This is a genomic window from Pseudomonas sp. HTZ2, assembly GCF_033173945.1.
GTDB lineage: Bacteria > Pseudomonadota > Gammaproteobacteria > Pseudomonadales > Pseudomonadaceae > Aquipseudomonas > Aquipseudomonas guariconensis.
The window spans coordinates 3,412,295-3,468,989 of the sequence record NZ_CP137332.1; the positions used below are offsets into that span (position 1 = coordinate 3,412,295).

50 protein-coding genes and 1 rRNA gene (2 of these 51 cut by a window edge) are annotated in these 56,695 nt (G+C 63.2%); 23 read left to right on the forward strand and 28 right to left on the reverse strand.

Features of this window, described 5'->3' with window-relative positions; genetic code table 11:
- Positions 1-775, forward strand: the 3' portion of a protein-coding gene (nagZ, locus tag R6G97_RS15820; RefSeq protein ID WP_177343680.1) for a beta-N-acetylhexosaminidase. 224 nt of this gene lie to the left of the window's left edge; the window shows 775 of its 999 coding nt (coding positions 225-999); its start codon lies off the left edge, out of view; it ends in the stop codon at positions 773-775.
- A gap of 57 nt (positions 776-832) precedes the next feature.
- Here the strand turns inward: nagZ and R6G97_RS15825 are convergent, their stop codons facing one another.
- The 3 genes from R6G97_RS15825 to mfd are packed head-to-tail and all read right to left on the reverse strand — an operon-like array spanning position 833 to position 8,180.
- A complete protein-coding gene (locus R6G97_RS15825) occupies positions 833-4,147 on the reverse strand; it encodes a DEAD/DEAH box helicase (protein ID WP_080642168.1) in 3,315 nt (1,104 codons plus the stop codon).
- Position 4,148: 1 nt separating this feature from the next.
- Positions 4,149-4,721: a peptidoglycan binding protein CsiV gene (locus R6G97_RS15830; protein ID WP_317847211.1), complete on the reverse strand. Its 573-nt coding sequence runs from the start codon at positions 4,719-4,721 to the stop codon at positions 4,149-4,151.
- A 9-nt stretch (positions 4,722-4,730) separates the two neighbouring features.
- Complete coding sequence (mfd, locus tag R6G97_RS15835; RefSeq protein WP_090343882.1) at positions 4,731-8,180, reverse strand: transcription-repair coupling factor; 3,450 nt, start codon at positions 8,178-8,180, stop codon at positions 4,731-4,733.
- A 167-nt stretch (positions 8,181-8,347) separates the two neighbouring features.
- Here mfd and R6G97_RS15840 point away from each other — a divergent pair, with 167 nt between their 5' ends.
- The 3 genes from R6G97_RS15840 (at position 8,348) to sthA (ending at position 12,526) form a co-directional block, all read left to right on the forward strand.
- Positions 8,348-9,811 carry a glyceraldehyde-3-phosphate dehydrogenase gene (locus tag R6G97_RS15840; protein WP_043212865.1) on the forward strand — a complete coding sequence of 488 codons (1,464 nt, stop codon included), beginning with the start codon at positions 8,348-8,350 and terminating at the stop codon, positions 9,809-9,811.
- A gap of 119 nt (positions 9,812-9,930) precedes the next feature.
- The gene (locus R6G97_RS15845; RefSeq protein WP_182815908.1) at positions 9,931-10,929 is read left to right on the forward strand and encodes an FAD:protein FMN transferase; all 999 of its coding nucleotides are present in this window, start codon (positions 9,931-9,933) and stop codon (positions 10,927-10,929) included.
- A gap of 202 nt (positions 10,930-11,131) precedes the next feature.
- A complete protein-coding gene (gene sthA, locus R6G97_RS15850; protein WP_043212867.1) occupies positions 11,132-12,526 on the forward strand; it encodes a Si-specific NAD(P)(+) transhydrogenase in 1,395 nt (464 codons plus the stop codon).
- Positions 12,527-12,568: 42 nt separating this feature from the next.
- Here the strand turns inward: sthA and R6G97_RS15855 are convergent, their stop codons facing one another.
- A complete protein-coding gene (locus R6G97_RS15855; RefSeq protein WP_043212869.1) occupies positions 12,569-13,291 on the reverse strand; it encodes a glycerophosphodiester phosphodiesterase in 723 nt (240 codons plus the stop codon).
- Between the two features lie 31 nt (positions 13,292-13,322).
- Positions 13,323-13,907, reverse strand: coding sequence for a PilZ domain-containing protein (locus tag R6G97_RS15860; RefSeq protein ID WP_043212871.1), 585 nt, complete (start codon positions 13,905-13,907; stop codon positions 13,323-13,325).
- Between the two features lie 93 nt (positions 13,908-14,000).
- On the opposite strand from R6G97_RS15860, the gene R6G97_RS15865 reads away from it, so the two are divergent.
- The 3 genes from R6G97_RS15865 to R6G97_RS15875 all read left to right on the forward strand — a co-directional run bounded on the left by R6G97_RS15865 (position 14,001) and on the right by R6G97_RS15875 (position 17,245).
- Complete coding sequence (locus tag R6G97_RS15865; RefSeq protein WP_043212874.1) at positions 14,001-15,251, forward strand: lipoprotein-releasing ABC transporter permease subunit; 1,251 nt, start codon at positions 14,001-14,003, stop codon at positions 15,249-15,251.
- Positions 15,244-15,939: a lipoprotein-releasing ABC transporter ATP-binding protein LolD gene (gene lolD / locus R6G97_RS15870; protein WP_043212877.1), complete on the forward strand. Its 696-nt coding sequence runs from the start codon at positions 15,244-15,246 to the stop codon at positions 15,937-15,939. The genes R6G97_RS15865 and lolD overlap by 8 nt, the downstream gene beginning before the upstream one ends.
- 61 nt (positions 15,940-16,000) lie before the next feature.
- On the forward strand, positions 16,001-17,245 hold the full coding sequence (locus R6G97_RS15875) for a lipoprotein-releasing ABC transporter permease subunit (RefSeq protein WP_043212881.1): 1,245 nt from the start codon (positions 16,001-16,003) through the stop codon (positions 17,243-17,245).
- A gap of 24 nt (positions 17,246-17,269) precedes the next feature.
- Here R6G97_RS15875 and R6G97_RS15880 read toward each other — a convergent pair whose 3' ends face one another.
- Together R6G97_RS15880 and R6G97_RS15885 are read right to left on the reverse strand one after the other, a co-directional pair.
- Positions 17,270-18,622 carry a heavy metal sensor histidine kinase gene (locus R6G97_RS15880; RefSeq protein WP_317848158.1) on the reverse strand — a complete coding sequence of 451 codons (1,353 nt, stop codon included), beginning with the start codon at positions 18,620-18,622 and terminating at the stop codon, positions 17,270-17,272.
- Complete coding sequence (locus R6G97_RS15885; RefSeq protein WP_043212887.1) at positions 18,619-19,299, reverse strand: heavy metal response regulator transcription factor; 681 nt, start codon at positions 19,297-19,299, stop codon at positions 18,619-18,621. The genes R6G97_RS15880 and R6G97_RS15885 overlap by 4 nt, the downstream gene beginning before the upstream one ends.
- A 199-nt stretch (positions 19,300-19,498) precedes the next feature.
- On the opposite strand from R6G97_RS15885, the gene R6G97_RS15890 reads away from it, so the two are divergent.
- Together R6G97_RS15890 and queF are read left to right on the forward strand one after the other, a co-directional pair.
- Positions 19,499-19,984, forward strand: a complete 486-nt coding sequence (locus R6G97_RS15890; protein ID WP_289717653.1) for a cupredoxin domain-containing protein — start codon at positions 19,499-19,501, stop codon at positions 19,982-19,984.
- A gap of 67 nt (positions 19,985-20,051) precedes the next feature.
- The gene (gene queF, locus R6G97_RS15895; RefSeq protein WP_090343892.1) at positions 20,052-20,882 is read left to right on the forward strand and encodes an NADPH-dependent 7-cyano-7-deazaguanine reductase QueF; all 831 of its coding nucleotides are present in this window, start codon (positions 20,052-20,054) and stop codon (positions 20,880-20,882) included.
- A 118-nt stretch (positions 20,883-21,000) separates the two neighbouring features.
- Here queF and R6G97_RS15900 read toward each other — a convergent pair whose 3' ends face one another.
- Positions 21,001-21,264 (reverse strand): DUF4404 family protein, encoded by a 264-nt coding sequence (locus R6G97_RS15900; RefSeq protein WP_043212894.1) that lies wholly within the window; start codon positions 21,262-21,264, stop codon positions 21,001-21,003.
- A gap of 123 nt (positions 21,265-21,387) precedes the next feature.
- On the reverse strand, positions 21,388-21,951 hold the full coding sequence (locus tag R6G97_RS15905) for a phosphonoacetaldehyde phosphonohydrolase-related protein (RefSeq protein ID WP_317847212.1): 564 nt from the start codon (positions 21,949-21,951) through the stop codon (positions 21,388-21,390).
- Between the two features lie 192 nt (positions 21,952-22,143).
- Here R6G97_RS15905 and R6G97_RS15910 point away from each other — a divergent pair, with 192 nt between their 5' ends.
- On the forward strand, positions 22,144-22,851 hold the full coding sequence (locus R6G97_RS15910; protein ID WP_043212899.1) for an MlaA family lipoprotein: 708 nt from the start codon (positions 22,144-22,146) through the stop codon (positions 22,849-22,851).
- 54 nt (positions 22,852-22,905) lie between these two features.
- Here R6G97_RS15910 and R6G97_RS15915 read toward each other — a convergent pair whose 3' ends face one another.
- Positions 22,906-23,205, reverse strand: coding sequence for a PilZ domain-containing protein (locus R6G97_RS15915; protein WP_043212901.1), 300 nt, complete (start codon positions 23,203-23,205; stop codon positions 22,906-22,908).
- A gap of 269 nt (positions 23,206-23,474) precedes the next feature.
- Here R6G97_RS15915 and rssB point away from each other — a divergent pair, with 269 nt between their 5' ends.
- Both rssB and rssC read left to right on the forward strand, forming a co-directional pair.
- Entirely contained in the window at positions 23,475-24,659 is a 1,185-nt protein-coding gene (rssB, locus tag R6G97_RS15920) for a two-component system response regulator RssB (protein ID WP_317847213.1), read from the forward strand.
- Positions 24,656-25,138, forward strand: coding sequence for an anti-sigma factor antagonist RssC (rssC, locus tag R6G97_RS15925; RefSeq protein ID WP_008099230.1), 483 nt, complete (start codon positions 24,656-24,658; stop codon positions 25,136-25,138). Before rssB ends, rssC begins: the two co-directional genes overlap by 4 nt.
- A gap of 124 nt (positions 25,139-25,262) precedes the next feature.
- Here the strand turns inward: rssC and R6G97_RS15930 are convergent, their stop codons facing one another.
- The 3 genes from R6G97_RS15930 to dusA form a co-directional block, all read right to left on the reverse strand.
- On the reverse strand, positions 25,263-27,149 hold the full coding sequence (locus tag R6G97_RS15930; RefSeq protein WP_317847214.1) for an alkaline phosphatase D family protein: 1,887 nt from the start codon (positions 27,147-27,149) through the stop codon (positions 25,263-25,265).
- A gap of 121 nt (positions 27,150-27,270) precedes the next feature.
- On the reverse strand, positions 27,271-28,197 hold the full coding sequence (tal, locus tag R6G97_RS15935; RefSeq protein WP_317847215.1) for a transaldolase: 927 nt from the start codon (positions 28,195-28,197) through the stop codon (positions 27,271-27,273).
- Between the two features lie 122 nt (positions 28,198-28,319).
- Positions 28,320-29,330: a tRNA dihydrouridine(20/20a) synthase DusA gene (dusA, locus tag R6G97_RS15940; protein ID WP_442800217.1), complete on the reverse strand. Its 1,011-nt coding sequence runs from the start codon at positions 29,328-29,330 to the stop codon at positions 28,320-28,322.
- A gap of 96 nt (positions 29,331-29,426) precedes the next feature.
- Here dusA and R6G97_RS15945 point away from each other — a divergent pair, with 96 nt between their 5' ends.
- On the forward strand, positions 29,427-30,569 hold the full coding sequence (locus R6G97_RS15945) for a site-specific integrase (RefSeq protein ID WP_317847217.1): 1,143 nt from the start codon (positions 29,427-29,429) through the stop codon (positions 30,567-30,569).
- On the opposite strand, the gene R6G97_RS15950 is transcribed toward R6G97_RS15945, so the two are convergent.
- From R6G97_RS15950 to R6G97_RS15960, 3 genes are read right to left on the reverse strand one after another with little or no spacing between them, the layout of a single operon-like run.
- Positions 30,538-30,819: a pyocin activator PrtN family protein gene (locus R6G97_RS15950; RefSeq protein ID WP_173890460.1), complete on the reverse strand. Its 282-nt coding sequence runs from the start codon at positions 30,817-30,819 to the stop codon at positions 30,538-30,540. The genes R6G97_RS15945 and R6G97_RS15950 overlap by 32 nt on opposite strands.
- A gap of 10 nt (positions 30,820-30,829) precedes the next feature.
- Positions 30,830-31,006, reverse strand: a complete 177-nt coding sequence (locus R6G97_RS15955) for a hypothetical protein (RefSeq protein WP_317847218.1) — start codon at positions 31,004-31,006, stop codon at positions 30,830-30,832.
- Positions 31,003-31,236, reverse strand: a complete 234-nt coding sequence (locus R6G97_RS15960) for a hypothetical protein (protein ID WP_317847219.1) — start codon at positions 31,234-31,236, stop codon at positions 31,003-31,005. The genes R6G97_RS15955 and R6G97_RS15960 overlap by 4 nt, the downstream gene beginning before the upstream one ends.
- A 293-nt stretch (positions 31,237-31,529) precedes the next feature.
- On the opposite strand from R6G97_RS15960, the gene rrf reads away from it, so the two are divergent.
- From rrf to R6G97_RS15995, 7 genes are all read left to right on the forward strand, one after another.
- Positions 31,530-31,645: ribosomal RNA gene (gene rrf / locus R6G97_RS15965) — 5S ribosomal RNA — on the forward strand.
- A 190-nt stretch (positions 31,646-31,835) separates the two neighbouring features.
- Positions 31,836-35,318 (forward strand): exodeoxyribonuclease V subunit gamma, encoded by a 3,483-nt coding sequence (gene recC / locus R6G97_RS15970; RefSeq protein ID WP_182817112.1) that lies wholly within the window; start codon positions 31,836-31,838, stop codon positions 35,316-35,318.
- Positions 35,315-38,992 carry an exodeoxyribonuclease V subunit beta gene (recB, locus tag R6G97_RS15975; protein WP_182817114.1) on the forward strand — a complete coding sequence of 1,226 codons (3,678 nt, stop codon included), beginning with the start codon at positions 35,315-35,317 and terminating at the stop codon, positions 38,990-38,992. Before recC ends, recB begins: the two co-directional genes overlap by 4 nt.
- Positions 38,989-41,064, forward strand: coding sequence for an exodeoxyribonuclease V subunit alpha (gene recD, locus R6G97_RS15980; RefSeq protein ID WP_090346960.1), 2,076 nt, complete (start codon positions 38,989-38,991; stop codon positions 41,062-41,064). The genes recB and recD overlap by 4 nt, the downstream gene beginning before the upstream one ends.
- A 107-nt stretch (positions 41,065-41,171) precedes the next feature.
- Positions 41,172-41,711, forward strand: a complete 540-nt coding sequence (locus R6G97_RS15985; RefSeq protein ID WP_232111639.1) for a YfiR family protein — start codon at positions 41,172-41,174, stop codon at positions 41,709-41,711.
- Complete coding sequence (locus R6G97_RS15990) at positions 41,708-42,979, forward strand: diguanylate cyclase domain-containing protein (protein ID WP_043215249.1); 1,272 nt, start codon at positions 41,708-41,710, stop codon at positions 42,977-42,979. Before R6G97_RS15985 ends, R6G97_RS15990 begins: the two co-directional genes overlap by 4 nt.
- Before the next feature lie 3 nt (positions 42,980-42,982).
- Entirely contained in the window at positions 42,983-43,483 is a 501-nt protein-coding gene (locus tag R6G97_RS15995; RefSeq protein WP_043215252.1) for an OmpA family protein, read from the forward strand.
- Between the two features lie 47 nt (positions 43,484-43,530).
- Here the strand turns inward: R6G97_RS15995 and R6G97_RS16000 are convergent, their stop codons facing one another.
- Positions 43,531-44,475 carry a LysR family transcriptional regulator gene (locus R6G97_RS16000; RefSeq protein WP_102081186.1) on the reverse strand — a complete coding sequence of 315 codons (945 nt, stop codon included), beginning with the start codon at positions 44,473-44,475 and terminating at the stop codon, positions 43,531-43,533.
- A gap of 129 nt (positions 44,476-44,604) precedes the next feature.
- Here R6G97_RS16000 and R6G97_RS16005 point away from each other — a divergent pair, with 129 nt between their 5' ends.
- Positions 44,605-46,131, forward strand: coding sequence for a CoA-acylating methylmalonate-semialdehyde dehydrogenase (locus R6G97_RS16005; protein ID WP_090345117.1), 1,527 nt, complete (start codon positions 44,605-44,607; stop codon positions 46,129-46,131).
- Between the two features lie 10 nt (positions 46,132-46,141).
- Positions 46,142-47,029, forward strand: coding sequence for a 3-hydroxyisobutyrate dehydrogenase (gene mmsB / locus R6G97_RS16010; RefSeq protein WP_043215258.1), 888 nt, complete (start codon positions 46,142-46,144; stop codon positions 47,027-47,029).
- A 204-nt stretch (positions 47,030-47,233) separates the two neighbouring features.
- Here the strand turns inward: mmsB and R6G97_RS16015 are convergent, their stop codons facing one another.
- The 3 genes from R6G97_RS16015 to dmeF form a co-directional block, all read right to left on the reverse strand.
- A complete protein-coding gene (locus R6G97_RS16015) occupies positions 47,234-47,578 on the reverse strand; it encodes a cupin domain-containing protein (RefSeq protein WP_043215260.1) in 345 nt (114 codons plus the stop codon).
- A gap of 96 nt (positions 47,579-47,674) precedes the next feature.
- Entirely contained in the window at positions 47,675-48,433 is a 759-nt protein-coding gene (locus R6G97_RS16020) for an aminoglycoside adenylyltransferase family protein (protein WP_090345119.1), read from the reverse strand.
- Positions 48,434-48,469: 36 nt separating this feature from the next.
- Complete coding sequence (gene dmeF / locus R6G97_RS16025; protein WP_317847220.1) at positions 48,470-49,417, reverse strand: CDF family Co(II)/Ni(II) efflux transporter DmeF; 948 nt, start codon at positions 49,415-49,417, stop codon at positions 48,470-48,472.
- Positions 49,418-49,487: 70 nt separating this feature from the next.
- On the opposite strand from dmeF, the gene R6G97_RS16030 reads away from it, so the two are divergent.
- Positions 49,488-49,763: a metal/formaldehyde-sensitive transcriptional repressor gene (locus R6G97_RS16030; protein WP_043208377.1), complete on the forward strand. Its 276-nt coding sequence runs from the start codon at positions 49,488-49,490 to the stop codon at positions 49,761-49,763.
- Positions 49,764-49,851: 88 nt separating this feature from the next.
- Here the strand turns inward: R6G97_RS16030 and R6G97_RS16035 are convergent, their stop codons facing one another.
- The 8 genes from R6G97_RS16035 to R6G97_RS16070 all read right to left on the reverse strand — a co-directional run.
- Positions 49,852-50,784 (reverse strand): phosphatidate cytidylyltransferase, encoded by a 933-nt coding sequence (locus tag R6G97_RS16035; RefSeq protein ID WP_102081189.1) that lies wholly within the window; start codon positions 50,782-50,784, stop codon positions 49,852-49,854.
- 1 nt (position 50,785) lies between these two features.
- Entirely contained in the window at positions 50,786-51,409 is a 624-nt protein-coding gene (locus R6G97_RS16040) for a lysophospholipid acyltransferase family protein (protein ID WP_043208380.1), read from the reverse strand.
- A 10-nt stretch (positions 51,410-51,419) separates the two neighbouring features.
- Positions 51,420-51,848: a hypothetical protein gene (locus R6G97_RS16045; protein ID WP_253131253.1), complete on the reverse strand. Its 429-nt coding sequence runs from the start codon at positions 51,846-51,848 to the stop codon at positions 51,420-51,422.
- Complete coding sequence (locus R6G97_RS16050) at positions 51,845-53,203, reverse strand: phosphatase PAP2/dual specificity phosphatase family protein (protein WP_043208385.1); 1,359 nt, start codon at positions 53,201-53,203, stop codon at positions 51,845-51,847. The genes R6G97_RS16045 and R6G97_RS16050 overlap by 4 nt, the downstream gene beginning before the upstream one ends.
- On the reverse strand, positions 53,203-54,951 hold the full coding sequence (locus tag R6G97_RS16055; RefSeq protein WP_317847222.1) for a bifunctional alpha/beta hydrolase/class I SAM-dependent methyltransferase: 1,749 nt from the start codon (positions 54,949-54,951) through the stop codon (positions 53,203-53,205). The genes R6G97_RS16050 and R6G97_RS16055 overlap by 1 nt, the downstream gene beginning before the upstream one ends.
- A gap of 30 nt (positions 54,952-54,981) precedes the next feature.
- Positions 54,982-55,587, reverse strand: coding sequence for a CDP-alcohol phosphatidyltransferase family protein (locus R6G97_RS16060; protein WP_090345315.1), 606 nt, complete (start codon positions 55,585-55,587; stop codon positions 54,982-54,984).
- An 82-nt stretch (positions 55,588-55,669) separates the two neighbouring features.
- A complete protein-coding gene (locus R6G97_RS16065; protein WP_317847223.1) occupies positions 55,670-56,065 on the reverse strand; it encodes a hypothetical protein in 396 nt (131 codons plus the stop codon).
- 147 nt (positions 56,066-56,212) lie between these two features.
- A protein-coding gene (locus R6G97_RS16070; protein WP_317847224.1) for a LysR substrate-binding domain-containing protein crosses the window boundary here: on the reverse strand, positions 56,213-56,695 show its 3' portion. It continues 402 nt past the right edge of the window; only the last 483 of its 885 coding nucleotides appear in the window; its start codon lies off the right edge, out of view; it ends in the stop codon at positions 56,213-56,215.

Here is a 56,695-nt window from a genome sequence, read left to right on the forward strand (position 1 = left end):
CGTACGTCTGCCGGCCATGCGTGCGATCGCCGACAATGCCAACGCCGAATACCTGGCCGAGCAGTGTGGTTGGCTGATGGCGACCGAAGTGCAGGCTGTAGGCCTTGACCTGAGCTTCGCCCCGGTGCTTGACCTGGATCATCAGCGCAGCGCTGTAGTCGGCAGCCGTGCCTTCGAGGGCGACCCGGCGCGCGCCACCCAACTGGCGGGGGCGTTCATCCGCGGTATGAATGCCGCTGGCATGGCTGCTTGTGGCAAGCACTTCCCGGGGCATGGCTGGGCGGAAGCCGACTCTCACGTGGCCATACCTACGGATGAGCGCAGCCTTGAGCAGTTACGCCAGGCGGACCTGCTGCCTTTCATTCAGCTAAGAGGCCAATTGGCGGCTGTGATGCCTGCGCATGTGATCTACCCGCAAATCGATAACCAGCCGGCCGGGTTCTCGCGTCGCTGGCTGCAGGACATCCTGCGCGGTGAGATGGGGTTCGAGGGGGTGATTTTCAGTGACGACTTGTCCATGGCCGGTGCCCATGTGGTGGGTGATGCTGCCAGCCGGATCGAGGCGGCCCTGAGTGCTGGTTGCGACATGGGGTTGGTGTGCAATGACCGGGCAGCGGCGGAGCTGGCATTGAGCGCGGCCCAGCGGCTGAAGGTCGAGCCATCGCCGCGGATCGCGAGGATGCGCGGACGCGGCTTCGCCCGCACCGATTACCGCCAGCAGCCGCGTTGGCTGGAGGCGCTGGGTGCTTTGAAGGAAGCACAGTTGGTCGATTGATTTGGGGTGCCTTGATTCGGTGCGATCTGGTGGAGCGACGAAAGCGTCCTCCACAGATCAGCGACTGCGCTTGCCAGGCAGTGGCGCAAACAGTGCCTCGATCTCCTCATCGCCCAAGCGCCATTGGCCAGCCGATCCGCCATCGAGCAGGCCGGCTGCCAGGGCTGCCTTCTCCTGTTGAAGCTGCTGGATCTTTTCTTCTACCGTGCCTCGGGTTATCAGCTTGAACACAAACACCGGCTTGTCCTGGCCTATGCGATAGGCGCGGTCGGTGGCCTGGCTCTCGCTGGCTGGATTCCACCACGGGTCGTAGTGGATCACCGTGTCGGCAGCCGTCAGGTTCAGGCCCGTGCCGCCGGCCTTGAGGCTGATCAGGAATACCTCGCTTTCGCCGGTCTGAAACTGCTGCACAGGGGTGCGTCGGTCACGGGTGTCACCGGTCAGTAGGCTATAGCGGACATTGCGCTTGGCAAGTTCGGTCTCGATCAACGCCAGCATCGAGGTGAATTGCGAAAACAGCAGCACCCGGCGCCCCTCGCTGAGCAACTCCTCAAGCATGTCCATCAAACTGCCGAGCTTGCCCTTGTCGGCCTGGTTGCCCTTGGCCTCCACGCCCTTGACCAGGCGAAGGTCACAGCACACCTGGCGCAGCTTGAGCAAGGCATCGAGGATGACGATCTGACTGCGCGCCGCCCCATTGCGGGCTATCTCGTCACGGACTTTCTTGTCCATGGCCACGCGCACGGCTTCGTAGGTGTCGCGCTGGGCATCGCTGAGCTCGACCCAGTGGATCATCTCGGTTTTGGCCGGCAGCTCGGTGGCCACCTGTTCCTTGGTCCGGCGCAGCAGGAATGGTCGGATGCGACTGGCCAGATGCGCCATGCGTTCGGTATCGCCGTGGCGTTCGATCGGTGTGCGGTAGTCTTGGTTGAAGCGCTTCAGATCGCCCAGCCAGCCAGGCATCAGGAAGTGGAACAGCGACCATAGCTCGCCCAGGTTGTTCTCCATCGGGGTGCCGGTCAGGCACAGGCGCTGGCCTGCCTTCAGATCGCAGACCGCTTGGGCTGCCTTGCTGGTACTGCTCTTGATGTTCTGCGCCTCGTCGAGAATCAGCAGGCTCCAGTGCACTGAACGCAGGTGCTCCAGATCCCGCGGGAGCAGGGCGTAGGTGGTCAGGATCACATCGTAGTCGTGCAGCGCGGTGAAGTGCTTGCTGCGGCCCGGGCCATGCAGTGCCAGGACGCGAAGTGCGGGAGCGAAGCGTTGGGCTTCATCGAGCCAGTTGGGCACAAGGCTCGTGGGCATCACCACCAGGGCCGGTTGCTCCAGGCGTGCGCTTTGTTTCTCAAGCAGCAGGTGGGCAAGGGTCTGCAGGGTCTTGCCCAGGCCCATGTCATCGCCCAGGATGCCGCCGGTGCCCATTTCGCGCAGGGCCTGCAGCCAGTTCAGGCCTTGCTGTTGGTAGGGGCGCAGCTCGGCCTTGAGCTCCTTGGGCGGCTCGATCTGCAAATCACGCGCATCGCGCAGTCGTCGGCCCAGCTCACGCACATGCTCGCCGCCTTCCCAGTGCAGGGGCAGGTGCTCGATATCGTTCAGTCGCGCCGCATCGGCACGCTCCAGGCGCAGGGATGGGCCGACAGCATCTTCATGCAGGTAGAGCTCGCCGAGGGTGCCCATCACCGCTTTGATCCGGCCATAGGGCAGGGCGACACGCAGGGCAGGGCTGTCCTGGCGGCCGCGGTTGAGGTCGATGAGCAGGTGTTCATCGTCGCTACGTCGGGCCAGTTCGCCGGCGCGCAGCAGTTCAGGACTGCTGCGCAACAGCTGCAGCACGATCGGCAGCAGGCTGTGGCGTTGCCCATCGACCACGATACCCAGCTCGAGATCGAACCATTCATGGCCCGGCGCTTCTTGGACGGTGGCGTACCAGTCGTCCACCTCCTGTAGATCGAAGGCGAAATCCCGAGGAATGTCGATCTCCCAGCCGGCCTGACGCAGTTTGGGCAGCCCTTCGCGGGCAAAGCGCAGCCAAGCCTCATCGTCGGGTAGCTGGAGCATCTCGCCTGCGCTGTCCGGCAGAGCTTTGCTCTGTCGGGTGGCAGGCTTGAAGCCCAGTTCGCGCAGGGTTTGGCGAAAGGCTTGCTCGGTCTTGGGCTGGCGACGGATGCGCTGGCTGGTTTCGCCTACCAGGCGGCTCAGGGGCTTTTCATCGGTGCCGCTGGCAAGCAGGCCGTCATAACTGAACGCCAGCGCAGCGCGATGCTGCATCTGACGCTGCATACGCCCGGTCTTGGGCATGTAGGCACTGAATTCCAGGCTGCCCAGGGTCAGGTGCGGACGCGGCTGGATGTCATCGTGCTCTTCGCTACGCACGGCGGTAGGGGTGGGGACTTGGCGGTTCAAGGCATTCAGGCGGTGACTCAAAGGGACAACCAGGTGTTCGGGTACGATGGGCGCGCGCGCCAGCTGGCTGGCGATGAATGGGTCCAGGTTATGTTGCAGCCTGCCGGTTTGGCGGGTCTGCGGATTGACGTAATACAGCGGGTCGAGCGGCAGGACCTGCAGCGGTGTGTCGCTGTCGTGATGCCAGACGCCCCGGTACGCGCCGTCCTCCAGTCGGACCCAGCGAAACTCGGCGGCCTGGTCCGGGCCAGGAGTCAGCGGCTCCTGCTGCTGGTCGAACAGCAGGTGACCGCTTGCCAATGCGTACTCGAGGAGTTCGGAACCCTTTTTCCCCTCCAGGCGGGTTACCGGCGAGACGACGTTGCTGTTCTGGGCGCTGATCAGGCGCAGCAGCCGCGCATCGGCTTCGGTTACATAGCGTGGCGTGTAGTAGATCATTTCCGGCAGCGAGGTGATCCTGCTCAGCTTCAGTGTGCCGTCGTTCTGGCGTGTGCCTTTCACCGCCTCCAGCCGACATTGCGCCTGGTTCAGGCTGATCTGGTAGTAGATGGCTGGCCCTTTGCGTGAAGGGCTTGGATTGGCCGGCGCAGACTCGGGCGTTTCCAGTGCCTTGACCCACTGGCTCAGCTCCGGGGGAAGGGACAGCCCGTCGCTGGCGTCATGGTCATCGAGGGACGCGTGCAAATGGAAAAGTGTCGCAGCGCAATGTTTGCAGTTGACGCCCACAGGACAGCTGCAGCGGCCCAGTACCCGCAGCCTGCCAGCGTTCGGCTCGAGAAGGATCTTCTGAGTGTAGCGCTGGCCTGCCGAGCCCAGGCAGGCAGCCTCTATCGTTCTGTCATGGATCGAAAGCGTTTTTGTCCGGCCCTGCGCCGCGTAGTTCTGTCCACGGGCGAGCGCTCCGTCGTCGAAGTCCGCCTTCCAGCTTTCATCGCGCTGAAGCAGGCGCCGCACATCGCTCTCGCTCACCTCACTGCTCCATCATCTCCGGATCCATCACCGGCATCTTGCGCATGCCAGCGGGTGTCACCTTCAGCAGTACGGCAAGGTGCCCGCCGTCGAGGAAGGTCAGCTGGTTGCCTTTCATGTTGCTGTTGCTCTGCTTGAACTGCTCGCTGCGCACCACGGCACTATTGCCATCGAGCTGGTTCACCCAGAAGTTGGCCTGCACGGCGATGAAGCGGCCATCGGCGATGCTCAGGTTGCCCTCGATGGGGAAATGACCGAACTGCTCCTGGCCTGCACTCAGGGCGATACGGCTCGGTTCGCTGCCCACTTCCTGCTGCCAGGCCTTGTGCATCAGCACGGTGTAGTCGGCGGTGGCTTGCAAGCGGGTGACTTCGTCCTCCAGCGCCAGTGGGCGCTCGGCGCCCTTGTCCAGGCGGGGGGCGCCGGCGCTCCAATCTTCGGGGGCGAACGGGCTGGTTACCGCAGGTACGGCGTTCTGCCGCACCAGGATCATTTCCACCTGATAAAGGCCTTCGGCGAAGGCGGCCGGCGCGAACAGCGTCAGCATCAAGGTCAGGCAACGAATGGCACGCATGGATCTTCCTTAGGCAGGCTGTGGGGTCAGGCGCTCGAACAGCGCCTCCAGGGTGTTGAAACGTTCATCGGGGCGCTCCATCGGCACGAGGAAGCGGAACTGCGTGGCGCCCTCGAATTTGTAGCGCTTGGGCTGGCCCTGGATCAGCTTGATCAGGGTCAGCGGGTCGACCGGGGTTTCGGCCTCGAACTCGAGCTTGCCGCCATTGGGGCCGGCATCGACTTTCTTGATGCCGAGTTTTTCCGCCTGCAGCTTGAGCAGGGTCAGGCGCATCAGGTTCTTGGTCGGTTCAGGCAGCAGGCCGAAGCGGTCGATCATCTCCACTTGCAGGTCCTTGAGGCCCTCTTCGTCGGCGGCCGAGGCGATGCGTTTGTAGAGAATCAGACGGGCATGCACGTCCGGCAGATAGTCCTCGGGAATCAGCGCCGGTAGACGCAGGTTGATCTCCGGGCCGCCACCAAGCGGTTGCTCGAGGTTCGGCTGGGTGCCCTTGCGGATGGCCTTGACGGCGCGCTCGAGCATTTCCATGTAGAGGGTGAAGCCCACGGCCTGAATCTGCCCGCTCTGGCCTTCGCCGAGCAGCTCGCCGGCACCGCGAATCTCCAGGTCGTTGGTGGCCAGCACGAAACCTGCACCCAGGTCCTGGGTGTTGGCGATGGCCTCGAGGCGTTTTTCGGCATCGGCGCTGATCTGCTGGCGCGGCGGCGTCAGCAGGTAGGCGTAGGCCTGGTGGTGGCTGCGTCCGACCCGGCCGCGCAACTGGTGTAGCTGGGCCAGACCGAACTTGTCTGCGCGTTCGATGACGATGGTGTTGGCGCTCGGCACGTCGATACCCGTCTCGATGATGGTCGAGGCAACCAGCACGTTGAAGCGCTTGTGATAGAAGTCGCTCATCACCTGCTCGAGTTCGCGCTCGCGCATCTGGCCGTGGCCGATGCCGATACGTGCCTCGGGTACCAGTTCGGCCAGCTCGGCGGCGCATTTTTCGATGCTCTTGACGTCGTTGTGCAGGTAGTACACCTGGCCGCCACGCAGCAATTCACGCAGCAGCGCCTCTTTGACCGTGCTCTTGTTCTGCTCCATGACGAAGGTGCGCACCGACAGGCGTCGCGCCGGCGGGGTGGCGATGATCGAGAGGTCCCGCATGCCCGACACGGCCATGTTGAGGGTGCGTGGAATAGGCGTGGCGGTCAGGGTAAGGATGTCCACCTCGCTGCGCAGGGCCTTGAGCTGTTCCTTCTGACGCACACCGAAACGATGCTCCTCATCGATGATCACCAGGCCTAGGTCCTTGAAGCGCACGTCGTCCTGCAGCAGCTTGTGGGTGCCGATGAGGATGTCGATCTTGCCTTCGGCCAGCTCTGCGGCGGCGGCGCTGACTTCCTTGGCCGACTTGAAGCGGCTCATCACCTCGACGGTCACCGGCCAGTCGGCGAAACGGTCGCGGAAACTGTTGTAGTGCTGCTGGGCGAGCAGGGTGGTAGGCACCAGTACTGCCACCTGGCGGCCACTGTGCACGGCAATGAACGCTGCGCGCATGGCCACTTCGGTCTTGCCGAAGCCGACGTCGCCGCACACCAGGCGGTCCATCGGCTTGCCGGCGAGCATGTCGGCGCGCACTGCCTCGATGGCCGATTGCTGGTCCGGGGTTTCCTCGAACGGGAAGCCGGCACTGAAGGTGGCGTAGTCTGCGGCCGGATCGGCGAATGCATGCCCCTTGCGGGCGGCGCGCCGGGCATAGATGTCGAGCAGTTCGGCCGCCACGTCACGGACTTGCTCGGCGGCTTTGCGCTTGGCCTTTTGCCAGGCTTCGGAGCCAAGGCGGTGCAGTGGGGCCAGGGCATCGTCGCTGCCGGTGTAGCGGGCGATCAGGTGCAGGTTGGCCACCGGTACGTAGAGCTTGGCGCCCTCTGCATATTCCAAGGTCAGGAACTCGGCGGCCTGGCCTTCGATTTCCAGGGTGGCCAGGCCCAGGTAACGTCCCACGCCGTGGTCGATATGCACCACGGGTGCACCTTCGCGCAGCTCGGTGAGGTTCTTGATGACGGCATCGTTGGCCGCCTCACCACGTTTTTCGCGACGCCGGCGCTGCATCACGCGCTGGCCGAACAATGGGCTCTCGGCGATCAGGGCCAGGCCTGGGTCATCCAGCAGCAGGCCGTCGTCGAGCGGGGCGATGGTGATCGCCAGGCGGTCCTTGCCGGTGACGAAGTCGGCCCAGCCTTCGACGGTTTGAGGGCGCAGCTTCAAGCGCTCGAGCAGTTCCAGCAGCACTTCGCGGCGGCCGGCCGATTCGGCGGTGAACAGCACGCGTCCGGGGAACTGCTCGAGGAAATTCGACAGCTCCGCCAGTGGCTGGTTGGCCTTGGCTTCGATCGCCAGATTCGGCAAGGCTCGCGCCGGGAACCGTAGACGACCCGCGCCGGTTTCGATCTCGTCGCTGCTGACCACGACCCGGGGCCACTGCTTGAGCTGGGCGAAGCAGTCCTCGACCGGCAGGAACAGCTCGGCCGGTGGCAGCAGGGGGCGGGACAAGTCGCCGCGGCGCTCTTCGTAGCGTCCGCGCACATCGTTCCAGAAATGCTCGGCTGCCTGTTCGACACCCGGCAGGGAGAACACCTGGGTGTCGGTCGGCAAGTAGTCGAAGAGGGTCGAGGTTTCTTCGAAGAACAGCGGCAGGTAGTACTCGATACCGGCGGGAATGATGCCGCTGGTCAAGTCCTGGAAAATCGCGCTGCGCCGGAAATCCACGTCGAAACGCTCACGAAAGCGCGCCTTGAAGCGGGTGACCTCGTCCTTCTGCATCGGGAACTCGCGGGCCGGCAGCAGGCGAACCGAGTCGACCTTGTCGATCGAGCGCTGGGTCTCGGGATCGAAGGTGCGCAGGGTCTCGATCTCATCGTCGAACAGGTCGATCCGGTAGGGCAGCTTGCTGCCCATGGGGAACAGGTCGATCAGGGCGCCGCGCACGGCGAACTCGCCATGCTCGTAGACCGTGTCGACGCAGCGGTAGCCGCTGGCTTCCAGGCGCGTGCGCATTTGTTCGACGTCGATCGTCTGGCCCACATCCAGCACCAGGCTGCTGCCCAGCAGGAAGCGGGTCGGGGCCAGGCGGTGCAGGGCGGTGGTGATCGGCACCACGAGGATGCCGTGATCGAGCTCAGGCAGCCGATAGAGACTGGCGATGCGCTGGGAAATGATGTCCTGGTGGGGCGAGAACAGGTCGTAGGGCAGGGTTTCCCAATCGGGGAACGGCAGCACCGGCAGGTCGGGCGCGAAGAAGCGCAGCTCCTGTTCCAGGCGGTCGGCAGCCTGGCTGTCGGCGGTCAACAGCAGGGTGAAGCGACCGGCGCTGCTGGCGGCTTCGGCGATGGCCAGGCTCAGGGCGGCCCCGGGCAGGTTTCCCCAGGTTTGTTTGCCGGCCGTGGCCGATAATTGCGGTAGGCGCAGAACTGACACGGGAGATTGGACTCCAAGCGTTGCGGCAAAGAGGACAATTGTACCGGTGCTGGTGCGCGCTGTCAGGCTCGGAAGGGCTTGGCGACGGGCTCGAGCGGCGGCGACAGGCGCTCATTGCCCGATACGTCGAGGGGCGTCATAATGTAGCCCCTTTTTTCTCCCCCTACATGTGGAAGGTTCCCGTGACTCAGAAGCCCGACCAGTGTCTTGGTGAGTGGATCGATCGTGAAGCCCTGGCTGAAGCGATGATCCCGCTTATCGGTCAGCTCTACCGCAACAATAACGTGGTGAGCTCGATCTATGGCCGCAGCCTGATCAATCGTTCGGTTATCTCGATCCTCAAAGCCCACCGCTTTGCCCGTCACCGTCAGACCGACGAAACCGAGCTGTCCGTCCACGAGACATTCCCCCTGCTCAAGGCCATGAGCGAGCTGAAACTGGGCGCCGCTTCGGTCGACCTGGGCAAGCTGGCAAACAAGTTCAAGCTCGAAGGCAACGGCCGCAGCGTCGAGCAGTTCGTGCGTGAAGAACTGGCCGATGTCGTCGGTCAGCAGAACCTGTCCGCCCGCAAGGGCACCGACGTCGTCCTGTACGGCTTCGGTCGCATCGGCCGCCTGCTGGCGCGTATCCTGATCGAGAAGACCGGTGGCGGCGACGGCCTGCGCCTGCGTGCAATCGTCGTGCGCAAGGGCGCCGAGAACGACCTGACCAAGCGTGCCAGCCTGCTGCGCCGCGACTCGGTACATGGTCCGTTCGACGGCACCATCGTCATCGACGAAGAGCACAACACCATCACCGCCAACGGCAACCTGATCCAGGTGATCTACTCCAACGATCCGGCCTCGATCGACTACACCCAATACGGCATCGACAACGCCCTGCTGGTGGACAACACCGGTAAATGGCGTGACGCCGAAGGCCTGGGTCAGCATCTCAAGTGCCCTGGCATCAATCGCGTGATCCTCACCGCTCCGGGCAAAGGCGCGCTGAAGAACATCGTTCACGGCATCAACCATGGCGATATCAGCGCCGATGACAAGATCATCTCCGCTGCGTCCTGCACCACCAACGCCATCGTGCCGGTGCTCAAGGCTGTCAATGACCAGTACGGCATCATCAACGGCCACGTCGAAACCGTTCACTCGTTCACCAACGACCAGAACCTGATCGACAACTTCCACAAGGGCAGCCGCCGCGGCCGCGCCGCACCGTTGAACATGGTCATCACCGAGACCGGCGCAGCCACCGCTGCAGCCAAGGCACTGCCTGTGCTCAAGGGCAAGCTGACCGGCAACGCCATTCGCGTGCCGACGCCGAACGTCTCGATGGCCATCCTCAACCTGAACCTGGAAAAGGCCACCAACCGCGACGAGATCAACGAGTACCTGCGCCAGACCGCCATGCACTCGGAACTGCACAAGCAGATCGATTACGTCAGCTCCCAGGAAGTGGTCTCCACCGACTTCGTGGGCTCGCGCCACGCCGGTGTGGTCGACGCCGAAGCGACCATCTGCAACGACAACCGCGTTGTCCTGTACGTCTGGTACGACAACGAGTTCGGTTATAGCTGCCAGGTGGTGCGTGTGATGGAAGAGATGGCTGGTGTGAACCCGCCAGCGTTTCCACGCTGATCCGCTTGTAATGCGTTGAAGAAACGGGAACCTTCGGGTTCCCGTTTTTTTATGCCGTGTGCGGGCATTCATGGGTAAGCCTGCGAAGAGGCCAGTACGGCCAGTCGAGAAACTTGAAATTGCGTAAAGGTCTTCTGCTCACCCTGATGTTCCTGGTTGGCTGCGACCAGGCTCCGCGCCTGGAGCGCTTTGGCGGCCCGACCATGGGCAGCAGCTACAGCATCCAGTATGTCCGCGAGCCGGGCGGGCCATCGCGCCTCGAGGTGCAGGAGGCAGTGGAAGCCATCCTGCGTGATGTCGACGAACACTATTCAACCTACCGTGGCGATTCTGCGGTCAGCCGCTTCAACCAGTTGCAGGCAGGCCAATGCCAAGCGCTAGGAAAGGACATGCTGGCGTTGGTCGGGTTTGGTCAGCAGTTGGCCGAACAAAGCCAGGGCGCTTTCGACCTGACCGTCGAGCCATTGCTCGATCTCTGGGGCTTCGGCCCTCAGGCGCGCCAAGAGCAGGTGCCTGACCCGTTGCAGTTGGCCCAGGCCCGTCAGCGCGTCGGCTATCACCACTTGCGCATCGATGGCGACATCCTGTGCAAGGACGCTGCAGTGGAACTGGATTTCAACAGTATCGCCGCAGGCCACGCCGTGGACCTGATCGCCGAGCGCCTAGGGGCGATGGGCGTCGCAAGCTTTCTTGTCGAAGCCACGGGCGAACTCAAGGCTGTGGGTCGCAAGCCCGATGGCGGTCCGTGGCGGGTGGCTCTGGAACTGCCGCGCGAAGACCGTCAGGTCGCGCGCCAAGTCATCGCCGTGGATGGTCTGGCTGTATCGACCTCGGGTGACTATCGGCACTATTTCAAGGACAATGGCCGGCGCTATTCGCACACCTTCGATGCCCGCTTGGGGCGTCCGGTCGAACATGACCTGGCTGCTGTCACCGTGCTCGATGCCTCGGCGCTCCAAGCCGATGGCTACTCGACCCTGTTGTTGATCCTGGGGCCGGAACAAGGCTGGGACTTCGCTGTCGCCCATGGTATTGCCGCGGTGCTGGTGACCCGGGCCGAGGGTGGCTTCGTCTCTCGTGTTACGCCTGCGTTCGAGCGGGCACTGAAAGGCGAGTGAAAGCGCAAACACGGATGATCGTCGCCAGGGAATCGGTGAATGACATGTAGTGCAGGCAAAATTGGCCTACGACGCGACCAAGGGTTAATGTGCGCGGCGTTCACGCTTGATTAGACTGCACCCGAATTTTCTCATGGCGCCCCGGCGACATGATCGTGCCCCGCGGCCATCCGGTCGGCGGGCCAGTTCTGAAGGAGTACGCATGGCTGTCTATAACTACGACGTAGTGGTGCTGGGTTCCGGCCCGGCCGGAGAAGGTGCGGCAATGAATGCCGCCAAAGCAGGACGCAAGGTGGCCATGGTCGACAGCCGTCGCCAGGTCGGCGGCAACTGCACTCACTTGGGCACCATCCCGTCCAAGGCCCTGCGTCACTCGGTGCGCCAGATCATGCAGTTCAACACCAACCCGATGTTCCGCGCCATCGGTGAGCCGCGCTGGTTCTCCTTCCCCGATGTGCTCAAGAGCGCCGAGAAGGTGATCTCCAAGCAAGTGGCCTCGCGCACCGGCTACTACGCGCGCAACCGCGTCGACGTGTTCGTCGGCACCGGCAGCTTCGCCGATGAGCAGACCGTCGAAGTGGTGTGCTCCAACGGTGTGGTCGAGAAACTGGTCGCCAAGCACATCATCATCGCCACCGGCTCGCGTCCGTACCGTCCGGCCGATATCGACTTCCACCACCCGCGCGTCTACGACAGCGACACCATCCTCAGCCTGAGCCATACCCCGCGCAAGCTGATCGTCTATGGCGCTGGCGTGATCGGTTGTGAATACGCCTCCATTTTCAGTGGCCTGGGCGTGCTGGTCGAGCTGGTGGACAACCGCGGCCAACTGCTGAGCTTCCTGGATTCGGAAATCTCCCAGGCGCTGAGCTACCACTTCAGCAACAACAACATCACCGTACGCCACAACGAGGAGTACGAGCGGGTCGAAGGCTTGGACAACGGTGTGATCCTGCACTTGAAGTCGGGCAAGAAGATCAAGGCCGATGCCTTGCTGTGGTGCAACGGCCGTACCGGCAACACTGACAAGCTGGGCCTGGAGAACATCGGAATCAAGGTCAACAGCCGCGGCCAGATCGAGGTCGACGAGGCCTACCGTACCAGCGTGCCGAACGTCTATGGCGCCGGTGACGTGATCGGCTGGCCGAGCCTGGCCAGCGCTGCCCACGACCAGGGGCGTTCCGCCGCTGGCAGCATCGTCGACAATGGCAGCTGGCGTTTCGTCGATGACGTGCCGACCGGCATCTACACCATTCCGGAGATCAGCTCGATCGGCAAGAACGAGCAGGAGCTGACCCAGGCCAAGGTGCCGTATGAAGTGGGCAAGGCCTTCTTCAAGAGCATGGCCCGTGCCCAGATCGCCGGTGAGCCTCAGGGCATGCTGAAGATCCTGTTCCACCGCGAGACCTTGGAAATCCTGGGTGTACACTGCTTCGGCTACCAGGCCTCGGAGATCGTCCACATCGGCCAGGCGATCATGAACCAGCCCGGTGAGCAGAACAATCTGAAGTACTTCGTCAACACCACCTTCAACTACCCGACCATGGCCGAAGCCTATCGGGTAGCGGCCTACGACGGCCTGAACCGGCTTTTTTGAGCGGCTCCGGCCGGTGGCCTGAGCCGGTCGGGGAGTCCGGATTCAGCCCTTCCCAAGGGTGGTCATGGCCAAACCGGGAAAGTCTGTAATCAGGCTGTCTACGCCAAAGTCGGCGAGCCGGCGCATCAGCGCCGGTTCGTTGACCGTCCACACCGATACGTGCAACCCCTGACGCTGTGCCTTGATCAGGCGCTCGGGCGTGCACAGTGTCCAGTTCAAGGCCAGCATCTGGCAGCCATAGTTCTGGGCCACCTTCAGCGGGTCGAGCCAGGCGTACTCGGCGACCAGTCCGCGAGACACATCCGGCACCAGTTCCAGCGCGGCGCCAAGCACCTCCCGGGAGCTCGAGGTAATGGTGATCTTGTCCAGCAGGCCGTACTGCTGCGCCAGCTCGCGAATCGCCAGCACGGTACTGGCGGCGCGGGTACGCGAGGCGCTCTTGACCTCCAGTTGCCAATGCGCGAAAGCGCACTTCTCGAACAGCTCTTCCAGGCGTGGGATGGGGCAGGGCTGCACCCAGCCCGGGCCGCCCTTACGTGCATCGTAGGTGACCAGCTCGGCGGCGGTGTGCTCGACCACCTTGCCGCGCCGACCGGTGGTGCGCTTGAGCGTCGGGTCGTGGATCACCATCAGCTCGTTGTCGGCCGACAGGTGCAGGTCCAGTTCGCAGCGATCGACGCCATGTGACAAGCACTGGCGGAAGCTGTTCAGGGTATTCTCGGGCGCTTCGCCCTTGGCGCCGCGATGGCCATAGATCAGGGTCACGTTCGTTCCTTCAGGTCAAAATGGAAAAGGCTCAAGAGGCGGGGTCGTTCTGTTCCAGCGCCTGGCGTCGTTGTTGTTGCTGGCGCTGCAGGATGTACCGGGCCAGCAGTTGGCGCTGGGCGTCGGTCATGTCGATGAATTCGGTGCCGACCTCGTGATTGCCTTCCGGGCGTGGGTCGCAGTGGGTGACCCGCGCGCGCAGCAGTAGGCCGAGGGCACGGGGCATGAGGATCATCTTCACTGCCAGTCGCGTACCGGGGGCGATGGGCGTTGCATGGGCGAACTCGATGCCGCCTTCGGAGAGAATCACCCGCCGGGGCTTGCCGATTTCACCCAGCAGGGTCTGGGCGAGCACCGCGCTGAGCAGGTCGATGCGTTTGTTCTGTACCCGCAGGAAGGCCGCGAGGGTGCGGTCCTTCTCGCTCAACTGGCGCATCAGGTGCTGGGACTCGAAGTCGGCCAGGTGCAGTTCGCTGAGCAGATTGAACAGCGGTGAAGCATCCTGCAACAGGTCTGTCTCCTGGCCTTGGGCCGTGTCCAAGGCGTTGATTTCAAGTGCGATACTGTCTTCGATGCGGTAGTATTCGCGGCGATCTTCTTCGTCTAGTGTCGTCATGGCGAACCCATGGTTACGGCGGTGGTCCGAGTGTAAAGCCGCTGCAGGCGCCCTGCCACAAGGACGTTCCCTTTCATCCGAACAAGCCCCGACATGTTCAGACCTCTTTTCGTATTCATTGGCACCCGCTACACCCGTGCCAAGCGTCGCAACCACTTCGTCTCGTTCATTTCGCTGACTTCGATGATCGGCCTCGCCCTTGGCGTGGTGGTGATGATCGTGGTGCTGTCGGTCATGAACGGCTTCGACCACGAGATGCGTACCCGCGTGCTGGGCATGATCCCCCATGCCACGCTCGAAACCGGCCAACCGCTGGACAACTGGTCGGGTCTTGCCCAACAAGTAAAGCAGAATCCACAGGTGCTGGCGGTCGCGCCCTTCACCCAGATGCAGGGGTTGCTGACTCATGACGGCAAGGTGCAGAAGGTGCTGCTCAACGGCATCGACCCTGCGCTGGAGCGGCAGGTATCCATCATCGAGAATTTCGTCCTGGAGGGCAGCCTCGACAAGCTGGCGCCGGGCGAATGGGGCATCATGATCGGTGACAAAGCCGCGGCCAAGCTGGGCGTGGGTATCGGCGACAAGCTGACCTTCGTCGCCCCGGAGGTCAGCGTGACCCCGGCGGGCATGTTCCCGCGCATGAAGCGCTTCACCGTGGTCGGCACCTTCCACGTTGGCGCCGGCGAAATCGACGGTTACCTGGGCCTGACCAACATCAGCGACCTCTCCCGCCTGCACCGCTGGAAGGCCGACCAGGTCCAGGGCCTGCGCCTGAAGTTCGACGACCTGTTCCAGGCCCCGCGCGTGGCCTGGGATATCGCCCAACGCCTGGGCGAGCAGGAGTTCTACACCCGCGACTGGACTCGCAGCCACGGCAACCTGTACCAGGCCATCCGTATGGAGAAGGCCATGATCGGCCTGTTGCTGCTGCTGATCGTGGCGGTGGCAGCGTTCAACATCATTTCCACACTGGTGATGGTGGTCAACGACAAGCGTGGCGACATCGCCATTCTGCGTACCCTCGGCGCCACGCCGGGGCAGATCATGGCCATCTTCATGGTCCAGGGGACGGTGATCGGCGTGGTCGGCACGTTGATCGGTGCCGTCGTCGGCATCGTCGCCGCACTCAATGTCAGTGCGGTGATCGCCGGCATCGAGAAGCTGATCGGGCACAAGTTCCTGAACGCGGATGTGTACTTCATCGATTACCTGCCGTCGCAGATCATGGCCGAGGACGTCTGGATGGTCTGCGGTGCGGCGTTGGTCCTGAGTTTCTTTGCCACCCTGTATCCGGCCTGGCGTGCGGCCCGCACCCAGCCAGCAGAGGCGCTACGTTATGAGTGAGTCGCGCATGAATAAAGCCGTACTGAGCTGCCGCAACCTGGGCAAGTCCTACGAGGAAGGGCCGGAGTCGGTGAAGGTGCTGTCCGGGTTGAACCTGGAGCTGCATGCAGGTGAGCGGGTGGCCATCGTCGGCAGCTCCGGCTCCGGCAAGAGTACCTTGCTGAATCTGCTTGGCGGCCTCGACACTCCCACCCAGGGCAGTGTCTGGCTCGCGGGCGAGGAGCTGTCTGCCCTTGGCGAGCGCGCCCGTGGCCTGCTACGCAACCGTGCGCTGGGCTTCGTCTACCAGTTCCACCACCTGCTGCCGGAGTTCACCGCCCTGGAGAACGCCTGCATGCCGCTGCTGATCGGCCGCACGCCGATCCCCGAAGCGCGTGAGCGCGCCGAGGCCCTGCTCAAGCGGGTGGGCCTGGGTCATCGTCTGAACCACAAGCCGGCCGAACTTTCCGGTGGCGAGCGCCAGCGCGTGGCAATCGCCCGTGCCCTGGTCAACCGCCCGGGCCTGGTGATGCTCGACGAGCCCACCGGCAACCTCGATCACCACACCGCCCTTGGTATCCAGGAATTGATGCAGGAGCTGTCCAGCGCTTCGCAGACCGCGTTCCTGGTGGTCACCCACGACTTGAACCTGGCGCGTCAGATGGACCGCGTGCTGCACCTGGAAGACGGCCGTCTGGTGCCGATCTGAGTCGATTGCACGGCGCGGCACGGGCTGCGCCGTAACCTTTTTTCATTGGGTGTTCTCGTACATGTTCAGACCCTTGCCCTTGTTCATCGGTGCTCGCTACACCCGTGCCAAGCGCCGCAACCAATTCATCTCGTTCATCTCCATGACCTCGATGATCGGCCTGTCCTTGGGCGTGCTGGCGATGATCGTGGTGCTGTCGGTGATGAACGGTTTCCAGCGTGAGATGAGCTCGCGCATCCTGGGGCTGGTGCCACACGCCAGCATCCTGGGGGTGCAGCCGCTGAATGACTGGCGCAAGGTGGCCGATGCGGCGCTGAAGAATCCTGCCGTGGTCGCAGCTGCGCCCATCACGGAAATGGAAGGCATGTTGTCCTATAAGGGGGCGATGCAGCCGATCCAGGTCAGTGGCATCGACCCGGCCGAGGAGGGCAAGGTCTCCATCGTCGGTCAGCATATCGTTCAGGGGCGCCTGCAGGACCTGGTCCCCGGCGAGTATGGCGTGGTCATCGGTGAGCTCACCGCGCGGCGTTTTCGTCTCAATACCGGCGACAAGCTGACGCTTATCGTCCCTGAAATCAGCAAGGCCCCTGGCGGTATCACGCCGCGCATGCAGCGTCTGACCGTGGTCGGTATCTTCAAGGTGGGCGCCGAGCTCGACGGTTCCCAGGCTTACATCCATGTTGCCGATGCCGGCGACATGCAGCGCTGGGCGTCGGGTAGCGTGCAAGGGGTGCGCCTGAAACTGCAGGACCTGTACGCCGCACCCCAGGTATCCAAGGCAATTGCCGCAGGCCTGGGCGATGCCTATCGCGCCGATGACTGGTCCCACACACAAGGCAGCCTGTTCAGTGCCATGAAGATGGAAAAGACCATGATCGGCCTGTTGCTGATGATGATCATCGCGGTGGCCGCATTCAACATCATCGCCACCTTGGTGATGGTGGTGAACGACAAGGGTTCGGACATTGCCATCCTGCGCACCATCGGTGCGACGCCTGCGCAAATCATGGGGACCTTCATGGTCCAAGGCTCGCTGATCGGTATCGTCGGTACCTTGGTCGGTGGTGTGCTAGGCGTGATCGCGGCCCTCAATGTCAGCCAGATCGTGGGCTGGCTGGAGCGGATCAGCGGGCAGCACATCTTCACGTCCGACGTGTACTTCATCAGCAGCCTGCCCTCTGACCTGCAATGGGGAGATGTAGCGATCATCTGCACCGCGGGGCTGGTCATGAGCTTCCTGGCCACCCTTTATCCCGCGTATCGGGCTTCCCAGGTGGAGCCGGCGATGGCGCTGCGTTACGAGTGATCTGAAGGGGCCATGGCGGCCCCTTCACAACGTTTCGGGCAGCTCGATCACGAACCGCGTCCAACCCTGCGCGCACTCGGCGCGGATGCTTCCGCCATGGGCCTGGATGATCGAACGGGTAATCGCCAGACCCAATCCCGCATGTTCGCTGCTGCCTTCCCGTCGGGCGGGGTCTGCCCGATAGAAACGGTCGAAAAGCCTGGGCAGAACAGCCGGTTCAATTGCAGGACCGGTGTTGGCGACGACGATGTGAGCCCCGGGCTGCAGCGACACGCGGATCTCCCCACCTTGCGACGTGAAACGCAGGGCATTGTCCAGCAGATTGGACAATGCCCTGCGTAGCATATGTCGGTCGCCCTCCAGCCGCGCCACGCCTTCGCGCACCAGGCGCACCTCGGCGTCCTCGGCCAGCGGCGCGTAGTATTCCAGCAAGGCATCCAGCTCCACCGCCAGGTCCAACGCCTCGCGGTTGGGCATCAGCAGGCCGTGATCGGCCTTGGCCAGGTAGAGCATGTCATTGACCAGCTGGGCCATCCATTGCAGTTCCTCCAAATTGCCGTGCAACGCCTCGCGATACTCGTCGAGGCTGCGTGGACGGGTAAGGGTGACCTGGGTGTGGGTCAGCAGGTTGGACAGCGGTGTGCGCAGCTCATGGGCGATGTCGGCGGAAAACGCCGACAGGCGCTGAAAGGCATCATCCAGGCGTTGCAACATGGCATTGACGGTGGTGGCCAGCTCGGCCAGCTCCTCCGGCATTTGGGCCACGGGCAATCGGGTGGTCAGGGAACGGGCATTGACCCTGGCAGCCACTTCGCCCATTTGGCGCAAGGGCCGCAGCCCGCGCCGAGCAGCCCAGGCGCCGAGCAGGGCCGTGGCCAAAGCCGAGAGGCCGACGGTCAGCCAGATCAGACGCTGCATGCCTTGCAGGAAGTGTTGGTGGTGGGTGATGTCCAGCAAGAGGGTCAATTGGGCCGAGTCTGGGCTGCCTTCGTCCAGTTGGATGCACAGGCTGCGGTAGTCAACGCCATCGGCATGCAGGGTGGTAAGCCCGGTGTGGCTGGGGGTATCTGGCAAGTCGTTGCGGCTGTCGAACCACAGCGCGCCATCCGCACCGCGGATGCGCAAGGCCAGATCGGCCTGGTGGCTCAGTTCGTTGCGAAGGGCGGGCAAGCGCGACGCCAGGTCGGCAGGGCGGGTGACGCCTTCGAGCAAGGTGCGCATCAAGGACAGCCGGCCATTGAGCAGTTGCTGGTCCAGTTCGATGAAGTGCCGTTCGCTGGCGCGGCTGAACAGCAGGCCGGCGGTCAGCGAGACGGCCGCCGTGCAGACGGCGAACAGCAGGGCCAGACGCCCGCCTAGGGACACGCGCGGCATCAGTCGTGGCGCTCCTCGAGTACGTAGCCCATGCCGCGCACGGTATGGATCAGCTTGTTGTCATGGTGATCGTCGATCTTCAGGCGCAGGCGGCGGATCGCCACCTCGATGACATTGGTGTCGCTGTCGAAATTCATGTCCCAGACTTGCGAGGCGATCAGCGATTTGGGCAGTACCTCGCCCTGGCGGCGCAACAGCAGTTCGAGCAGGGCGAACTCCTTGGCGGTCAGGTCGATACGTTGGCCGGCGCGTTCGGCGCGGCGGCGGATCAGGTCCAGGCGCAGGTCGGCCAGACCCAGTTGCGTATCCTGGCTGGAATTGGCGCCCCGGCGAAGCAGCGTGCGCACCCTGGCCAGCAGCTCGGAGAAGGCGAAGGGTTTGACCAGATAGTCGTCCGCGCCCAGCTCCAGACCATGGACCCGGTCTTCCACGGCATCGCGGGCGGTGAGGAACAGTACTGGAGTTTCCAGGCCAGCCTGGCGTACTGCCTGGAGGATCTGCCAGCCGTTGCGCCCCGGGAGCATGACATCGAGAATCAGCAGGTCATGATCGCCAGTCAAGGCCAGGTGCTGGCCGGTGTCGCCATCACAGGCGAGTTCGGTGGCAAAGCCGGCTTCGCTGAGCCCTTGGCGCAGGTATTGGCCGGTCTTGACCTGGTCTTCGACGATCAGCAGTTTCATGTCCTGTCCATAATTCGAAAAGTACGCACCTGCCTCGGTGCGGCGGGGAAGCCCGCGTTCGCAGGAGGTGACGGCTGAAATGATACGTGACTCCGGCAAGCGGCAACCAAGCTGACAAAGTTGTAATCCGACTGTCAGCTAAGCGCCAGCGGAGCCTTATAGAGTGAGTCTCATCCTGCTGCATCTGTTTGGAGACTTCATGAAGCACCTGTTCATCGCCGCCGCCCTGGCCCTGGTCAGCCTGCCCATATTGGCAAGCGAAGCAAAAACCTTCGCGTTCGGTGAACCAGCCCCGGCATCCAAGGCCACTCGCACCGTGGAAGTCATACTCAAGGACATCGCCTTCGAGCCGGCAGGCCTGGAGGTCAAGGCAGGCGAAACTGTGCGCTTCATCCTGACCAACCAGGGCAAACTGCCCCACGAGTTCAACCTGGGCGACGCGGCCATGCATGCCGCGCATCAGCAACAGATGCTGGCCATGGCCAGCATGAGCATGAACCATGAAGGCATGGACCACGGCGCGATGGGCGGGCATGGTCATGATGGCGGCAACACAGTGTTGGTGCAGCCTGGCCAGCGTGCCGAACTGACCTGGACCTTCCGCAAGTCTGCGCCTATCGAGTTCGCCTGCAACGTGCCGGGCCATTACCAGGCCGGCATGGTCGGGAAACTGACCATCGAGTGACTTCGACCCCAAGGCGGGATGCAAAACCGGTAGAATGAGGGCCATCACGAGTCTTCAGGTCAGGTCCATGCATCCCGCCGCCGAACATTCCCCGCTGGGCAAGTCCAGCGAGTACATCGCCACCTACACCCCTTCGTTGCTGTTCCCCATTCCGCGCGCGGCCAAATGGGCCGAGTTGGGCGTGACCGCCCAAACCCTGCCGTGGCAGGGCGTGGACTACTGGAACTGTTTCGAGCTGTCCTGGTTGCTGCCTTCGGGCAAGCCGGTGGTGGCCATCGGTGAGTTCGCCATTCCGGCCGATTCGCCCAACATCATCGAATCCAAGTCGTTCAAGCTTTACCTCAACTCCTTGAACCAGACTGTCTTCGCCTCCACCCGCGAACTGCAGGCTTGCCTGGAGAAAGACCTGTCCGCCGCCGCGGGCAAGTCTGTCACTGTTCGGGTTCGTACCTTGGCGGATGTCGAGGCCCAGGGCGTGGTAGCGCTGCCAGGCCATTGCATCGATGATCTGGATGTAAGCATCAGCAACTACGAGCAGCCCCGACCTGAACTGCTGCAATGCGACCCGCAGCGCGTGGTCGAGGAGGCAGTGCACAGCCATTTGCTCAAGTCCAACTGCCCGGTCACCGGGCAACCGGACTGGGGAAGTGTCGTGGTGGCGTACAAAGGCCTGGCGCTGGATCATGCGAGTCTGTTGAGCTACCTGGTGAGCTTCCGCCAGCATTCGGACTTCCATGAGCAGTGCGTCGAACGCATTTATCTGGATCTCTTGCGCCTGCTCAAACCGGAGCACCTGACCGTGTATGCGCGCTATGTGCGTCGTGGTGGCCTGGACATCAACCCTTACCGCAGCACCGGGGCGATCAGCCCAGACAATCAGCGGCTCGTTCGTCAGTAAGTTTGGCGTCGTCCTCGGCGGGCTCTGTTCGCGACACAAGGCCGCTCCTACAGCACGATGTCCGTAGGAGCGGCCTTGTGTCGTGAGAGGGCTGCGCAGCAGCCCCGGATGAGCAGGGTCAGATACCCATGCTGTGGAGATAGTTGGCAATATTGCGCAGTGTGGCGGTCAGGTCGGGGTGGTCGACCTCGAAGCGTTCAATGGCGAGGTTCACACCGTCAACCAGGTTGTTGTCGGGGGTGGCTTCCTCAAGCTTGAGTTGCGCCTCTATCTGCCTCGCTTCCTCGTGCAGACTGGCCAGTTCTTCGTCCGACAGCGGTACATTCCGATCCAGTTGCTCGCGCAGGCTATTGAGTCGCTCTTGCAGTTCGCGGGCGGGCATTGGGTGTTCTCCCTCTATGGCTTGGCAAGGCATGGACCTTCGCGGTGGTGCAAAGGTTCTGGCCTGTTTCCAAGCGTAATCCACCTGCAGGCGCTTTGCATGATCGGTGTCAACGACCCTGTATCAGGGCTTTTCGCCCTTGCGCCGGCGCAGGGCGATGTCCGCCAGGCATGTATCCAGTGCTTCCAGATGGTCGATCACCGAGTGTACGCCGAGTCCGAACAGCTCCAGGGTGGCCTTGCCGCGGGCCAGTTCGCGCGCCTGCTCGGTCATGGCTTGCCACTGGCTGGAGCCGACCTCGCATGATGGGCTGCTGTTGGCCAGGCCTACCGTCCATAGCCCCGCGTTGAGGGACGATTGCAGCAGGCCCGGCTCCCCGCTGACCAGCACACAGCCGTCCAGGCGGGTGCTGCGCAGGGTCATCAACGCCTGCCAACAGGCGTTCGGCGCGGGCCAGGGGCAATCATTGAGCGCTTGCCCGGGCAGCCAGTCCGGCAACACGTTGGCCAAGCGTTTGCCCTGGCTGGCGCCCAGTTCATCGAGCCACATGCACGGTACCTGGCGTTCACGCAGGACCGACAGGATGTCCAAGGCCCCAGGGGCGGGGTGGGGAGTGCCGTTGACCGCCTGGACCAGGCAGCCACGCAGTCCGAAGAGTACGGCGGTGAAGGCAGATGCAGCTTCCATGGCAGCGTCCCTCAAATACTCCGCAGGCTAGCGGGCGCTTGTTACCGGTGGATGACATCGCAACGGTTGTTCACATAATCTTGATTAAAAATGTGTAAAGCTGCTTATCAGCCGATGAGCCTTTATACTGGCGTCTTAATTTCGCAGCGCACTCATGTGCCTGCTGCCGTCAAATCCGATGGAGAAACATCTATGCGTAGGATCGGTGCCGGAGTGATCGAGCGATTCACCCAGGCCTGTGTCTGCGCCAGCCTGCTGCTGGCGCCCGTGGCAGCCACCCAGGCGGCCACCGAGGAAGATCCCTGGGAATCGGTCAACCGACCGATCTTCAAGTTCAACGATACCCTCGACACCTATGCCCTCAAGCCATTGGCCAAGGGTTATCAGGCCGTCACCCCGCAGTTCCTCGAAGATGGTATCCACAATATCTTCCGCAATCTGGGCGATGTCACCAACCTGGTCAATGATGTGCTGCAGCTCAAGCCCCATGCCGCGGGCGTCGACACAGCGCGCCTGATCGTCAACACCACGTTCGGCCTGGGCGGCTTCTTCGACGTCGGTACCAAGATGGGGCTGCAGCGCAACGACGAAGACTTCGGCCAGACCCTTGGCTATTGGGGCTTGGGCAGCGGTCCTTATGTGGTCATTCCATTCCTCGGTCCAAGCACCGTGCGCGATGGCCTGGCCAAATACCCGGACACCTACACCGAACCCTACCGCTATATCGACCACGTGCCGACCCGCAACTCGATCTTCGCCCTGGACGTGATCGACACCCGGGCCAACCTGTTGTCGGCAGAAAAACTGATCACTGGCGACAAGTACGTGTTCATCCGCAACGCTTACCTGCAGAACCGTGAGTTCAAGGTCAAGGATGGGGAAGTCGAAGACGACTTCTGATTCGTGCGGGTATGTAAAAAGGCGACCTTCGGGTCGCCTTTTTTCGTCTTTGCTTCAATGCAGGGCCAGGATGCGCAAACCGAACTTCTGCTCGCCGCCGGGTTGATCGGCGATCCACACTACCTCGGTGCTGGCTTCCAGGCCCTTGAGGGCAGGGTGGTCGGATTCGATCCGTGCCTGCACTTTGTCACCGACCTCGAAATGTTGCTCGGCCTGTACCTGCATGCCGCCACTGGAGAGGTCGAGGCAGACGGCCGAGATCACCTGGCCCGCATGCAGGAGGGTGACGCCGGCATCGATACGCATGCGAATGAAGTCGCGTTTCTCGCTGTGGTTGGTGGGGGTCTGAGGCATGCTGCATCCTTCCCATTGGGTTGCACGGATCGGCTTTCTTATAACTCTCGGTGATTTGCCCTGTAAAGTGCGGGGAACTCGACCGTCGCATGGCTTGAAACGCTTGGCGGATGGGAGTACCGTCTGCGCCTTACAAGGCACCTCTGCCAGTTGTCGGGCCAGTTTTCTTGTCCTACAACTCAAGTAGAGAGTCACCACAGAGTATCCCTGTAGCCGCCGTCTGCCTTGCTGACGTCGCTACGCCAACCAATCCGGCGCCGTTCGCCCACATGCAGAAAACCAGTGCAACGCTGCTGATCATCGATGACGACGACGTGGTCCGTGCCAGCCTCGCCGCCTATCTGGAAGACAGTGGCTTCAGCGTCCTCCAGGCCGGCAATGGCCAGCAGGGGCTCCAGGTCTTCGAAGAACACCAGCCCGACCTCGTGATCTGCGATCTGCGCATGCCGCAGATGGGTGGCCTCGAACTGATCCGTCGGATCAGCGAGCGGGCGCCGCAGTTGCCGGTGATCGTGGTCTCCGGAGCCGGTGTCATGAACGATGCGGTCGAGGCCTTGCGCGTGGGAGCCGCTGACTACCTGATAAAGCCTCTGGAAGACCTGGCCGTGCTCGAACACTCGGTTCGCCGCGCACTTGACCGTTCGCGCCTGGTGCTGGAAAACCAGCGCTACCGCGACAAGCTCGAGGCCGCCAACCGTGAGCTGGAAGCCAGCCTGCACCTGCTCCAGGAGGACCAGAACGCCGGTCGCCAGGTGCAGATGAACATGCTGCCGGAAAGCCCGTGGACAGCGGGCGATTTGTCGTTCGAGCACCAGATCATTCCGTCGCTGTACCTGTCGGGTGATTTTGCGGATTACTTCCGGGTCGATGAGCGACGTATCGCCTTCTACCTGGCCGATGTCTCCGGTCACGGCGCGTCCTCGGCGTTCGTCACCGTGCTGCTGAAGTTCATGACCACCCGCTTGCTGTTCGAATTCAAGCGCAGCGGCAAGATGCGCGAATTCAAGCCTTCCGAGGTGCTCAGCCACATCAACCGTGGGCTGATCAACTGCAAGCTGGGCAAGCACGTGACCATGGTGGGTGGGGTGATCGACGAGGAAACCGGGTTGATGACCTACAGTGTTGGCGGCCATCTGCCGCTGCCGGTGCTTTACACCCCGGGACAAGCTCGTTACCTGAAAGGCCGTGGCCTGCCGGTGGGGTTGTTCGAAGAGGCCAGTTATCAGGACCAGGTGCTGGAGCTGCCGTCGCGCTTCAGTCTGACCCTGATGTCCGATGGCATTCTGGACCTTTTGCCAGGGGATACACTCAAAGATAAGGAAGCGACCTTGCCGGAAATCGTCAAGGACGCGGGGGGCAGCCTGGACGGGCTGCGCCAACGATTTGGATTGGCTACGCTTGGGGAGATGCCGGATGATATCGCCCTATTGGTGTTGAGCAGGAACCTTGAATGAGTACCGGTAGAATCCAGTTCGCCGAGCAGAGCGGGACCTTTGTTCTGAAGTTCGTCGGTGAAGTGCGCCTGACCCTGTGTTCGGCGCTGGATGCAACGATCGAAAAGATCTTCACCGCGCTGAACTTCTCGGCCATCGTCATCGATCTGACCGAGACCGAGAGCATCGACAGCACCACGCTTGGCCTGCTGGCCAAACTGTCGATCCTGTCCCGGCAGAAGGTCGGCCTGTTGCCGACCGTGGTCACCACCAACCCGGACATCTCTCGGTTGCTGCAGTCCATGGGCTTCGATCAGGTGTTCAACATCGTCGATCGTCCGGTGCCGTGCCCGGAGTGCCTGACCGACCTGCCATCCCAGGACCAGAACGAAGATGTCGTGCGTTCCAAGGTGCTGGAGGCGCACAAGATCCTCATGGGGCTGAACGATTCCAACCGTGAGGCCTTCCACGATCTGGTCAGCGCTTTGGAGCGCACCTGATTCTTATCCTGTGTCGATCCCTTGGCGGGTGAACCCGTTCCCCTATCCTTCACAAGCTTTGCGGCTCGCGGTATTCCAGTGGGAGCGGGTTTACCCGTGACGCGCCCAGCGCAGGCCGCCGCTGTCATTTGCGCTGCGTAAATTCCGTAGCTTCGTTCCCCGCGGCGCTCAGCTGGAACACCCGCGTCGGTCGCCCCTGCTCATCGAACCACACCTGCCCCAACCCTGCGCCATTCCACAGTCGCTCACCCGCCTGGCTGCGGCTGGGCGTGCGCGGCACCACTTCCATCTGTCGGCGCTTGGTGAACCAGTTGAGTGGCGAACGCGGGGCATAGAGCCAGCGGTTAAGGCGGTCCAATACGTCCAGTAGGCGCTTGGGAAACTGGTTCTTGATGCCGCTGCTGGTGATCTGCCACAAGTGCGGGCTGCGCTGACGGTGGCGGATCAACACCTCATAGACGAACGAATAGTGCACGTCGCCCGACAGGACTACATAGTGCCCTGGGGTACGCGAATGGCTGAAGATGTTGAGAATCACCTGTGCCGCGCCCCGATGGGCCATCCAGTTTTCCGCATCCACCAACAACGGGTAGCCCAGCCAGCTGAACACGCGCTGGACCGTTTCGATCAGCTTGACCCCGAAGATCGGTGCCGGCGACACGATGATCGCCGAAGGATGGTCCAGCAGTGCCTGCTGCAGTTCGCACAAGGCTTCCCAGTCGAGCAGGCCGGAAGGCTTTTTCAGGCTGCTCTCGCTGCGCCAGCGACGGGTGCGGGTGTCCAGCACCAGCAGTGGTGGCTCGGTGGCCAGGCTGAATTGCCAGCCCTGAAAGCGCAGCAACTGGTCGATCAGCGTGTCCTGGGCCTGGGCGTCCAGGCGTTGTTGCAGGCTGCGTTCGCCCAGGGCCTTGCACGGCTCGATCAGCGCCCGGCAGCTGTCCGGATCGTTGCCCCAGCCCTGGCATAGCAGGTAACCGAGCAGCGCATTGCCGATGATCCGACGCGAGAAGGGATGCCCATAGGCGGTCTCTTCCCATTGCGCCGACAGGTTCCAGTCGTCGGTGATGTCATGGTCATCGAAGATCATCAGGCAGGGCAGGTGTGCCATCACCCGTGCGACCCGATCGAGGTGGCCGGCGAACGCTTCGATCTGTGGCAATTCCTGCCGGTAGCGCGCCTGGCGCTTGTCGGTCAGGCCCTCGGGCATGTCCAGGCGTACCAGCGCCCAGGGCACGGGGGACCAAACCAGCAGGTACATGGCCATGACCTCGGCGAAGGTCACCAGATGATTGTCGGCGTTGCTGCTGGAGAAGATCGGTTTGCGCTTGCCGCCGAAGAAGCGCTCGCGCAGGGTTTCGTTGCCCTGCTGGGCGGGTAGCAGGTCCGCGCGGTGGTAATAGCTGGCAGGGTGACGATACAGCGCAGCGCTGTCGGCGACCAAAGCACCTTCCAGGGTCTCGCCGAACAGGCCCAGGCGTTCGATCAGCGTGTGGATGGCGCGCAGCATGGGCCCGGCGACATCATCGGCATAGACCTGGTCACCGCTCATCAGCAGCAGCGCCGGGCGTTCCTCGGGCAGCTGGCACTGCTGCAGGAGCCGGTCCGCGCACAGCAAGCCGTCGGCAGCCGGGTAGTGAGGCTTGCGGCAGGAACCATGGAGCAACTGCTCGAGGCGCTCGCGCAGCACGAAGCTTGGGCGTTGGCTGCCGGGGTAGAGCAGGTGAGGAGCCCAGTCGGCGATCCCCTGGCCATCCTCGAGCAACAGGTCATAGGGGATGGCGGCGTTGCGCGGCAGCGGCTGGTCGAAGTGGATATCCAGCAGGTGAACGAAGGCCTGCGTGCCGATGGGGATCACCTCGCAGGTTAGGTTTGCCGTGAGAGATGGCGCATCGAGAACGAACGTGGGGCGAAGCGGCTGCGTTGCGACCAGCCAGATTGCCAGGCGTTGAGGCTCCAGCCGGCGCAGGACGGGGCCTGCAAGGACAAGGGGAAGTGCGGTGTTAGGTGGCATCGATTGGTTTTCAGTCGTGTGTGCCCAGGCGCTTGCGGGCAAGGCAGTTTGAAGGTGCCGCAAATGAAAACGGGCGGAAAATGCTCGGCATCTCCCGCCCGTAGGGCAACCAAAATGTGTATCAGGCTTTTTCAGCCATCAACGCTTCCAGCTTTTCCTGATCACGGGCGAACTGACGGATGCCTTCGGCCAGTTTCTCGGTGCCCATGGGGTCTTCGTTCATCGCCCAGCGGAACTGGCTTTCGCTCAGATGCTGTTTGGCCTCGCCGGCGTTGCCTGGCTTGAGGATTCGCGGTAGTTGGCCTTGGTCATCGCTCAGTTGCTGCAGCAATTCGGGGCTGATGGTCAGGCGGTCGCAGCCGGCCAGTTGCTCGATCTGGCCGATGTTGCGGAAGCTTGCGCCCATCACCACCGTGTCGTAGCCGTTGGCCTTGTAGTAGTTGTAGATCCGCGTCACCGACTGCACGCCTGGGTCTTCGGCGCCGACATACTCCTTGCCGGTGCTTTTCTTGTACCAGTCGTAGATGCGGCCCACGAACGGCGAAATCAGGAACACCCCGGCATCGGCGCAGGCCTGGGCCTGGGCGAAGGAGAACAACAGGGTCAGGTTGGTCTGGATGCCTTCTTTTTCCAGCTTCTCGGCGGCGCGAATACCCTCCCAGGTGGAGGCCAGCTTGATCAGCACGCGATCACGCGGCACGCCAGCCTGCTCGTACAGGCCGATCAGTTGGCGGGCCTTGGCCAGCAGCGCGGGTTCGTCGAACGACAGGCGGGCGTCGACCTCGGTGGAGATACGCCCAGGAATGACCTTGAGGATGCCCGCGCCCACGGCCACGGCAAACTTGTCGCAGGCCAGGTCCACATTGCCCTTGGCATCGCTCTTGACCTGCTTGAGCAAGTCCGCGTAACCCGGGATCGCCGCGGCCTTGAGCAGCAGCGATGGGTTGGTGGTGGCGTCGACCGGCTTGAGGCGGGTGATGGCGTCCAGGTCCCCGGTGTCGGCGACCACGGTGGTGAACTGCTTGAGTTGTTCCAGCTTGGAGGTCATGGGCGTGCTCTGTCCTGTGCAATGACTCGACATTACCCGAGCCCCGACGGCCACTCAAGGGCCGGCGGGGCAGGTCGGGCGAGGGAATGAAGGTTCGAGTCGAAAGCGCGCCGGGGGTTCCCTCAGCGGCCTTGCAGCAGCTCGGCGGCCTGGTCGAAGATCGCCAGGGGCTCCGGGGCTTTGTGGATGTCCGCCGACAGCAGTTGGCGGAAGCGTCGGGCGCCAGGGAAACCCTGGCCCAGGCCGAGGATATGGCGGGTGATGTGATGCATGGCGCCGCCGCTTTGCAGATGCGCGACGATGTACGGGCGCAGCTTCTCCAGCGCCTCGCTGCGGCTGACCACCGGGGCGGTGCTGCCGAACAGCTGCTGGTCCACTTCGGCCAGCAGGTAGGGGTTGTGGTAGGCCTCGCGGCCCAGCATCACGCCGTCGAAGGTCTGCAGGTGCGCATGGCATTCTTCCAACGTCTTGATACCGCCATTGAGCACCAGCTCCAGATCCGGAAAATCGGCCTTCAGTCGCGCAGCAACGTCATAGCGCAGCGGCGGAATTTCGCGGTTCTCCTTGGGCGACAGGCCTTCGAGGATGGCGATACGCGCATGCACGGTGAAGCTGCGGCAACCCGCGTCACGCACCTGACCCACGAAATCGCACAGTTCGGCGTAGCTGTCACGGCCATTGATGCCGATGCGGTGCTTGACCGTGACCGGAGTGGCCACCGCATCGCGCATGGCCTTGACGCAATCGGCCACCAACGCCGGATGCCCCATCAGGCAGGCGCCGATCATGTTGTTCTGCACCCGGTCGCTCGGGCAGCCGACGTTGAGGTTGACCTCATCGTAGCCGGCATCCTCGGCCAGCCGCGCGCACGCCGCCAGCTCCGCCGGCACACTGCCGCCCAGCTGCAAGGCCAGCGGATGCTCTGTGTCGTCATGGCGCAGGAAGCGATGGGCATCGTTGTGCAGCAGCGCACCGGTGGTGACCATTTCGGTGTAGAGCAGGGCGTGCTTGGAGAGCAGGCGCAGGAAGAACCGGCAATGGCGATCGGTCCAGTCCATCATCGGTGCAACAGAAAACCGCCTTACTACCGTATCCATTGGGTGGGCCGCGTTTTCTGGTGTCTCGGGGTGCATTCGGGTTTCTCTCATTCTCTATCGTTTACTACCTTTTTTGCTTATTCTCCAAAGCTCGTTGCTGAATTTCAGCAAAAGCAATTGGGGATTTAGCAAATGGGCACCATCACCACCCGCAAAAGGAAAGACGGGTCTACCACCTACGACGCCCAGATCAGGATCATGCGCAAGGGCGTGAAAGTCTATCAGGAAAGCCAGACCTTCGATCGGAAGACTACGGCGCAGGCCTGGATCCGAAAGCGCGAGGCCGAACTGCACGAGCCGGGCGCTATCGAGAAGGCGAACCGGAGCGGAGTGACGGTCAAGCACATGGTCGAGAAGTACCTGGACCAGTACGAGAAGCTCCGGCCGCTGGGGAAGACCAAGCGCGCCACCTTGCTGGCCATCAAGGAAACCTGGCTGGGCGACGTTGTGGACAGTGAGCTGACGAGCCAGAAGCTGGTGGACTACGCCATGTGGCGGATGGAAAAGGACGGCATCCAGGCGCAGACCGTGGGCAACGACCTGGCCCACCTCGGCGCCGTGCTTTCAGTGGCCCGGCCTGCCTGGGGGTATGAGGTCGACCCGCACGCTATGCCCGACGCACGGAAGGTGCTGCGCAAGATGGGCGCGGTCACCCGGAGCCGTGAGCGTAACCGCCGGCCTACCCTGGGCGAGCTCGAAAAGATCCTGAAGTACTTCGAGGAGATGCGCGAACGCCGCAAGCAGGAGATCGACATGCTGCGGGTCACGCTGTTCGCGCTGTTCTCCACCCGCCGGCAGGAGGAGATCACTCGAATCCGCTGGGACGCGCTAAACGAGAAGGATCAGTCGGCGCTGATCACCGACATGAAGAACCCGGGCCAGAAATACGGCAACGACGTGTGGTGCCACCTGCCCGACGAGGCCTGGCGTATTCTGCAGTCGATGCCTCGCGTAGCCGATGAGGTGTTTCCGTACAACTCGAAGTCGATTTCGGCATCCTTCACCAGGGCCTGCAACTTCCTGGAGATAGACGACCTGCACTTTCACGACCTGCGCCACGATGGCGTCAGCCGTCTGTTCGAAATGGGGTGGGATATCCCGAAGGTGGCCTCTGTTTCTGGTCACCGGGATTGGAACTCGATGCGGCGCTATACGCACCTACGGGGGAATGGCGATCCATATAAAGGATGGGAATGGATCGATAAGGTGATAACGGGCCCCGTGATCGAGGCCCAGAAGAGGATCAAGAGACGCGTCGAAGGCCGCGACCCATGAGCTTGTCGTGCTCGGTCTTGGCCTTCTGGTGCTGCGCGTCCAGGTAGGCAGCCAGATCGTTCAGGTGCACGCCACGTGCTGACTTCTGGCTGCTCTCCATGCAGACCAGCGGCAGGTTGATCTCGCCCCGCGCCACCTTGCCCTTCATCTTCTCCGGGGTCAGATGGCTGAAGTAGTCGAGGCACACGCGCTCGAGCGGGATGATTGCCTGGCCTCCGTACTGGGCCATGAGCAGGAAATAGGTGTTCATGTGAGCCTCCTCAGGCCAAGAAGTGGTGCCCGATCTTCGCCGCCCTAGCGGCTTCCTCGGTGCGGAACATGAGCCGGGTGGTAGTGACGCTTCCCCGACTGCTGTATTCGACATCGACCCACCAGTGGCCGAACATGCGGTACGGCTCGCCGAGGATCTTCGTGACGTAGCAGTCGATCAGGTTCATGGATGGTCGCCTCCCTCGACGATGTAGTGCTCGACGGTGCGCGACTGTGGATCGGCATCACCCAGGAACACCATGTTCAAGGCCGTGTCCTGCAGGTTGCCGACCTCGTCGGTTCCTTCTTCGTCCTCGGATAGCACTGGCAGCGCCTGGTGGCGGATCAGATCGATGCCTACGCCCTCGGGCACGTCGAAGCGGGTGATGACCGTCGTGGTCACGGTGATGATTGGCATGGCGATAGCTCTCCACGCCCGCGCATGTCGGCGGGCTTGAGTAGTTGGGGGAGGGGTTAGGCTGGAATCAGCCGCAGCGGACGCGCGGCGAGTGGAACGTCTGCGGGCGAGCGGGGCGGACAGCCTCGAAGTAGAGGCTCCACATGTCGTCCCAGGCCTCTTTCATCGTTGAGCCCTGGCCGGTGCACCCCATCCTCCGGCACCACCAGGAGCCGGAACCGAAAGTTCGCAACCACAACGATCACATATCCGAATTGGCTGGAGTGTCATAAGACAGTCTGGCAACAGAATTTCTTGACGACCATAGAGCATTGGAACCACCTGATCCCATCCCGAACTCAGCAGTGAAACGATGCATCGCCGATGGTAGTGTGGGGCTTCCCCATGTGAGAGTAGGTCATCGTCAAGATTCATTTCGCAAAACCCCTATCTGCGTGAGCAGGTAGGGGTTTTGTCTTTTCTGCAGCCTATATTGGCAGCCCAATCAGTACTTTCCAGAAAGGCGCTTCCTACAGCGATATGGGGCCTGCAACACCTCGGGCGATGCGCAGCCCCTGTGATATGGTTCCCTACCAGAACCTCCCCGGCTGAGACGCTCAATGACCGACACATCCTCCCTGCATCCAGGTTTCATGATCGTTCAAGGCAACCGTCTGGATGACTTGCGCCATCTGGTAGTGGGTGTGATGCGTCGTTATCCCTTGGCACCGCTGGAGAACGAGATCGCGCTGGTTCAAAGCAATGGCATCGCCCAATGGCTCAAGTTGGCCCTGGCCGAAGACCCGCAGGAGGGCGATCAAGGCGGATGTGGGATTGCGGCTGCTATCGATGTCCAGTTGCCGGGCAGTTTCATGTGGCAGTTGTATCGCCGTGTTCTGGGGCGCGATGAAATTCCTGAGGTTTCGTTGCTGGACAAAGCTCCCCTCACTTGGCGCTTGATGCGCCTGCTTCCTGAGTTGATCGAGCGCCCCCATTTCGAACCGCTGCGCCGTTTCCTCACGGACGATGGTGATCTGCGCAAGCGTTACCAATTGGCCGAGCGCTTGGCGGACCTGTTCGACCAATACCAAGTCTATCGCGCCGACTGGCTCAAGGATTGGGCAGTAGGCGAGCATGTACTCAATAGCGCTCGTGGCGAACGCAAGCCCTTACCCGCCGGTAATCGCTGGCAGGCGCAGCTATGGCGAGCTTTGCTCGAGGATGTCGGCGAGGCGGGCATGGCGCAGAGTCGCGCCGGGGTGCACCAGCGTTTCATCGAACGTATCAACAGCCTGGACCAAGCCCCCTCCGGCTTGCCGAAACGGGTGATCGTCTTCGGCATTTCGTCCTTACCAGCCCAAGCACTCGAGGCGCTGGCGGGGCTTGCTCGCTTCAGTCAGGTGTTGCTGTGCGTACATAACCCATGCCGCCATCATTGGGCGGATATCGTTGCAGACAAGGACCTGCTACGTCATCAGTACAAGCGTCAGCAGCGCAAGCACGGCACCCCCTTGCAATTGGATGACGAAAGCCTGCATCAGCATGCTCATCCATTACTGGCTGCCTGGGGCAAGCAGGGCCGTGACTACATCAACCTTCTCGACAGTTATGATGACCCCGGCAGCTACCGCGGTGTATTCAGCGAGGGTCGCATCGACCTTTTCCAAGAGTCTGAGCCAAACTGCCTGCTTCGCCAGTTGCAGGATGACATTCTCGAGTTGCGCCCACTGGCCGAAACCCGCGAGCAGTGGGCTCCTGTCGATCCCGCCAAGGATCGCTCGGTGCGCTTCCATGTGGCCCACAGTCCGCAGCGAGAAGTGGAGATCCTTCATGACCAGTTGCTGGCCCGCTTCAGTGCAGATCCCACGCTGCGCCCGCGTGATGTCATCGTCATGCTGCCGGCCATCGACGACTATGCACCGCATATCCGCGCGGTCTTCGGCCAACTTGAGCGCAACGACCCTCGCTACATTCCTTTCACTCTCACCGACCAAGGCCAGCGTGGTCGAGAACCGCTGCTGATCGCTCTGGAGCATCTGCTCAAGTTGCCCGAGAGTCGCTTTGCCGTCAGCGAAGTGCTCGACCTGCTGGACGTCCCTGCGCTTCGTGCGCGCTTTGCCATCGCACAGAGCGATTTGCCGACTTTGCATCGCTGGATCGAGGGCGCCGGCATCCGCTGGGGACTGAGCGCCAAACAACGTGCGACCCTGGGACTGCCTGAAGGCCTGGAGCAGAACAGCTGGCGGTTTGGCCTGCGACGCATGTTGCTGGGGTATGCCGTCGGTGTCGGGGAGGGCTTCGACGAGATCGAGCCCTATGATGAAATCGGTGGCCTCGATGCTGCCTTGATCGGCCCGCTCGTGGCCCTGCTCGACGCGCTCGATGTGGCATGCGAAGCCTTGTCGCAGCCGGCTACGGCGCGCGAGTGGGGCGAGCGTCTGCAAGCGCTGCTACAAGTGTTCTTTCTCGCCGAGGATGAGCAGGACGAGTTCCTGTTGATGCAGCTGCAGGATTTGCGCGACACCTGGTTGGCCACGTGCGAAGCGGTTGGCTTGCAAGACGTGTTGCCGCTAACGGTGGTTCGTGAGGCTTGGTTGTCGGGGCTGGACCAAGGCAAGTTGTCCCAACGTTTTCTGGCAGGTTCGGTGAACTTCTGCACGCTCATGCCCATGCGCGCGATCCCCTTCCGGGTGGTGTGCCTGCTGGGCATGAATGACGGCGACTACCCACGTGCCCAGCCGCCGCTGGACTTCGATCTGATGGCCAGCGACTACCGCCCTGGTGATCGCTCCCGCCGTGAAGATGACCGTTACCTGTTGCTTGAAGCCCTGCTCTCGGCGCGTGACCAGCTCTATATCAGTTGGGTCGGGCGCAGCATTCGTGACAACAGCGAGCGTCCCGCATCGGTGTTGATCGGTCAGTTGCGCGATCACCTCGCCGCGGGTTGGCGTCTGGCGGGCGCCAAGGAGGGGCTGCGGGAAAACCCTGGTGAGCAGTTGCTGCATGCCCTGACCCAGGAGCATCCCCTCCAACCCTTCAGCCAACGTTATTTCCAGAAAGGCAGCGCGTTGTTCAGCTACGCCCATGAGTGGCAGGTATTGCACCAGCTCGACACGGATCCTGTGGCCTGTCGTGACACGCTGCCGCCCTATGTAGCCGAGGAGGCGTTGAGCCTCACCCAGTTGCAGGATTTTCTGCGTCACCCTGTGCGGCACTTCTTCAGTCAGCGTCTGAAAGTGTTCTTCGAGGCCTTGGAAACGCCAACGCCGGATGAAGAACCCTTCGTGCTCGATGCTTTGCAGCGCTACGGGCTGAGCGAAAGCCTGCTCGGCGCCGCGCTGGCCGATCCCGACAACGCCGATCACGCGCTGCTGAGCCAGGCTCGTCGCCTTCAGGCCTGCGGCCTGCTGCCGCTGGCGGGGTTCGGCGAAATCCTCCAGGCCGAGCTGATCCAGCCCCTACCTGACCTGCTGCAGCGTCATCGCCAGTTGCTGCAACGTTGGCCAACCGTGGTCGATGGGGCGCTGCCGATTCATTTCGACCACGCAACGCAGCGTCTGGAAGGCTGGTTGGGGAGGGTGTACCAAGCCCAGGACCTGAGCCTTCTGAGCATCACCACCGTACCCAACACCCTGAGTGCCGGACGCAATAGCCGTAAATGGCATCGCCTGATCCCTGCCTGGGTCGTACATCTGGCGGCCTGTGCCGCAGGCTATCCATTGCATACCGCCATGGTCGCCAGCGACCTGACATTGTTGCTCGACCCGCTGCCGCAGCCCCAGGCGGCGGAGCTTTTGGGCGACCTGATCGTGGCTCGCCAGGCGGCCATGAATGCGCCGCTGCCCGTGGCCGCCAAGACCGCGTTCGCCTGGTTGGCCCAGAGCGATCCGGACAAAGCCCTGGCCTCAGCAGTCCGCGCCTACGAGGGCGATGGGCAGAACACCACCGGCGAGCGCGGCGAGAGCCTTGCCTTGGCACGTCAGTTCCCTGACTTCGCCGCGCTGTGCGCCGATGAAACCTTCGAAGGTTGGTGCGAGACCCTGTACCGCCCCTTGTTCGCAGCGCCCTGGCAGACCCTGGGCAATCCGGAGAATGCCGCATGACCCAGGCCCGCCCCTTGGCCCTGAGCTTTCCATTGCACGGCAGCCAACTGATCGAGGCCAGTGCTGGCACCGGCAAGACGTTCACCATATCGGCGTTGTACCTGCGCCTGATCCTAGGCCATGGCGGCGAGCAGGGCTTTGGCCGTGAGCTGCTGCCGCCACAGATCCTGGTGGTGACCTTCACCGACGCTGCCACCAAAGAGTTGCGTGAGCGGATCCGTGCTCGCCTGGCCGAAGCGGCACGGTTCTTCCGCGGTGAGCTGGCCGAAGCTGATCCGCTGCTGCAGATGTTGCGCGATGATTATCCCGCCGAGCAGTGGGCGCGTTGCGCCAGTCGCCTTGACGTTGCGGTCCAGTGGATGGACGAAGCCGCGGTGTCGACCATTCACGGTTGGTGCCAGCGTATGTTGCGCGAGCACGCCTTCGACAGCGGAAGCTTGTTCACCCAGAGCCTGGAGACCGATCACAGCGAGTTGCTGGGTCAGGTCATGCGCGATTACTGGCGGCGTTTCTGTTACAGCATGCAAGGCGAAGCCCTGGCCTGGGTACGCAACCAGTGGGGCAGCCCCGACGCGTTGCTGCCACGTATCCGCCCATTGTTTGGGCGGGTACGCGGTGAGGTGGATGATGCTCAGCCGCAAGCGTTGATCGAGCAGGCCTTGCGCGAGCGGGCCGCGCAGCTGTGCCAGCTCAAGGCGCCCTGGGGGCAATGGGCCGATGAACTGCACCAGATTTGCCAGGCGGCTGTGGCCGGAAAACTGGCGGACGGCCGCAAGCTGCAGGCACGCTTCTTCGAGCCTTGGTTCGACAAGCTCCGGGCCTGGGCCGGTGACGATCAAGTACTTGAGCTGGATTTGGGCACCGGTTTCACCCGACTGACGCCTGCGGGCATGGCAGAAGCCTGGAAGTCCGGCGAGCCGCCTGATCATCCCGCCCTGCATGCCATGCAGAGCCTGCGTGAGCAATTGCAGGGGCTGGCCAGCCCCGATGCGCGGCTGCTGGAGCACGCCGCGACCTGGGTGTCGGCCCGTTTCGAGGTGGAGAAGCGCAAGCGCGCCGAGATGGGTTTTGACGACATGCTCTTGCGTTTGGAGCAAGCGTTGACCAGCGAGTCTGGCGAGCGTCTGGCCGGTTTGATTCGCGAGCAGTTCCCGGTAGCGCTGATCGACGAGTTCCAAGACACTGACCCGGTGCAATACGGCATCTTCGAGCGCATCTACCGGATCAGCGAGAACCATAGAGAGACTGGTCTGTTCATGATCGGCGATCCCAAGCAGGCGATCTACGCCTTCCGTGGGGCCGACATTTTCACCTACCTGGCCGCCCGCCGCGCCACGGCAGGGCGCTTGCACAGTCTGGATACCAACTACCGTTCCAGCCAGGCGATGGTAACGGCGGTCAATCGCGTGTTTCTCCAGGCCGAAGAGCGCCGCCAGGGGCGCGGCGCCTTCCTGTTCCGCGAGGGCCAGGACAACCCCTTGCCCTTCGTCGAGGTCCGTGCCAAGGGGCGCGATGAGCGATTGATGATCGACGGCCAGCCCGCTGCGGCGTTGCAATGCTGGCAACTGCAAAGCGAGGAGCCGGTCTCCAGCACGCTCTACCGCCAGCAACTGGCGGCCAGTTGCGCCAGTCATATCGTCGGCCTGCTCAATGGCGGCCAGCAAGGCGTGAGCGGACTGCTCGACAGCCAGGGCACGCTTCGCCCCTGCTTGCCGTCGGACATTGCCATCCTCGTACGCGATGGCCGAGAGGCCCAGTTGATACGCGCCGAGCTTGCGGCCCGCGATGTGCGCAGCGTGTATCTGTCGGACAAGGACTCGGTCTTCGCCGCCCAAGAAGCCCATGACTTGTTGGTCTGGCTCAAGGCCTGTGCCGAGCCGGATTCCGAGCGTCTGCTCAAGGGCGCCCTGGCCAGCCTGACCCTCGACCTGCCACTCGCCGACCTGGACCGCCTGAACCAGGACGAGCGCGTGTGGGAAGGTTGGGTCATGCGTTTTCGTCAGTACCGCGAGACCTGGCAGCGTCAGGGCGTGTTGCCGATGCTGCGCCGCCTGCTGCATGACTTCCAGCTGCCGCGCATGCTCATGGCCCGCAGCGACGGCGAGCGGGTGCTGACCAACTTGCTGCACCTGGCGGAGTTGCTGCAGCAGGCGGCGAGTGAGTTGGACGGTGAGCAGGCCTTGATCCGCCACCTGGCCGAACACCTGGCCAATGCTGGTCACGCCGGCGAAGAGCAAATCCTGCGCCTTGAAAGTGACGAGCAACTGGTCAAGGTAGTGACCATCCACAAATCCAAGGGGCTGGAATACCCCTTGGTCTATTTGCCGTTCATCTGCACCAGCAAACCGGTGGATGGTCAGCGCCTGCCTCTGACCTGGCACGATAGCCAAGGCCGGATCCACCTCACCCTGACACCCGACGAAACACAGATCGCCCGCGCCGATGATGAACGCCTGGCCGAAGATCTGCGCCTGCTCTACGTGGCCCTGACCCGTGCACAGTATGCCTGCTGGCTGGGTGTCGCCGACCTCAAGCGCGGCAGTCAGAAGACCTCGCAATTGCACCGCTGTGCTCTGGGCTATCTGCTCGGCGCAGGCTTGCCTCTGGCAGCTTCCAGCGAACTGGGCGAATGGCTTGCGCAGTTGCAGGGCTCGAGTGCGGACATCACATGCAGCGTACTGCCCGAAGCCGACGCCCAGCGCTACCACCCCCCTCGTGACGAGCGCGAGCTGTTGCCGGCGCGCAAGCCACGGCGGGCCGCCGCCGAGCATTGGTGGATCGCCTCCTACAGTGCCCTGCGAGTCGGTGATCAGACCTTGAGCGCCGACAGTTCCCAAGCCCAGCAATTGCTGGACGACGAAATAGTCGATACCCAGGCATTGCGTGAGGTGCCCGCCGAGGGCGGCGATATTCACCGCTTCCCTCGCGGGCCGAACCCCGGCACCTTCCTCCACGGCCTGCTGGAGTGGGCCGGCCGGGAAGGGTTCGCCGAGGTAAGCGGCAAGCCGGATTTGATCAAGCGCACCGTGGGGGAACGTTGTAACCGCCGGGGCTGGACCGGCTGGATTCCCGCCTTGGAGCAGTGGCTGGGGCAGTTGCTGAGCCAGCCGCTTCCCTTGCACGCCGACGGCCCGAGCCTGATCCTCGCCGAGCTGCGTCACTATCAGATCGAGATGGAGTTCTGGTTCGCCAGCCATCAAGTGGATGCCGTGCGCCTTGACCATCTGGTCGCCCGCCATACCCATGGCGCAGCGGCGCGTCCTGCGGCGTTGCCCACGGTGCTCAACGGCATGTTCAAAGGCTTCATCGACCTGGCATTCGAGTTGGACGGCCGTTACTACGTGGCCGACTACAAATCCAACTGGCTCGGTCCGGACACCCAGGCCTACAACGGCCTGGCCATGGAGCAGGCGATTCTGGAGCATCGCTACGATCTGCAGTACGTGCTCTATCTGCTGGCCCTGCATCGCCAATTGCGGGCTCGGTTGCCGGACTACGATTACGACCGTCATGTGGGCGGTGCTGTGTTCATCTTCCTGCGTGGTGCCGACAGCGCCGGCCATGGCTTGTATTTCGCCAAGCCGCCGCGGGCGCTGATCGAGGCGCTCGATGCGCTGTTCCGCGGTGCCCATGAGCCGGAACAGCAGGACCTGTTTGCCGGAGTCGCGCCATGAGCCGATGCCTCGATGACCTCTTGCCTACCCCTGTAGATGCCGAACAACTGACGGCTCTGGCGCCCCTGCGCGAGAGCCGTGACCTGCTGGTGCTGCTCGATCGCTGGGTCGAGCGAGGCTGGCTGCGGGCACTGGACCGTGCCTTCGTGAATTTTCTCGAAGAGCGCGCCCCTGGCAGCGACACCTTGTTATTGCTGGCAGCGGCCTTGGCCAGTCATCAGTTGGGCCATGGTCATGTCTGCCTCGATTTGGAGCAGACCCTCGCCGAGCCTGATTTCGCCTTGTCGCTGCCGCCGGAGGGCGACGCACTGGCCGGGCCTTTGCTGCTGCCCTCGCAACTGCTCGCCAGCCTGACCCTGGACACCTGGCTGCAGCGCATTGCCGCCAGCCCTCTGGTGGCCGCGGGCAATAGCCCGGGGCAAGGTGCCCGGCCGCTGGTGCTCAGCGGCCAGCGTCTCTATCTGCGCCGCTACTGGAGCTATGAGCGGCGCATCGACGACGCCTTGCGCCAGCGCCTGACCCAGAGCGAAGCCATGCCGGCGGATCTGCCCGCACGGCTTGATCACTTGTTCGAAGGCGGCGCCCCGGCAGGGCAGGTGGACTGGCAGAAACTTGCGTGTGCGCTGGCCACGCGGGCGGCGTTCAGCATCATCACCGGCGGCCCTGGCACCGGCAAGACCACCACCGTGGTGCGTTTGCTGGCGTTGTTGCAGGCGCCTGCCGTGGAGAGGGGGCGCCCTTTGCGCATTCGCCTCGCGGCGCCCACCGGCAAGGCCGCTGCCCGCTTGACCGAGTCGATCGGCCAGCAGGTCGAGCGGCTGAAGGTCAGCGGTGAGGTGCGCGCACAGATCCCGACCGAGGTCAGCACCGTTCACCGTCTGCTGGGCAGCCGACCGGGGTCCCGGCACTTCCGCCACCATACGGGCAACCCGTTACCGCTGGACGTGTTGGTGGTCGACGAAGCCTCGATGATCGACCTGGAGATGATGGCCAACCTGCTCGACGCCTTGCCGCCCAAGGCACGTCTGGTGCTGTTGGGCGACAAGGACCAGTTGGCCTCGGTCGAGGCCGGCGCGGTGTTGGGTGATTTGTGTCGCGATGCCGAGGAGGGCTGTTATTCCCCGGCTACCCGGGCCTGGCTGGAGCAAGTCGGCGGCCAATCGCTGGAGGGCTGTGGTCTCACGCCCGGGGATGCGCAGCGCAATCCGCTGGCCCAGCAGGTGGTGATGTTGCGTTACTCGCGCCGTTTCGGCGAAGGCAGCGGCATCGGCCAGCTGGCCCGCCTGGTCAACCGCCAGCAGGCACAGCAGGCACGTGATTTGCTGACCCTGCCGCCGAGCGATGTGTTCGGTCTGACCCTGCGCGGTGAACAGGACCGGGCTTTTGATCGCTTGCTATTGGACGGCCTGGGCCGTGGCGACGATGGGCCCCAGGGTTACCGCAGCTATCTGCGTGCCATTGGTCGTCATCGTCCGCCCCCTGGCACACCCGTCGATGACCCGCGCTGGGAGCAGTGGGCCAGCAAGGTGCTGCAGAGTTTCGAGCACTTCCAGTTGCTCTGCGCAGTGCGCAAGGGCCCTTGGGGGGTTGCGGGTCTGAATGAACGTGTGGCGCGTGTGCTTGGCAACGCCGGGCTGATCGACAACCAGCAACCCTGGTATGAAGGCCGGCCAGTGCTGGTCACGCGCAACGATTATGGCTTGGGCCTGATGAACGGCGACATCGGCATTGCCTTGCGTCTGCCGGATGATCTGGGCGAGCCGGTACTGCGCGTGGCCTTTGCGCGCAACGATGGCAAAGGCGGGGTGCGTTTTGTGTTGCCGAGCCGGCTCAACGAGGTGGAAACGGTGTTTGCCATGACCGTGCACAAGTCCCAGGGCTCGGAGTTCAGCCATACGGCCTTGGTGTTGCCGGATGCATTGAACCCGGTGCTCACCAAGGAGTTGGTCTATACCGGTATCACCCGCGCCAAGCACTGTTTCAGCCTGATCGAGCCGCGCACCGGCGTTTTCGAAGAGGCGGTGGCGCGCAGGGTGCGACGGATCTCCGGTTTGATGCTCGAGCAAGTGTGACGTAGCGCACATTTCTGAGCGGCAGGCCTTGTGCTATCGTTGCGCCAAATCTGAAGGGACTTTGTGGGATTTCCTAAATGGTGGCTGTCTCGCCTCGGGGACGCGTGATGGGCCGTGCGCTTGCGCTGTTGATGGCCGCCTTGCTGCTCGCAGGCCCTGCACGGGCGGACACCCCTGCGAGCGCTGCTCAGGTCCAACAGCGGGCCAAGGCCGTGACCCAAGTCGTGCTGGGCATTCTCAGCTATGCGCGCTGGCCGGCAGAGCCAGTGCCGCTGCGTTTGTGCCTGGTAGGGCCGACCGAATACGCCGATGATCTGATCAAGGGGAATGTGCAGAACTCCGGCCAGCCCTTGCAGGTGCGGCGCTTGTTGGTGAACGACCAGCGTGTCGCCAGCGCCTGCGACGCACTTTATATCGGCAAGCTCGACCAAGGTGAGCGGGAGCGGCTGTTCCAGTCGGTCAGCGGCCATCCGGTGCTCAGCATCAGCGAGGCGGACGATCCCTGCACCGTGGGCAGCCTGTTTTGCCTGCGGGTCAGTGACGAGCAGGTGGCCTTTGACGTAAACCTGGATTCAGTCGCTCGCAGCGGTGTGCGAATCCATCCCAGTGTGTTGCAGTTGTCTCGTCGACGGGCGGTGCAGCCATGAGAAGGTGCATCAAGCCTGGCGTTCGCCCAACCCTGCGTTCGGTACTTGGCCGCGGCCATCTGGGATTGGCCTTGCTGGCGGTAGGGTTGGCAGGCGTCTCCCTGACCCTGCTCGGTGTGCTCGCCTTGCGCGTCTATGCCAATCACAACCTGCACCTGATTGCCCGCTCGATCAACTACACCGTCGAAGCGGCTGTGGTGTTCGACGATGCTCCTGCTGCGAAGGAAGCCCTGGCGTTGATCGCAGCCACCGAAGAGGTGGCCGATGCCAAGGTGTTCAATGACGAAGGCGTGCAACTGGCCCATTGGCACCGTGACGATGATGGCATGTTTGCCCAGCTGGAGGCGGAAGTGGCCAGCGCGCTACTGGAGGAACCGATCACGCTGCCGGTGATGCATCAGCAACAGAAGGTCGGGCACATCGAAGTGTCCGGGCAGGGCGGCAACTTGCTGCGCTTCCTGTTCAGTGGCCTGGCGGGGATCGTGTTCTGCACGTTGCTCAGTGCAGTGGTGGCTCTCTATCTTTCGCGTCGGCTGTTCGGCGACATCATTCGCCCGTTGCGCAGCCTTGCCAGCGTGGCTCACGCCGCCCGCCGCGATCGTACCTTCGACCGGCGCGTACCCGAAACGCAGATCGCCGAGCTCAACGAGCTGGGCAACGACTTCAATGCACTGCTCGACGAACTGGAGGCCTGGGACAGTCACCTGCGCAGTGAGAACGAGAACCTGGCTCACCAGGCGACCCATGACAGCCTTACCGGCCTGCCCAATCGAGCATTCTTCGAGGGGCGCCTGAGCCGTAGCCTACGCAATGCCGTCCGCCAGCAGGAGCGGCTGGCGCTGATGTTCCTCGACAGCGACCATTTCAAACAGATCAACGACAGCCTGGGCCACTCGGCGGGGGATGAGGTGCTGATCAGCGTGGCCAGTCGGATCCGCGCGCAATTGCGCGAACACGACCTGGTGGCGCGCCTCGGCGGGGACGAGTTCGCGGTGCTGCTGACGCCCTTGCAGTCGCGAGGCGACGCCGAGCGCATCGCTGAAAAGATCATCGCCAGCATGCAGCTGCCGATTCATCTGGAAACCGGCAACAGCATCACCACCTCGTTGAGCGTAGGCATCGCTTACTTCCCCGACGACGGCCTGGACCCGGCAGGGCTGCTCAATGCCGCCGATGGGGCGATGTATCAGGCCAAGCGCATGCGCCGTGGCCATTGGCAAGTGGCGCAGACGGAGCATTCGGCCACTGACGTTGATAACAGGAGCTGAACCGTGATTCACCGTGTCGTTGCACTGCGTTTTCCCACGCTGGTATTGGCATTGCTGACGTTGCTGGCGCTCGGCGGTTGCCAGAGCGTTCCCAAGGGTTTGAGTGAAGAGCAGATCGCCGTGCTCAAGCGTGAAGGCTTCGCGCCGACTGACGAAGGTTGGGCGTTCGATCTTTCTGGCAAGGTGTTGTTTGGCAGCGATCTGGACAGCCTGAACAGCCAGAGCCGCGCGATCGTCGAGCGCATCGGCAAAGCCTTGCTGTCGGTGGATATCCAGCGGGTGAGGGTTGACGGCCATGCCGATGCCTCGGGCAAGGAGGCGTATAACCAGCAGTTGTCCGAACGCCGTGCGCAGAGCGTCGCCCAGGCGCTGATCGGCATCGGCATGCAGCCTCAGAACATCCGCACCGTTGGCCTGGGCAGCAGCCAGCCGGTGGCGGACAACCGCACCGCCAGCGGGCGAACCGAGAACCGCCGCGTATCGATCGTGGTAGCGTCCTACTGAGGCACGCGCTGGCGCCTGCAATTGGGCGCAGATGCGCCCATCCGGCATCACGCGAACTTCATCTCCCGGCTGTTGCCCATCAGCAACGGCGCGTTGGCCTCGGTCACATCGCGAATGTAGTCCCACAGCAAGGTGATGCGCTTCAACTTGCGCAGGTCCTCCCGGCAGTACATCCAGAACTGCCGAGTGATCTCCACCTCTTCAGGCAATAGATTGATCAATCGTGCATCCTGCGCAGCCAGGAAACACGGCAGGATTGCCAGGCCCCGGCCTTGCAAGGCCGCGGTGTATTGGGCGATCACGCTGGTGCTGCGCAGGTGGGCGTTGGCGTTGGGGATCAGGTTGGCCAGGTACAAAAGCTCGGAGCTGAACGCCAAGTCGTCCACATAACTGATGAACCGGTGCTGGGTCAGGTCTGCGGCCTGGCGGATTGGCGGGTGGTTGTCCAGGTATTCCTGGGTCGCGTACAGCCGCAGGCGATAGTCGCACAGCTTGCAGCACACATAGGGCCCATGCTCGGGCCGCTCCAAGGCGATGACGATGTCGGCCTCGCGCTTGGACAGGCTGATGAAATGCGGCAGGGGCAGGATGTCCACCGAGATTGCCGGGTAGGCATCGACGAAGTGGCTCAGTTGCGGAGTGACGAAGAAGCTGCCGAAGCCCTCGGTGCAGCCCATGCGAACATGGCCCGAAAGTGCCACGCCTGAGCCTGAGACCTGCTCGCAGGCCATGTGCAGCGTGCTTTCGATCGATTCGGCGTAGCCCAGCAGGCGTTGACCCTCAGAGGTCAGGACAAAGCCGTTGGTCCGGGATTTTTCGAACAGAAGCGTGCCCAGCGCGCCTTCCAGCGAGCTGATGCGTCGCGACACCGTGGTGTAGTCAACGGCCAGGCGCTTGGCCGCGCTGCTGGCCTTGCGGGTGCGCGCCACTTCAAGAAAGAACTTCAAATCGTCCCAGTTCAGTGAACTCAGGGAGGTGAGGTCTTTTTGCATGATGATCCGGTTTTTTTGTGCGTTCTTGTTGGATGTTTGCACATCTATACTCGAAAAAAGCCCCACGGCGCCACCCCGCCTCGGCGCGCTGGCGATCTCGTTCCGACAATAATTCCAAGGAGAGCGCAGATGAACGCACCCCATACCCCCGATCAGGCCAAGGTCGAGCAGGTCAAGCTGCTGATCGACGGCCAGTGGGTCGAGTCCAAGACCACCGAGTGGCGCGACATCGTCAACCCGGCCACCCAGCAGGTGCTGGCGCGGGTGCCGTTCGCCACCGTAGAGGAAGTCGACGCCGCCGTGGCTGCGGCCCAGCGAGCCTTCGCCAGCTGGCGCGACACCCCCATCGGCGCGCGTATGCGCATCATGCTCAAGCTGCAGGCGCTGATCCGCGAACACACCAAGCGTATCGCCCAGACCCTCAGTGCCGAGCAGGGCAAGACCCTCGCCGATGCCGAAGGCGATATCTTCCGCGGCCTGGAGGTGGTCGAGCACGCGGCCTCGATCGGCACCCTGCAAATGGGCGAGTTCGCCGAAAACGTCGCAGGTGGCGTGGACACCTATACCCTGCGCCAACCGATCGGCGTATGCGCTGGCATCACCCCGTTCAACTTCCCGGCGATGATTCCGCTGTGGATGTTCCCGATGGCCATCGTTTGCGGCAACACCTTCGTGCTCAAGCCGTCCGAACAGGACCCACTGTCGACCATGATGCTGGTGGAACTGGCACTGGAAGCCGGCATACCGGCCGGTGTGCTGAACGTGGTGCATGGCGGCAAGCAGGTGGTGGATGCGATCTGCACCCACAAGGACATCAAGGCGATTTCCTTTGTCGGTTCCACCGAGGTCGGTACCCACGTGTACAACCTGGCTAGCCAGCACGGCAAGCGCGTGCAGTCGATGATGGGCGCCAAGAACCACGCCGTGGTGCTGCCGGACGCCAACCGTACCCAGACGATCAATGCCCTGGTCGGTGCTGCTTTCGGCGCGGCCGGTCAGCGCTGCATGGCCACCTCGGTGGCGGTGTTGGTAGGCAAGGCCCGTGAATGGCTGCCGGACATCAAGGAAGCCGCCAGCAAGCTCAAGGTCAATGCTGGTTGCGAGCCGGGCACCGACGTCGGCCCGGTGGTTTCCAAGCGCGCCAAGGAGCGCGTGCTGGGGCTGATCGAAAGCGGAATCAAAGAAGGCGCCAAGCTCGAACTGGACGGGCGTGACGTCAAGGTGCCGGGCTATGAGCAGGGCAACTTTGTCGGCCCAACCCTGTTCTCTGGGGTACGCACCGACATGCAGATCTACACACAGGAAATCTTCGGCCCGGTGCTGGTGACCCTGGAAGTCGACACCCTCGACGAGGCCATCGCCCTGGTCAATGCCAACCCGTTCGGCAACGGCACGGGCCTGTTCACCCAGAGCGGTGCGGCAGCGCGCAAGTTCCAGAGCGAGATCGACATCGGCCAGGTTGGCATCAACATTCCGATTCCCGTGCCGGTGCCGTTCTTCAGTTTCACAGGTTCGCGCGGCTCCAAGCTGGGCGACCTGGGCCCGTACGGCAAGCAGGTGGTGCAGTTCTACACTCAGACCAAGACCGTCACCGCCCGCTGGTTCGACGATGACAGCGTCAATGACGGTGTGAACACCACCATCAGCCTGCGCTAAGGAGTTCGTCATGCGTATCGCATTCATCGGCCTGGGCAACATGGGCGCGCCCATGGCCCGAAACCTGATCAAGGCCGGGCATCAACTGAACCTGTTCGACCTGAACAAGACCGTGCTGGCCGAGCTCGCCGAACTGGGCGGGCAGGTCAGCGCCTCGCCGAAGGAGGCGGCGGCCAGCAGTGATCTGGTGATCACCATGCTGCCGGCGGCGGCCCACGTGCGCAGTGTCTATCTGGGTGACGATGGCGTGCTGGCGGGTGTACGGCCGGGCACACCGACCGTGGACTGCAGCACCATCGATCCGCAGACCGCCCGCGAAGTGTCCAAAGCCGCAGCGGCCAAGGGCGTGGACATGGGCGATGCGCCGGTGTCCGGTGGTACCGGTGGCGCGGCAGCGGGTACCTTGACCTTCATGGTCGGTGCCAGCGCCGAGCTGTTCGCCACGCTCAAGCCGGTGCTGGAACAGATGGGGCGCAACATCGTGCACTGCGGCGAGGTGGGTACCGGACAGATCGCCAAGATCTGCAACAACCTCCTGCTGGGTATCTCGATGATCGGTGTGTCCGAAGCCATGGCCCTGGGCAATGCGCTGGGCATCGACACCAAGGTGCTGGCCGGCATCATCAACAGCTCCACCGGGCGTTGCTGGAGTTCGGATACCTACAACCCCTGGCCAGGCATCATCGAGACCGCCCCGGCTTCGCGCGGCTACACCGGCGGCTTTGGCGCCGAGCTGATGCTCAAGGACCTGGGGCTGGCCACCGAGGCTGCGCGTCTGGCGCACCAGCCGGTGATCCTCGGCGCCGTGGCGCAGCAGCTTTATCAGGCCATGAGCCTGCGTGGCGAGGGCGGCAAGGACTTTTCGGCGATCGTCGAGAGTTATCGCAAGAAGGATTGACGAGCGAGGTGAATTTTATCGCGGGCCAGGTGGCCTTCCCTCTGTAACTGCGCACCAGAGGGAAGGGCACCTGCCTCGCGATTTTTTTCGTGCTCGATTTTTCAGGTGTGGTGCAGTCTGTGGGCGCGGGTAAACCCGTTCCCACAGGGACGCGCCGTGTTGACCTGGCTGCGCCATTCAAAGCCCTGCGAAAGGGCTTTGGCATCAGGCGAAGACGAAGTACTTGCGCACGGTCTCGACCACTTCCCAGGTGCCTTTGAGACCTGGCTCGATGATGAACACGTCGCCTGCCTTCAGGTGCTTGGGCTCTTCACCTTCCGGCGTGATGATCACGTAGCCTTCGAGGAAGTGGCAGAACTCCCACTTCTCGTAGTTGATCTCGAACTTGCCGGGAGTGCAGATCCAGGTGCCCATGATCTTGCTGCCATCGGCAGAGAGATAGGCGTTCAGGTTGACGGTCTGCGGGTTGCCGCCGATGCGCTTCCACGGGGTGGCGTTCAGGGCCGGGGTCGGGCAGGTTTCGCGCAGGACGGTAATGAAGTCGGACATGGCAGGTTCCCAGGTAAGTGGCTGAATGACACGTCACCATAGGGCCTGCGCTGGCGCTGGAGTTGCCTGGGCTCGACGTCCAGGTGTCTGGATGCGCTATGTGGGCATATGCGACTTGCAATGAAGAACGAAGGCGTTGACCTGTTCCGGCCATTGGGCGAGCAGGTCCGGCGCGGTACCCAGGTAGGCGGCGCGCGCGTTGGCCAGCACCGGTTGGTGCGCGTCTGGCAAACGCTCCAGCAACCACTGGGCGGCTACATCCTTGGCTGCGATCGACCCCGTCGCCAGGCTGTACCAGATGCGCGCCAGGGCGAGCACCACGGTGTGCTCGTCGCCGGTCCAGTCCTCGGGCGTGTTCCATTGGGCCAGGGTGTCGGCAAAGGCTTGTTTCAGGTCGGCGGGCGGCACCGGGTCGAACCAGCTCGCAGCCGCTTCGCCCACCAGGCAAAGGCTGTGCTGGCGGGCCTTGGTCAGCAGAATGGCCAGGTCCGGGTCGAGCTGGGCAGGTTCGACCTCGCCTGCCAGCAGCGATGCTCGCAGCCACTCACCGAATTGCAGCTCGCGGCGGGCCGGATAGCGCCAGGGATGGATGTCGTCGCGTACCAACAGCGTCACCTCCAGGGCGCGCAGGTTGGGGTCTGCTCCCGGTGGTGCGGAAACATCCAGCAGCGCGCGCATCAACCCCTGGCGTGTGGCGTCGGACAGCGGTCGGGACACAGTCACCAGCAGGTCGAGATCGCTGTGCGGCCTCAATCCACCGGCCACGGCCGAGCCGTACAGGTGGATGGCCTGCAAGGCGTCGCCAAGGTGCTGGGCAAGCAGTTGCTGGGCAGCGAGCAGTTGTGGGTCGGTCATGGTGCGCCTCCTGAGGGCACACCATAGCAATCACCCTCAGGCGTTGGCCATTGCGTTGACTTCGACCGTGATGTGCGCCAGTTCTTCATGGACCGCCAGTGCCTGGCGTACGGTGTCGGCGCTAAGACAGCCCGTCGCCGCCAGGCTGAGAATGCAGGCGTACTGGTCCTTGCCGACACGCCACACGTGCAAGTCGGTGAGGGTGGCCGGTACCGACAGTTGCGCCACGGCGTCGCGGATCTCCTGGACCACGGGCGCGTCCATCTCGGCGTCCAGCAATACCCGCCCGGTGTCACGCAGCAGGCCTTTGGCCCACACCGCCACCAGCACCGCTCCCACCAGGCCCATCACCGGGTCGAGCCAGCCGGCGCCCCAGAACTTGCCGGACAGCAGGGCAATGATCGCCAGCACCGAGGTCGCGGCGTCGGCCATCACGTGCAGGTAGGCCGATCGCAGGTTCAGGTCATGGTGGTGGTGGTGGTGGTGGTGGTGGTGATCATGATGATGGCCATGGTGGTGATCGTGATGGTGATCGTCGCGCAGCAGCCAGGCACAGGCGAGGTTCACGGCAAGCCCGAGTGCCGCAAGGGTGATGGCTTGGTCATAGTGAATCGGCCCAGGTGTCAGCAGCCGCTCGACCGACTGGAAGGCCATGAGCCCGGCTACGCCCAGCAGAAGCAAAGCGCTGGAGTAGCCGCCGAGGATCTCGATCTTCCAAGTGCCGAAGGCGAAGCGACGGTCGCGGGCGTAGCGCCGTGCGGCAGCGTACGCCAGCAGTGAGAGCCCCAGGGCCAGGGCATGGGAGCTCATGTGCCAGCCGTCGGCCAGCAGCGCCATGGAGTTGAAGTACCAGCCGCCGGCGATCTCCGCCACCATCATCACCGCCGTGAGCCACACGGCCAGGCGTGTCTTGCGCTCGGCGCCGAGGTTGCCGGTATGGAACTGATGGCTGTGCAGCCACTTGTCTGAGGTTTGCGCAACCATGGTTTATCATGCTCCGGTAGATAGGCGAAATATACTATACCCCAGTATACCTAGAGTGATGCAGAACCCTATGGCACATACCATCAAGAGCAAGAAGCAACTGCTGACCCGTGTGCGCAAGATCAAGGGCCAAGCCGCAGCCCTGGAAAGCGCGTTGGAGCAGGACAAGGACTGCTTGGCGATCCTGCAGCAGATCGCCGCCGTACGAGGTGCGGTGAATGGGTTGATGGCCGAGGTGATGGAAGGGCACATCCGCGAGCATCTGGTGGCCGATGACCTGAGTGCCGAGCAGCGCCAGGAGGAGGCCGACAAGGTGGCCTCGCTGCTGCGCTCTTACCTCAAGTAACCAGTGTGGGCTGCGTTGCGGCCCATCGCAGGCTTGGCGATTCGGCAAGCCCAGGCCGCAGTTCTGAATACCCCCTGGGGGTATTTTTCTAGGCCCACCAGTACCGTACGAAGTGGAAGAACACCGGCGCCGCGAAGCACACCGAGTCCATGCGGTCCAGCATGCCGCCGTGGCCTTCGATCATGTGTCCCCAGTCCTTCACCCCGCGGTCGCGCTTGATCGCCGACATCACCAGCCCGCCAAAGAAACCCATGGCATTGACGGTCAGCGCCATCAGCGCTGCCTGCCAGAAGTTGAACGGGGTGATCCAGCACAGCAAGGCGCCCACCAGGGTGGCCAAAGCTACGCCGCCGGCCAGTCCTTCGACGGTCTTGGAGGGCGACAGGTTAGGCGCCACCTTGCGTTTGCCGAACAGCTTGCCGCAGACGTACTGCAACACATCGCTGATCTGCACCACAAGGATCAGCCAAGCGATCAGCAACAGGTTGCGGCCTTCATAACCGGGAATGTCCAAGGTCATCAATGCCGGCACCGAGGACAGGCAGTACACCGCGATCATCAGCCCCCACTGCACCTTGGAAGCGCGCTCGAGAAAGCGCGTGGTGTCGCCACCGAAGCTCGCCAGGATCGGCAGGAACAGAAACAGGTACACCGGGATGAAGATGCTGAACAAACCGTACCAGTCCATGGCGATCAACAGGTACTGCACCGGCAGCGCCACGTAGAACGCCGCCACCAACGCCGGGTAATCGCTGCGCCGGGTGGGCGTGAGGGTCATGAACTCGCGCAGGGCATAGAACGAGACGAAGTAGAACAGTGCGATCACGCCGTACTTGCCGAACACGAAAGCGATGCCGATCACCAGCACCATCACCCACCAGGCGTTGATGCGGGCGTTGAGGTTGTCGATCACTGCGTGCGGCGCGGGGCCGGCGCGCCATTTGAGTAGACGGCCGATCACGCTGGCGAGCAGGAGCAGGGCGCCGATGCCGGCGAACAGGGAAAGGGTGTTGTCGTCCATCTCAGGCATCCTTCGGGGCCAGGTTCAGCAGGGCCTGGCGGGCCCGCTCGAGAAAGGCCTGCTTGCTCTCGTCAGGCAGCAGGTGCAGGGGTTCGCCGAAGCTCAAGGTGCACAGCAGCGGCAAGGGCAGGGCGCGGCCCTTGGGCATGACGCGGTTGAGGTTGGCGATCCACACTGGCACCAGCTCGATATCAGGGTTGGCCGAGGCCAGGTGGAACAGGCCGCTCTTGAACGGCAGCAGTGGCTCATCGCTGAGATTGCGGGTGCCTTCAGGGAAGAAGATCAGCGAATCGCCTTGGCCCAAGGCATCGAGCACCGGTTGCAGTGGGTTGTCGTTGGACTCGCCACGCTGGCGGTCGATCAGTACGGCGTCGAACACGTTACGGATCAGAAACTCCCGGATGCCCGGCTTGGCCCAATAGTCGGCCCCGGCGACCGGGCGTGTACGGCGGCGCAGTGGTTCGGGCAGCGAGGCCCAGAGCAGCACGAAGTCGCCATGGCTGCTGTGGTTGGCAAAATACAGGCGTTGCCTGGGGTGCGGCGTGCAGCCGAGCCAGAGAGCCCGGGCACCGGTGATCAGGCGTGCGGCAGAGGTGATGGCAAAGGCGGTCAAGGCGGCGAACATGGCGCGGTGGTTATCCGGTGAAAGAGAGTATCAGCAGGGTAGTCAGGGCTAGCACGACTTGCGCGGCGAGGCACAGCGCCTGGCGTCGCAGCAGGGCTAGTGCGCCCTGGCTGCGCGAGGGCCAGTCGCGTGCGTCGTGGGCGTGGGGCTTGAGGTTCAAGTCAAACAGGGCGCGATCCAAGGCTTGGGTGTCGGCGGTGAGGTCTGCGCTGCTGGCGAGCCGGGCGAACAGCGCGGCGTCCAAGGCTACGCGGATTGCCCAGTACTTGTGCAGCAGCCCCAGCCCCAGCAACACCGCGCACACCGCACTGGCCAGCGGGGGCAGGTGTGTCACCAGGGGGGCCAGGCCGTAGGCCAGGGCCAACAGGGTGATGCCATCGGACAAGCATTCGAGCTGTCGACCACGGCCCAGCAGGCTGGCCACCAGATGCAGGTTCATGGCTGGGCCTCCAGCTGTTCGAGTGCCATGCGATGGCCTGGATGTAACACGACAGAGGGTCGGGCTTTGCGGATCAGCGCTTCGGCCTGGGTAACGTTGGCGCAACGGCCACTGTGCACCAGCCAGGCGGCCACCGCGCTGGCGCTGCGGGAGTAGCCCAGGGCGCAGCAGACCAGGACCGGGCCCTGCTGACGCAGGCATTCGATGGCCTCGGCGGCCTGTCTGAGCAAGCTGGCATCCGGGACGATCAGGTCCAGGGTGGGCAGGCAGGTGTAATGTGCGGGCATCTGCATTGTCTGGCCTGGCCCATTTGCGGGTTTACCCGCGAAAGCGCCGGCACAGGCATAGCACGGCAGTTCAGCCGTCAGGTCCAGCGCGGCATTGAATGAGGAGGCCTCGCCGGCTCCGGGAATGCGCCCCAGAAATACCCCATCGCACACCTCATCGGCCTGTGGCCGTTTGCGGGTCCAGAGCCGCGAGTTGATCCAGGCCCCTAACAAATAGGGCGCCAGCAACCCAGTGGCGGCATTGGATAGCCGTCCATCCGCGCCTTTCTGGAATCCACCGGCACCGAACACGGCATAGTTCAGCGCCACCATCAGCAGCGAAACCGCCGGCCACAGCAGCCATAGCCAGGCGCCCGCCAACTGCAGCGCCAGCACCGCGCACAACAGCGCGCCGCCCCCGTAATACAGGGCAAGCCGCCAACGTCGAGGATCACGGGCCAGGCGTGCTGCCCGCAGCGGCAGCTCGCCCTCCCTCGGCCACAGCCAGACGCATACCAGCCCCGCCAGTGCCCCGGTGGGCAGATCGATGAAATGATGCTGCCAGGTGGTCAGCACCGATACCCCGATCAAAGCCATCCAGCCATGCATCAGCCCGCGCCAAGGCTGGCGATGAACATGACGGGCAAACATTGTCCAGATGATCACCAACAGCGCGATGTGCAGTGACGGGGCCTGGTTGAAGGGCTTGTCGAACCCCATCAGCACATCGAACAGCCAACCGAACAGGCCGTCCAGCGCTGGGCGTTCGAAGGTAAAGCGCAGTGGCCACAGCAAGAAGCAGCCGACGCTGATCACTTGCGCGGTCAGCAGGGCCAGGGCGTGGCGGTCCATCTCCCGGCGGGTGGTCGGCAACAGGAAGGACAACCCGTACAGCAGGTCGATCGACCAGTAGGGCACGATCGTCCACGGCCATAGTGGCGTTTGCCCTTCCCAGCCGAACACCAGGCTGCCGACGTCGTCGCGGGTAGCGGTGTGGTTGTTGACCAGCCCATAGCTGAGAAAGAAGAACGGCCCCAGCAGCAACAGCCAGAGCACGCCTCGGCGGATCAAGCCGGGTTCGCGCGTCATCAATCCACCCGTTGCGCCAGGCTGACACTGAAAATGCCCCACTCATCGATGCGCTGAGCGACCTTGCGAAAGCCTGCCGCCTCCACCAACTGGTCCATCTCCGCCTGGCTGCGCCGACGCATTACCCAGGCCTGGCCATCGCGGTGGCTGGTGAGGGCACGGGCGATCATCTCCAGTTGCGGGTGCCAGGGCTGGCCGGTGTACACAAGATAGCCGCCCGGCTGAACAGCATCGGCCAGGCCCGCCAGGGAACTGCCCACCAGGTCATTGCTGGCGAACAGCTCATACAGGCCAGACACCACTGCCAGGGTCGGGTGCGGATCGAGACTGGCCAGGCTCTGGCGGTCGAAGGCATCGCCTTGGACGAAGCGGGCCACCTCGGTCAGGCCCTTCTCGGCAATCAAGGCGCTGCCTTGCTGGACGTTCAGCTCGCTGTAGTCGCGCAGCAGGATCGAGTCGGGCATCTGCTCCTGCAGCGCTTCGAGGATGTAACGACCGTGGCCTGCCGCGATGTCGACGATGTGTACCGGGCGCTGCTGCTCGCGCAGGCGGCGGATGGCTTCGCGCAGCAGTTCCTCCACATGCAGCTTGCGCTGGCGGATGCCGCGCCAGCCGATGGCGTTGAGATAGTTCCGGTCGATCAGTTCGCCCAGCTTGCCTTTGCCGCTGGGCTGGTTGCGATACACGTAGTCCAGGGTACTGCCCGAATCGAAGCCGGTGTCGAAGCCCAGCTTCACCCCTTCCGAGAAGCCCTTGCCCAAGCGCAGTCCGGCACGGGTGGCCCGCCAGTAAAGGTCGCGGGGCGAGTTGCGAGGTAGCGGCGCGGCCAGGCTTTCGGCTTCAGCGCAGCTGGCGCCGCTCTTGTCGGCATCGAGCAGCGAGGGCACCGGTAAGGGCCTGTCGAAGCAGTGCGCAACGAAGCGCTGGATCCGCACCAGGGCGTGGGCCCGGTCGCGCTCGCCGAGGGGGTCGTGGAAAAAGCCCGGCAAAACATGCATCTCTTTGCGCGCACTGCCCAGACGCTCGAAGAAGCGCTCCTGGGGCTTGCGTTCGACCACAAGGTCGGCGCCGGACACCAGCATCTGGGTCGGCACCTGGATCGCCTGGGCATCGGCGACCACTCGGTCGGCCGCTTCATACAGGCCCAGCAGCATGGTCACCGAGATCGGCCGGCTGATCAGCGGGTCGGCCAAGTAGGACATGACCCGCTCCGGGTCGTGGGTCAGCAAGCGTGGCTTGACGTAGCTGTTGACGAAGAAATTGCCGCGCAATGCCTTGAGCAGCTTCAGGCCTGGGCGAGCGAACGGCACGTAAAGCTTGACCTTGAAGGCCGGCGAGGCCAGCACAAGGCAGCGCACTTTCGGCGCGTAGTCATGGGCCCAGGTCGCCACCAGCACCGCCCCCACGCTCTGGGCCAGTACCACCATGTCCGCCTCGGCGATGCCATGGCTGTCGCGGACATGCTCGATGAAGGTCTGCACGTCCCGCACGCTGGTGGCAAAGCCTGGGCTGTCGCCACGTGCTCCGGGTGACTGGCCATGGCCCCGGGCGTCCCAGGCGAAAAAGTCGTAGCCGGGCATGTCCAGCTCATCGGCCAAATGGGCCATGCGCCCGCCGTGTTCGTGGCCGCGGTGGTACATCACCACCGCCCGGCGTGGCTGGTATTCGTTACGGGTGGCGGGCCAATAGCGGTAATGCAGCTCGACGCCATCATGGGTGCAGAAGTGCAGCGATTGCGCTTGGCGCATGGCGAAGGTCCTTGTCCGGCGGCGAAGAGGTCAGCGAGTTTCGGCCAGGCCTTGGCGAACCCGGTTGTAGAGGGTATAGAGCGAGAGTGCGAGGATGACCAGCAGCAGGCCGTCGATCCATGCTGCGCTCAGCACCCCGAAAGCGATCCCGGTGCCCAGCACACCAAAGGCGAAGGCCCGGTCGCTCTTGCCCATGGGCCCGTCGTATCGCCGCGAAGCCCCCGCCAGCGGCCCCATCACGCCGGCGTACTCGCTGATGACCGCGCTCACGACCACCAGCACCACCAGCGCCGGTGATACCCCCGGCAACAGGGCGAATGGTAGGTACAGCGCCGCATCGGCGACCACGTCGCACAGCTCGTTGAGGTAAGCCCCAAGCTTCGATTGCTGGCCGAACTCCCGCGCCAGCATGCCGTCGACGGCATTGAGGGCCATGCGCAGCAGCATCCACACCGGCACCAGGATGAACAGCCCGGTCACATCGTGCTGCCAGGCCAGCAACAGGCCCAGCAGTACCGACACCAATGCGGCTGCCACGGTGACTTGATTGGCGGTGACGCCGCGCGCGTACAGGCGCTTTACGCCAGGGCGCAACAGGGCCTGGAAACGGGGTTTGAGTTGATAGATCGACGGCACGTTGAACTCCCTTTCATGGCGCGACATGACCCGATTGTGAGGAATGAGCCAGGTGGGCGGCAAGGGGGGACGTTGATGACCTTCAACGGTGCGGCATGCCGTGGTATTCGTTGCCCGGTCGTTGCCTTGTCGGTTCGCTGCGTGCCCAGAACCAGGCACCTCCCTGCGCAATGACCAGGCCGCCGAAGCAAACCAGAAGGTCCGCCTCGCAGTGCTCCCAGGTACCGACCTTGAAGCCCGTATTCTCCAATGTCAGGAATTCACCTGTGGCAGGCAAGCATTGCGGGGAGCCTCTGAGGCCGCCATGGAACAGCTGCTCAGGGCTATGGCAAACCCGGGCGTGCAGCTGTTCGGGTTTTTTCTTCGCTTCATGCATGAAGCGCGAGATGAATGTCTTGCGGATATATCGCTGTGCGAACGTCTGCAGCAGGCGCTCCAGATCGTCACTGGAACACAGGCGATTGTCGTGTCGATTCATGAAGGCATCCCGTGGAAACGAAAGATCGCGTTCGCTCAGGGTTTTAACGTAGATGCCGGGCCAGGCGCGCCAGGACCGTGCCGGGTTGGTTGTAGGTTGAGTCTCGATTTCGCGGTGGGGGTGATGGGGTTGCAGCCTGCGCGGGTTTCAGCTGTCCTCCAGTTGTTTCACCAAAGCGGCGGCATACCCTGGCAACGCTCCGAAATCCCGGGCGCACAGTAACAGTCGACGGTTGGCCCAAGGCTCGGGCAATGCGATCCAGCGCAGTGGCAATACCCCTTCCCAGCGTCGCACCGATGCCAACGGCACCACCGCTACCCCGGCGCCGCCGGCAACCATGCGAATCACCCCGTCGAATCCTTCTGCCCGCACCCGTACCTGCATGCGCCGCCCTTCCCGCAGGGCTTGTTCCTCCAGATGCAGGGCCAGGGCGCTGTTGGCACCCAGCCCGACATGGCCGTGGGCAAGGCTATCGATGAAAGTCGGCGCGGCCTGCTCGATCAGGGGATGAGCGATGGGCATCGCCAGTACCAGCGGGTCGTCGCGAAAGGGACGAGTCTGCAGGTGCTCGTTGGGTGCGGCGGTAGAGATGATGCCCAGGTCGGCCATGCCCTGGGTGATCGATTGCAC

What these genes read in the sequence shown, in the direction of transcription:
- R6G97_RS15830 (WP_317847211.1), bottom strand. Translation starts at nt 4,721, where the DNA reads ATGCGTGCCATTCGTTGCCTGACCTTGATGCTGACGCTGTTCGCGCCG.
- R6G97_RS15840 (WP_043212865.1), top strand. Translation starts at nt 8,348, where the DNA reads ATGTGGAAGGTTCCCGTGACTCAGAAGCCCGACCAGTGTCTTGGTGAG.
- sthA (WP_043212867.1), top strand. Translation starts at nt 11,132, where the DNA reads ATGGCTGTCTATAACTACGACGTAGTGGTGCTGGGTTCCGGCCCGGCC.
- R6G97_RS15860 (WP_043212871.1), bottom strand. Translation starts at nt 13,907, where the DNA reads ATGACGACACTAGACGAAGAAGATCGCCGCGAATACTACCGCATCGAA.
- R6G97_RS15865 (WP_043212874.1), top strand. Translation starts at nt 14,001, where the DNA reads ATGTTCAGACCTCTTTTCGTATTCATTGGCACCCGCTACACCCGTGCC.
- lolD (WP_043212877.1), top strand. Translation starts at nt 15,244, where the DNA reads ATGAGTGAGTCGCGCATGAATAAAGCCGTACTGAGCTGCCGCAACCTG.
- R6G97_RS15875 (WP_043212881.1), top strand. Translation starts at nt 16,001, where the DNA reads ATGTTCAGACCCTTGCCCTTGTTCATCGGTGCTCGCTACACCCGTGCC.
- R6G97_RS15885 (WP_043212887.1), bottom strand. Translation starts at nt 19,299, where the DNA reads ATGAAACTGCTGATCGTCGAAGACCAGGTCAAGACCGGCCAATACCTG.
- R6G97_RS15890 (WP_289717653.1), top strand. Translation starts at nt 19,499, where the DNA reads ATGAAGCACCTGTTCATCGCCGCCGCCCTGGCCCTGGTCAGCCTGCCC.
- queF (WP_090343892.1), top strand. Translation starts at nt 20,052, where the DNA reads ATGCATCCCGCCGCCGAACATTCCCCGCTGGGCAAGTCCAGCGAGTAC.
- R6G97_RS15900 (WP_043212894.1), bottom strand. Translation starts at nt 21,264, where the DNA reads ATGCCCGCCCGCGAACTGCAAGAGCGACTCAATAGCCTGCGCGAGCAA.
- R6G97_RS15905 (WP_317847212.1), bottom strand. Translation starts at nt 21,951, where the DNA reads ATGGAAGCTGCATCTGCCTTCACCGCCGTACTCTTCGGACTGCGTGGC.
- R6G97_RS15910 (WP_043212899.1), top strand. Translation starts at nt 22,144, where the DNA reads ATGCGTAGGATCGGTGCCGGAGTGATCGAGCGATTCACCCAGGCCTGT.
- R6G97_RS15915 (WP_043212901.1), bottom strand. Translation starts at nt 23,205, where the DNA reads ATGCCTCAGACCCCCACCAACCACAGCGAGAAACGCGACTTCATTCGC.
- rssB (WP_317847213.1), top strand. Translation starts at nt 23,475, where the DNA reads ATGCAGAAAACCAGTGCAACGCTGCTGATCATCGATGACGACGACGTG.
- rssC (WP_008099230.1), top strand. Translation starts at nt 24,656, where the DNA reads ATGAGTACCGGTAGAATCCAGTTCGCCGAGCAGAGCGGGACCTTTGTT.
- R6G97_RS15930 (WP_317847214.1), bottom strand. Translation starts at nt 27,149, where the DNA reads ATGCCACCTAACACCGCACTTCCCCTTGTCCTTGCAGGCCCCGTCCTG.
- tal (WP_317847215.1), bottom strand. Translation starts at nt 28,197, where the DNA reads ATGACCTCCAAGCTGGAACAACTCAAGCAGTTCACCACCGTGGTCGCC.
- dusA (WP_442800217.1), bottom strand. Translation starts at nt 29,330, where the DNA reads ATGCACCCCGAGACACCAGAAAACGCGGCCCACCCAATGGATACGGTA.
- R6G97_RS15945 (WP_317847217.1), top strand. Translation starts at nt 29,427, where the DNA reads ATGGGCACCATCACCACCCGCAAAAGGAAAGACGGGTCTACCACCTAC.
- R6G97_RS15950 (WP_173890460.1), bottom strand. Translation starts at nt 30,819, where the DNA reads ATGAACACCTATTTCCTGCTCATGGCCCAGTACGGAGGCCAGGCAATC.
- R6G97_RS15955 (WP_317847218.1), bottom strand. Translation starts at nt 31,006, where the DNA reads ATGAACCTGATCGACTGCTACGTCACGAAGATCCTCGGCGAGCCGTAC.
- R6G97_RS15960 (WP_317847219.1), bottom strand. Translation starts at nt 31,236, where the DNA reads ATGCCAATCATCACCGTGACCACGACGGTCATCACCCGCTTCGACGTG.
- recC (WP_182817112.1), top strand. Translation starts at nt 31,836, where the DNA reads ATGACCGACACATCCTCCCTGCATCCAGGTTTCATGATCGTTCAAGGC.
- recB (WP_182817114.1), top strand. Translation starts at nt 35,315, where the DNA reads ATGACCCAGGCCCGCCCCTTGGCCCTGAGCTTTCCATTGCACGGCAGC.
- recD (WP_090346960.1), top strand. Translation starts at nt 38,989, where the DNA reads ATGAGCCGATGCCTCGATGACCTCTTGCCTACCCCTGTAGATGCCGAA.
- R6G97_RS15985 (WP_232111639.1), top strand. Translation starts at nt 41,172, where the DNA reads ATGGGCCGTGCGCTTGCGCTGTTGATGGCCGCCTTGCTGCTCGCAGGC.
- R6G97_RS15990 (WP_043215249.1), top strand. Translation starts at nt 41,708, where the DNA reads ATGAGAAGGTGCATCAAGCCTGGCGTTCGCCCAACCCTGCGTTCGGTA.
- R6G97_RS16000 (WP_102081186.1), bottom strand. Translation starts at nt 44,475, where the DNA reads ATGCAAAAAGACCTCACCTCCCTGAGTTCACTGAACTGGGACGATTTG.
- R6G97_RS16005 (WP_090345117.1), top strand. Translation starts at nt 44,605, where the DNA reads ATGAACGCACCCCATACCCCCGATCAGGCCAAGGTCGAGCAGGTCAAG.
- mmsB (WP_043215258.1), top strand. Translation starts at nt 46,142, where the DNA reads ATGCGTATCGCATTCATCGGCCTGGGCAACATGGGCGCGCCCATGGCC.
- R6G97_RS16015 (WP_043215260.1), bottom strand. Translation starts at nt 47,578, where the DNA reads ATGTCCGACTTCATTACCGTCCTGCGCGAAACCTGCCCGACCCCGGCC.
- R6G97_RS16020 (WP_090345119.1), bottom strand. Translation starts at nt 48,433, where the DNA reads ATGACCGACCCACAACTGCTCGCTGCCCAGCAACTGCTTGCCCAGCAC.
- dmeF (WP_317847220.1), bottom strand. Translation starts at nt 49,417, where the DNA reads ATGGTTGCGCAAACCTCAGACAAGTGGCTGCACAGCCATCAGTTCCAT.
- R6G97_RS16030 (WP_043208377.1), top strand. Translation starts at nt 49,488, where the DNA reads ATGGCACATACCATCAAGAGCAAGAAGCAACTGCTGACCCGTGTGCGC.
- R6G97_RS16035 (WP_102081189.1), bottom strand. Translation starts at nt 50,784, where the DNA reads ATGGACGACAACACCCTTTCCCTGTTCGCCGGCATCGGCGCCCTGCTC.
- R6G97_RS16040 (WP_043208380.1), bottom strand. Translation starts at nt 51,409, where the DNA reads ATGTTCGCCGCCTTGACCGCCTTTGCCATCACCTCTGCCGCACGCCTG.
- R6G97_RS16045 (WP_253131253.1), bottom strand. Translation starts at nt 51,848, where the DNA reads ATGAACCTGCATCTGGTGGCCAGCCTGCTGGGCCGTGGTCGACAGCTC.
- R6G97_RS16050 (WP_043208385.1), bottom strand. Translation starts at nt 53,203, where the DNA reads ATGACGCGCGAACCCGGCTTGATCCGCCGAGGCGTGCTCTGGCTGTTG.
- R6G97_RS16055 (WP_317847222.1), bottom strand. Translation starts at nt 54,951, where the DNA reads ATGCGCCAAGCGCAATCGCTGCACTTCTGCACCCATGATGGCGTCGAG.
- R6G97_RS16065 (WP_317847223.1), bottom strand. Translation starts at nt 56,065, where the DNA reads ATGAATCGACACGACAATCGCCTGTGTTCCAGTGACGATCTGGAGCGC.